The sequence below is a fragment of the Tannerella sp. genome, from assembly GCF_052170195.1.
In the GTDB taxonomy this organism is placed as follows: domain Bacteria; phylum Bacteroidota; class Bacteroidia; order Bacteroidales; family Tannerellaceae; genus Tannerella.
Map to the genome: position 1 here is coordinate 1 of NZ_JBQNAZ010000015.1, position 57,671 is coordinate 57,671.

The window sequence follows — 57,671 nt, forward strand, 5'->3', positions numbered from 1 at the left end:
CTCTGAATATGGACTACCTCAAAAAGCTACTAAAGATTTGATGCGGTTGCCCTGTAAAAGAAGAGGTTTGTCAGAACACGCAATGGCTGTAATTATAGGTGATCTGCAAGTCACCATCCGGATAATCGTACAGAGGGAAGCGGGGCTCCGTCTCGCCTTCGGTAAAATGCCAGATGCCGGCGTAATGTTCGGGCTTTTCGCCCATTTCGTGAAGTTGAAGAATGTACTGCAGGATGGATTTGTTCTCGCGAATAAAGACCTTGCCGATGCGTTCGATAATCGGACTGTGTTTGCGCGTATGATCATGGTCAAACTCCAGAACCCGTTTGCCGTCGGGGGTGATGCCTGCCAGCGTGAAAGTCATACTTTTCCCGATGCCGGGGAGGTTGAGCACGTTTCGATCGGTTGCCACAAAAGGGATATTCTTTGCTTCACAGAAGTGCCGGATAGCAGTCCCGCGATCGTTGCTGTTTTTGAGAAGCGAGAGAAATTCGGCTTCGTCGTCGAGTTTGCCGAGCACTTTCTCTTCCTGCTGCTCCTGCATCGAACGACTGTTAGGCGCAAATACGGCATAGTTTTCTTCAAACCCTTTCACGGAGAAGGTGTAATAGCAGAGTACGCCGAGCGCGTTAAGCGTTTTGCGCAGTTTGGCCGTGTGTCCGCGACGCGAGGCGGCCACGTTGTAAACGAGTTGATTCGTGATGCTCCATCCGGTCGAGAGGATGCGGCGAATGGCTTCGCGGGCTTCGGGCGTTACTTCGAGCGGTGACTGAAAATGTGTTTGGATAACAAACTGCTTGATCCCTACGGCCGATGCTTTGGCTTTAAATTCACGTAGAATGACCAGCAGTTCATCGTTGATCTGCATAGGCAAGTAGACCGGCAGGCGCGAGCCGAGCCGCACACGCTGCATCTCGGCATATTTCTCGCCGTCGGGGCGTTTCAGGTTCGCTTTTCGTTTGTTTACCGCCATTTTGTAAACGGCGTCGAGGATATGGCGCAGCGTTTTGTTCTGACTCATCAGCGCATCGCCTCCGGTGATGAGGATATCCCTCAATTGTGTATCTTCCTCGAAATATTTCATCAGTTTACGCAGTCGTATCTCCCAGCTTTCTTTGGGCTTCAAGTCTTCGAAGTTAAAGTTCAGCCGTTCGCTTTGGAAGTCGTACATGCGTTGGCACGATGCGCACAGTCCGCCGCACGCGCGTCCCATGGAGTCGAGGATGAGGATGGCCACCTCGGGATAGCGGCGATGGATGTTGTGTCCGTCGGGGAGCAACCATCCCGCGGCATTCGGTTTACCGGCCTCGACTACATCTTCTTTCTCCCATGCGCGTATCTTGCCGTATGTATCGACAAGTTGCGGCGAGTACAGCACGTAGCTGCGCAGCGTCTGATCGTCGTATCCCCGACCGGTGGGGTTCAGCAACGACAGGTAATAAGGGGTTACGAAGACCGGGATACCTTTCTCCCGCGCCTTGCGGTAGGTCTGCATCGTTTCTTCGGACAGCGTATACCCCAGCATCCGGTTCAGCTCATCGGCGCTCTTTACGGCAAACGTGAGGTGAAAACGGTGATCGTTCCACCATGTTTTCATGAGGTGTCGCTTTGCTTCGTCACTGCACCCTTCGGGAAAGACGTAGCGATTCGATGCGGCGTGCCGTCGTTCGATGCGACGAATAAGCTGAGCGATGATTCGCTCTTTGTTTTCGCGGCGGATGGCGCGTACATCTTCGTTCAGCCCGCTCGGCCATCGTTTCATCCATTGCAATACCTGAGCCGACGACGGCGCGGAGCGTTCCGGCGTATAGAGTCGCATGAACTGGTGATAGAGATCGGTCAGGAAATCGACGGAAACATCGTGATCGTCATGCAGCCGTCCGGTCAGAAATTGCCAGAGGAGCGAGATGGTTTTGAGTTCGATCTCGGATTCGGTCGAGAGTTCGAAAATGGTTTTTCCGTCGTTTGCGATCAGTCGCGCGATGTTTCGCACGGCATTGAGATTGACGTCTTCGGAGAGCAGCAGTTCGTTCAGCTGTTGTTTGAACTCGGTCTCGTCGCGGCTCGACGAAGCGAGTGCAACAATGTGCGGAAGGTCGCGCTCGAATGCGCTTCGTATATCGTGATGGGTGGAGAGCTTGTATTTTTGTTTCATCTGCATTGTGTTTTGGGGTGTTATGTTTGCAAATATAACGAAACGGACGTAGAAAAACAAAACTTTTGGCGGGTCGCAGACCTTAAACCGTAAGTTGCGGGAGGTGTTTTTACAAAAAAATGAAGAGGATGGCATAAAATCCATCCTCTTCTCAACTAACCACCCAAAGAATAAAAAAAGATCAGGTCTTTATTAATGTGTAATATTGATGGAGACACCTCCGTAGAAGAGTGTTCCGTAAACCGGAGCATACATGAAAGCGGCATCATCGAGCCGTTTTTCGTCTTGCAGATAATTGAAGATATTATTCGCGCCGGCATACAGTTTAACGATTCCGAAACGTTTCGATACCCGTGCGTTGAAAGTCATGTATGGTGATGTTTCCTTGATCTTCGACATACCTTCCTGCTCGCTGATGTAGTCGATATACATCTTTCCCTGATACAGTCCGTAGAGCATGAAGTGCCATGTGGAAGGCGTATATTCTACCTTCACGCTTCCGGTCGTTGTCGGGAAACGTGGGATATATTTGCTGATGCTCTTATATTTCGTTTCTTTCCAATCCTCACGTTCGTTCTTATATGTACCGTGGTTGAAGGCAAAGTCTACTCCTATGTTCAGGTTACGTACCGGATTGGCAAGCACAGTTAGCTCAACGCCTTGCACAACGGCGTCATCGACATTGCGCCATTGATACGTATAGCCGAGATTTTTCACGTTATCGTCGGCATCGGCAAAGTCAATCTTATTTTTCAGGTAGCTGTAAAATACGTTGGCGCTGACCTGCAGGTGGTTTCCGTAATAATCGGCCGAGAAGTTGGCGCTACGCGACGTTTCGGGTTTCAGCTCCGACGATTTCCATACGCGCGGCGACCCGCTGCACAAGTGCAGGTCTTCGGAGAAGCCGTACGGGGCACGAAACCCTGTCCCGGCGTTCGCGCGCAGGGTGATGTTGCGAGATAACAGGTATTTGATGGCCAGACGCGGATTGACACTCGTTTCCTTGAAACGTGTCTGGGGAAAATCCTTGTCGAAGACTTTCTTGTCCGAAGTATATTCTTCGCCCGACGAATGATGGTCGATGCGCACACCGGGAACGACCGTCAGACGCGATGTAACCTGCCACTCGTCCTGTACGAAAGCTCCGAATTCGTCGGCATGCTTCCTGGCCACCGATTTATATGAGTTTCCGAAATATCTGCTTGTCGAGTCTACCACGACATACATCCCCGACTCGTCGAGGCGTGAGGTGTAGTACTGTGCCCCAAAGAGCAGGTTGTGATTGCCCAGCTTCGCTCCGAACGTGAGAGTGGAGATAAACGACTTCTCTTTCGCCAGATACGGACGCATATCGAGTACATTGGGCGTCGAGTCGTTGTGGGTACTCAGGTAATCGTTCAGGTAAGAGTCGTTTGTTGCTTCGCGCTTATGATGGATGTAGGTATTGCTGAAATTCAGTTCATATTTCTCACCGAAATGTTTGGTATAGTTCAGTTCGGCTTCGTAACGATTCGTTATGATGTTTTCCGTACCATCCGTAAACGGATTCTTGTAATAGTCGTCGGCTATTTTTCCTCCCTCGCGTTTTTCGTTGATGGCTTTGCCGCGCAGCACGAGCTTATCGCTACCGAAGAAGGGATCGTTTACGTAGAACGAGAAACCAAGGTTATGAAGTTTCGAGGCTACACGGTCGGAAATGCTGTCTTTCCGGTTTACTTCGCTGCGTGTGCTTCCTTCGGCCGTGGCATCGATGGCGTCGTGGTCGATCTTTTGTGCATAGACACTCAGTCCGATGTTGCCGCGTGCATTGCGCATCGACGAGGAGAAGTTATACACGTTCGAACCGTGATTGCCGAACTGTACATCGGCCGAAATGGACGGTACGGCCGAAGGCTCTTTCGTGATAATGTTGATGGCTCCGGCTACCGCGCTACTGCCATACAGAGCTGATCCGGCACCTTTCACCACTTCGATGCGATCGACGTCGCCCGTACCGATCTGTTCCAGACCGTACACGCTGGCAAGTCCCGAGTAAACCGGCTGTCCGTTGATCAACACCTGCGTATGTTCGGCACCCAGTCCTTGCATGCGCACCATCGAGAAGTTACAGAACTGGCACTGCTGTTCTACACGGATGCCCGGCACTCCTTCAAGCGCCTCGAAAACGTTCCATGCATTCTTGTTTTTCAACGCCTGCGAAGTAACCACTTCGGTGCGGATGGGTACGTTCTTTACGTAGTGCTGTGTGCGTGTTCCCGTCACCACCACCTGCTCAAGGTTGAACACGTCTTCTTCCATTTCAAAATACACTTCCGTACCTTTGCCCGGGATCATGGTTACTTCCATTTCTTGCGGCTTGTATCCTACATACTGGGCGATAATTATTTGTTTTCCTGCCGGCAGATGCGCCAGCTTGAAATGGCCGGTACCGTCGGCCGCTGTTCCTAACTTCGTTCCTTTTACAAAAATCGTAGCGTAGGGGATGTGTTCTTGGGTCTCTTTATTTTTCACATGACCGAACAACATCGCATCCGTCGTCATTTTCTGTGAAAAGCCTGTTAGTGTACACAAAATGGTTAATACCAATAGAATTGTTATTTTCTTCATATTTGTTTAAATTTGTTGATAAAATCGGGCTGCAAAAGTAGAGTGACTAAATATTAAATCCTATCCCCAATATGGGGGATATTTTGTTAACGAATAAGGTTCATCCCAATAGTGCCCTAAACGTTTTTTGGGGGGATCTTCCTCCATTCCTTACGCTACCGAAAAAGTCTCAAGAGGATTATCCAGCCTTCTCTTAAGCCGTGTTTTGGTGAATGTGTTGAGTATCAGAAAGACCTCTAAATGAGAGTAATGCCAATCATATTCAGCTCTCTTTTTTTGAGGTAGATTATGCGCAATATCAAGATAACTAGTCACTCCTTAACAATTCATTTTCTGAAACCTCTGCAAAACTCCATTCAAACAGCAAACAAACATCAAAATTATGCATGTAAATTATTGACTATAATCGGCATACACCCGAATCAAAAAAAACTTTTACAGAGGTCTTTTTTACCTACTACTACATGACGTTTATCCCCTTTTATTTTCTTATTTCCCATCGATACCCTTGAGAGAGTGATTATCTCCCGAACGTATACTTTGACTATCCATAATACCCAGACTCGATTCTGCTTTTTGGCCCATTTTAATACACACTTTTTCTCTCAAGCTACTCAACAATAGATCAAAATCACCCAAAGAGCACCATTTGCGATAATAATAGTAAACCAGCTCCCAAGGAGCAAAATGCCAAGGAAGCATACGCCATTAACAGCCAGTTTTCACCAAATAGAAGATCGCATTCCTATTTCATACAAATCATATTTTCGCTTTCTTTCTTGCAGGTTCAACACTTTTGTTATATATTGCCGCTCTGTTTCCGTTAAATCAGTCTGATACATCTTTTTTTAAGTTTGGTCACTTCAAAGAAATAGATAATCTGACTGATACGGAAACTGCTTGAGAAAAAATTTAGTGATTTTTAAACAAGCTCTAAAATAATATACGCAATTAACTTATGCGCTTATTATGGCTTCGGAGATGATAAACACCTCACATTGAGACCATACGCATTGAATGACTGCCATATCACTTCATATGTCGGATAAACCTGAATTAATTTATGCGTGGCGCGAACCAACAGGCACACCGGATCACGAATCTGCAGGGAGAGTATGAATCGCCTCTCCCATCAATGCTATACCCTTTAAAATTCTTGCTCTATATTCTTCAATCGTAGGTTTCCAGCATGTTTGAAGAAAGCCTTTCAACAAATTACGACTAATAAACTTTTCGGCAAACGTTACCGTATTTTTTATACTCAGCGGATTGTCGGCATGATAGCTCCCCGTGGGTATTTGAGTGTATCCGTGCTTCTCCAAATCCAAATATGCTTTGACATAAGGAAACTCCGGATTGAACTCTTCACCATAATACCAATTGCTTTGCACAACGGTCGCAGGCATCTTCCTGAAAAAAGTCTCCGGTTGTCTCCACAACATATAATCCGACCATATCCACGCCTGTGAACCGTTTTTCTCTACTTCATCCACAAGAAAATAGAAATCATGCCACCATGCATCATTCTGACGCATCAGTACGAATTGATAATACGACTGATGTTCGGCTGTTTCTTCATCCATCCCTAAATGGAACAGGGGTGGAGTATCGAAAAGAGCAGAGACTTCCCGAATCAGATCGGCGCAAACCTTGTAGTATGTATCGGTAGATACCATGCGGGAATATTCTTTCATCCAGGTATCGTGTCCTGCCGAGAAGTTCAGTTTAGGGATGGGCTGTATGCCCATCGCGCGGATTTTCGACAATTCACTCTTTAAACGACGGGGAGTCCAGGCTCCTTTTACGGCTATCTCGGGATGTGATTCGTAGGCAACGGCATCTCCCAAATCGATAACAACCGTGTTGACTTTTGCCTTTGCCATCGCCGATATGGCGTCATTCCACAGTGCTTCGTCCATGCGTAAATAAGGCCGGTAACCTCTGAACGGTCTGTGAGGCGAAATATATTCTTCCCACATATTGAAACTGAGATGCAACAGGCAGCCCCAAATAAGTTCTGTACCGGACGCTGATTTCTCCTCCACCGATTCGCCAAAGGCCCAATCGGGCATGCTGCAGCCGATCCCGGCTATCACGCTTTGTTTAATAAAATCTCTTCTGTTCATTTCGTCATTTCGATTGTCTTGTTTTCATTTAGGTCGAGAAAGCAAACTTGTTTTCGATTCTGTCTATCTTTCCATGTGATTTTATATTTCCCTTTGAATCCTCGAAATTTTATATTCCCATCCTTGTCCGGCTCAATCCGCAATTTCGTCTTCCATTCGTGGTTGATAAGACTGTCCAACACGTTATAAACGGGCTTTAATGTCATATCTTTACGAAATATTCCGGAAAACGAGGGTTCTCCTTTGGCTGCGCCTCCGTCCACCACATTCCACCAAGTGATCCCCATCACATCGGGATAGCTAAACCATAACCGATAAAGATTCCGAGCTATTATAGCTTGAATTTGGGAACCTCTCACGGTACTGTCCGGCGCACAAATCGTGACTTCACTGATATGAATGGGACGTTCGGTTTCTTTTAAACAATTCAGAACAGCATAATTTTGTACAGGCGTCAGGAACTTATCATCTCCCGCCGCAATCTGCCGAGACTCCTCCGATTCGAAAATATGCATCTGCACTCCCACATTGTCGACGCGTATATCTCTATCCGACAAATCTCTCACAATTTCAACGTATCTTCTGGTCGGTCCCCAATGTATATCACATTCATTGGTGTTCAACTGAGTCGTCGCAGGAAAATACTGCATGGCCCACTTATAGGCTTTATAAGTGTAATCATCGGGCATTATTCCCCGATTAGCCTGATCGATACATTCATTTACCACATCCCATCGTTGAACACGGCTTCCATAACGTTGGGCAATGTCTTTTATGTGATTTCGAAAGATCTCTTCCATCTCTTTTCTGTTCTCAGGCATCCACTCCGGATGCCCGTGCAAGCGCAGCCCGTATATAATAGCATGTCCGTTCATATTTATATTTTTCGAACTACAGAATGCAACTACAGGATCGGGAGCCGGACGTCTGTATATGTAGGAAGAACCCTTCGTATAACGCGGCTTTCCTCTTTCTGGTTCTAACGTTTTCCAATAAAAAGGAACAGTAGCCGCATTAAATAAGGAGCCGAACAGGTCTTCATACTTTTTGTTTCGTTCATCGCTTCCCAAATCGCCAAACAGAAAAAGATTCCCGCCAAACAAAAATGAATACCCGATTTGCTCGATCTGTACGTCACTGTTCTTTTTGATAGATGAAAAACGTATCTCCACATCGATCTTCCTGTTCAAATCAATATCTTTATCAATTTTCGTTTGGACTTCCGGGTTCCACTGCTCCCAATATCTTTGGGACATCACTGTATCCATTCCTTGATTCTGACTAAAACCTGCCGATACATTGAACAATGTTACGGTTATCACCGCAAACGTCGTTTTGTTTATTCCCATCATTTTTTCATATCGCCCCTCTCCTTTCTCCGCTAAAGAGAAAGGATAAGGGCAGTTCATACAACAGAAATTTCGGATACACCATCCCGTTTCACTCTAATATCCGGGATTTTGTTGCACCTTTCCTTTCCCGTCGACAATAACTATTTTGGGCAGAGGAAACAGTTCCTTTTCCTTCTCTGCATAGGCTGTATTGGTAAGTTCTTTCGCTCTTTTCGTCAATTTATTGTGTCGGATCAGATCGGCACGGTACTGGCCGTTTTCGCACCAAAATTCATGACTGCGTTCCGTCAGTATCTGATCGATGAATGATTCCAGAGTCGCAAAATCGGAAAGCTGCTTAGCCGGTAGTTTCGCACGGACTCTGATGGCATTCATCAGATCTACAGCCTCCTGTGTCGCATGACCCTCCTTCATGGCGATCGCTTCGGCAAGCGATAGGTATACATCGGCAAAGCGATAGATGATAATATCGATCGTACTCTTACCGGCTCCCACAACTCCCGGATCATACCCAAACTTCATGGGAATAGGGCCTAACAGGGGCTTCTCAGATGTTCTTGTGATTATGGCTCCTTTGCTATTTGTATATTCTTTCAGGAGGTACGTTTTGCGGACATCTTTTTCCTCGAACCGGTCATAGAACCACCAGGTGCTTAACGCTACACCGAAGCCACTTTTCATCCCTTCCTGATTAAAATCAGTCGGCAGGACAAACATGTGCCAATCATTCCCTTCGCCGGCAGGGCTGTCGGCTGTGACCGGTATTGCCCAGATAATTTCCTTATTTGCAAGACCCTGTCCTCCCAATTCAAACATTTTCACATAATCGCTCTGCAACTGATAACCGTACTCCGGTTTCATCAACTCCCGGCATAAGGTTTCCACTTTCGCATAATACACTTTATCCGTTGCCGCTTCGTGCAGATACAGGCGAATAAGCAACATCCGTGCGAATCCGCAGCTGAATTTGCCATATTCGGTCTTATCCGGCATAGGAAGTTTTTGCGCGGCATAGAGCAAATCGTTTTCGATAAATTTCACCATCTCTTCTCTCGACAGGCGCGGAAGCGGGTCTTCCTGACGCGGTTTTTTCAACACCTCGAGTGGCGCCACCACGAGCGGACCGTACATATCGTATAGGATATAGGAGAGAAATGCTCTAGCACAACGCACTTCAGCTATATACTTCTCTTTCAGCTCTCCCCTCAAGGAGCTGCTCTCTATCTGATCCATCACCAATGTACAGCGACTGACTTTATTGGCAAAACCGCCGTCGTCATACTGTCCGTTGCCGTAGTAGAACCATGTGACATCTGTCGTCTCCGGATGATAGTCCATTTCAATGAATCGTTTTGTAAACATCCGTTGGCCATTCCCGAGAATCTCTGTTGTGGCGTCATTGATCACCATTACCCCGCGTTCGTTCCTTGCATGGATACCATTGAACCAATTCGGGCGCAACGGATAGTAACATGACAAGACAAGAGATTTAATATCTTCCTCGTTCTTTGGAAAATCTGTAGATGGGATATCCGAATAATCGACCGGTTGCAGATCGGCGCATCCGTTAAACGAAAAGAAGAACGGGAGCGCTGCCAGTATAAAAACCGTATTTTTTATATAATGTATTGTTTTCATAATTCACATTGTTAATTTTTCATCAGAATTGTACGTCGATCCCGACACTAAATGTACGGGCATTGGGATAGGCAGCCGGAAAAGAATCCGTTTCGGGATCCAACCCAGAATAAGGCGTGAATACGCACAAGTTGTTGATATCCGTATGGACTCTCAAGCTTGAGATAAACTTTATTTTCGCAAGTGTGCGCGGAGACAGCGTGTATCCCAATGTGACGTTTTGTACCCGGATAAACCAGGCATCTTCATAGAAGAAGTCTCCATACGTATAGTTATGTCCGTTTGTGACGTAAGACGAAGGATGCGTAGTCGACGGATTATTGAATGTCCATCGCTCTTTTACTGTTCTCAAGGCATTATATCCGCCATAATAGATCGAGTTGGCGCCTATCCCGAACTCGGTATAGCTTGGATTCATCATTTTCCTGTCAAACATCCCGTTTAGTTGGCAACTCAAATCGAAGTCTTTATACCGGAATGTATGGGTCATACCGGCGAGCCATCCCGGGTCGGAGGTGCCGAGTAACCGCGTATCAGCGTCATCGATCATTCCGTCGGGCTCTCCTGTCCGTATAAAATATCCCCTCTCATCAACTGTCAGTTTATTGTCTTTATCCCTTTTGTATCCGTTTATATCTTTGATGACGATCTGTCCCGGCAGAAGTTTGGGCTGAGCTGCAGGAGTCGTTTCATCCGCCTGCATGATATGGTCAGCCACTCTTGAAAAAATCGGGCGTATAGGGTCGTCTTCTCTTTCATAAACATTCGGCTTCCAGTCGGGAGTGCGTTCTTTCCATCGGTCTTTGAATTTGGTGAAAGTAAAGTCAGTGCTCCACGAAAAGTTTTTGGTCTCAATATTCCGGGTACTGATGTTGAACTCAAAACCGGTACTTTGCGTTTTCCCTACATTTGCCATGATCTTGTCCAAGCTGTGATAAAGATTCAGGTATTTGTAATTGAGCAGGTCAGAGATAACCTTGTCGTAATATTCGAAAGAGCCTCTTATCCTGCCGTTGAAAAGTCCGAAGTCGAGGCCGATATTGAGTTCGGTCGTCGTCTCCCATTTCAAATCGGGGTTCCCCAGCCGTTTCAGGAACACTCCGATTTCCTGCGTATGTTTGCCTGTTATATATGCCATTTTGGCCCCATAGCTTGGAAACGCATAGATCCCTATGTCTGCATTACCGGTTTGTCCCCAACTGGTACGCAGCTTAAGGTTCTCTAACCATGTCAGATTCTTCATAAAATCTTCCCTGCTGATTGTCCATCCCACTGCAAACGAAGGAAAGTATCCCCACTTATTATTTTCGGGGAATACGCTTGCCCCATCGGCACGCAGAGTCGCGTTAAACAGATAACGGTTCTTCAGCACGTAATTCGCCCGAAAGAAATAAGACTGCATCTTGGTATTAGAATAGCCGGATCCGACAGTTTTCGTACCGGCTCCCGCTCCCATATTGTTATAAATAAAAGCATCGGTAATAAAGTCGTTATTCCCAAGGTTACGCCCTTTTTTCGCAAACTCTTCATAGGATGTTCCTGCAAGCAGATTCAGGCTGTGCATGTCGTTGAATACTTTCGTATAGTTCGCTGTAGCTTCTATCAGATATTGATTGTTATCCTGCGAGTAGCCGGCAGCCACACCACGCAGTTTACTTCCGTTCAAAGTTGTCTTAGGCTGGTAAGTATCTCTTGACATCGCCACCCGATCCAAACCCGTGTTTAACCTGATCATCAGGCCTTCGACGGGAGCTATTTCTACAAACAGATTCCCGAGCAGCCTGTCGGTATTGGTTTTATCGATATTGTTCAATAGGGAATAGGGATTCGCCTGATTTCCGACCTGCGGGTTGAGAGGATAAGTTCCCGTTTCTTCGTCATAGGCTTTGATATGCGGCCCCATCATAATGGCCGAACGTATGATTCCGGAGTTTTCGGATTTTCCGTCCCCCAGTTGGGTATTATCATTGTTGATCCTGCTCATGGTCAGGTTCAATCCCATTTTGATATACGAATTGATCTTCTGATCGATGTTCGATTTGACGGTATACCTTTTCAATCCGGTATTTTTGATAATTCCGATATGGTCGTAATAGTTGAGAGAAACGTTGTAGACGGTATTTTCGGTTCCTCCGCTCACATTGATATTATGTTCCTGTATCCGCCCGTCGCGGGTGATCAGTCCCAACCAGTCGGTTCCCCTGCCTGCAGCGGCGATCTGCTCGTTCGTATAGGTCGGGGCGTATAACTTCCCGTCGACCGGATTTTTCTGGGCTTCGCTGAGGCTGTTGGGCCCCCAGGGAGTGACTTTGTTCTTCCATAGCCATTCTTCATAACCGGCCTCGTTATAGAGCGTCATCCATTCGTTCAGAGGCAGCAGATCGTATTTATCCGTGTATTTCTGTACGGAGAAATTCGTGGAATAAGACACGGTTGTCCGTCCTGCTTTTCCTCTTTTCGTGGTAATCAGTATCACTCCGTTAGCCGCCCTTGCTCCATAGATAGACGTCGCACTGGCATCTTTCAGCACTTCGATCGATTCGATATCGTTTGGGTTCAGGAAGTTCAACACTCCTTGCGTGCCGGGATTCATCTTCGGGTCTTTCCCCTTCATATCCTCCACCTCGGAAATAGGGAACCCGTCCACAATATAGAGCGGCCGATTGCTTGCGTTTATCGAACCGGCCCCTCTGATCAGGATGTCGATGCCGCCTCCCGGTTGTGCACTGTTCTGCTTGGTATACAGTCCTGAGATTTTCCCTGAGATCGCATGCATGACCGAGGCGTTTCCTGTCAGCGTCAGATCGTCCGCCTTCACATTAGAGATGGCTCCAGTCAAATCACTTTTCTTCATCGTGCCGTATCCTACCACGACAACCTCCTCCAATACCTTGTCATCCGTCTTCATCGTCACGTTGATCGTTGTCCGTCCAGCCACCGAGATAGTTTGGGTTTGCATCCCCATATAACTGAAGATCAGTTTACCTTCGGATGGCACATTTTCCAGCACATACTTTCCGTCGATATCGGTAATCGTACCGATCGTGCGGTCATTCTCTACCACAACGGATGCTCCGATGACGGTCAAGCCCGTATCGTCCACAACCGTACCGCGTACGGTAATGGTCTGAGCAAACGTTCCCAATGATACTGTCCACAGCAAGGCTAACCATATTCCTTGCCATTTACAGATTAAATGTTTGCGTTTCATTTTTACCTTGTTTTTAATAAATATTATATTGTTGTTCAAAATAATACGATAAGTAGATTGGGTGTTTGGCGTATAAAAAGGACTCTCCCCACCCATAATGATAAATTAATAATTGGGGCAAAGGCTTCGTTAAGCCCTCGTAGGACCTGCAAAAGCATCTACTGTTTATCGGCATCGTCTTTTAAATTTTTGTACGATTCATTATTATTTCCAAGTTGCTTTTTAGAGTCAACAAAGCTATTTGTTTCTTTTTACAATAAAACAACAGTTGTATATGTTATATAACATAATTTCAATTCAATTAATTCACTGACATTTTTTAAGTTTCAAGCCGTTGCTGACAAGCCGTGTCTCGCGCTTTAGGATTGCTGGAAGAAATGACGGTTACACTCCTTCTTTGTTTTCTGCCCTTCCCGTCGCGATGATATCCAACTCCAGATCTCGTTTTAACCTGTTGCCCGCCAATCGAGCCGAGCAGCGGATCTATTGTGTCGCTGTCATAAGGTGGGCAGAAATATCCGCCGCATCCTAAATAAACGTTATAGAACGTCAACTATAAACATGCAACTATTCCGTGTATTATGCGGATTGTCACTTAAACTCTATCACAAAACTATTTCAAAACAAGATAACTTAGTAAAAAAGCAGCTTTGCTTTGAAGCAGCTCCTTTTTTGTTTAGGCGATGGCTATAGTCTTTCTTCTAACAATTGTTATCGAAAATTTTCATGGTACCTTTTCCCTTCTTTTTGCATTTATCGGGAAATCGATTACATTTGCATGACCATGAGCAGACGAGACATTTTACGACGAATCGGTCGGCGCCGGTCTTCGACCCTGTGGGAACGTTCGGTACGCATCGCACGAATAGCTGTCCTGATATGGGGGGGATGTGCGCTCGTTGTCGGAGGTGTTTATGCACACAATATTCCTTTTGTACCCCCGGTCTACAACTACACAACGGCCATGTACGGAGGAGGGAACCAGAATTGGGCTGTGGCGCAGGGTGCCGACGGGGTGATGTATATTGGCAATAACAACGGTCTGCTGCGTTTCGACGGAGTCAACTGGGAACTGCACCGGTTACCGAATCATTTATCTGTTAAGTCGCTTTTTGTCGATACGGCTGCGCGACCCGAACGCATCTATGTCGGGTCGTTCGAAGAGTTCGGATATTTTACTGCCGACGCCGCCCACCGCCTCACGTATCATTCGCTCAAACCGCTTGTAAAGGATTATCTTTTCCGCAACGACGAAATCTGGACGATTCATAAAGTCGGGACGGTCATTTACTTTCAATCTTTCTCCTCTTATTTCGCTTATCGTCCGGCGGAGGGTTCCATTCGCTACGCCCGTCCTTATCCGGCGCCGCTTTATTTCTTCGAGGCCGGCGGAGAGCTGGTCTCGCAACTGATCGATGACGACTTTTACCGATTTAACGAGAATGGCAAGACAGAGCGATTTTTCGGGCGCGAGGAGGTGGGCGACGACGATATTGTTTCGGTACTGCCTTTCGGCAGGGAGTGGCTGCTCGTTTCGTCGCAGCATGGATTCTTTATTTTCGACCCGGGAACGCGTGCCATACGCCCGTGGTCGACGGATATCGATGCCGAACTGCGCACAGCCATCGTCAACCGTGCGGTCTGTACACACGACTCGACTTACATCGTCGGTACGCTGAATAAAGGATTGTTCGCCATCGGTCGAGGCGGAGCGAAGCGATGGCATCTTCATCGGCAGAACGGATTGAACAACAATACGGTGCTCGGGCTGTTCGTCGATCGCGATCATCATGTATGGGCTGCGTTAGATAATGGTATTTCCCTTGTTCATACGCGATCGGAATTGTCGTTCTTTCAACCGGACGGCATTCAGTTGGGTCTGGTAGAAGAGATGCTTTTTTACGACGGCAGGCTCTATCTTGCCACCAATCAGGGGGTCTACAGATCATCAGGGGTAAACGGGCAGATGGACCGGCTGCCGGGCTTCGATACGCAATCGTGGTTTATCCGTTGCTTCGACGGACAGATGATTACAGGTAATAACCGCGGCACATCATTCATCCGTAACGACCGGAATCTCCCCCTTGAAACGAGCACGGGTGGGATGGATATCCGTCAGGCGCGGCTGCATGAGCAGGACGTGCTGATCGAGTCGACATACACTTACCTGTCCGTCTATCGCCGGAACGAGGCCGGCCGCTGGATGTTCGCCCGACAGATTGACGGGTTCTACGACCTGATCCATCACCTTGAGACAGACCATACCGGAAATATCTGGGCCGGACACATGTATAAAGGAGTCTATCGGCTGCGACTGAACGATTCGTTGAGCACCGTCGTCGAGACAACTTATTTCCCCCATTTACATCCTGCCGACAGCACCCCGGCACACATCCGCGTGATGAAACTGCGCGGGCGTATCGTCTTCTCCGACGGCCGACATTTTTATACTTATGACGACATTGACCGACGGATCGTGCTCTATGAGCAACTCAACACACAACTCTGCGGACTGGAAGACGTCAACCGCATGACCGCCATCAACGACAGTCTGTACTGGTTCGTGTGCGACGGCGCTTATGCGCTTGTCGGGCTGCGCGACAATATCTATCGTCTGCGCGAAAAAATTCCGTTTGCCATTTTGAATCATCCGCCCAACAGCGGACGCGGTAACGTACATGTGACGAACGATGGGGTATCGTATCTTTGCCTCGACGGTGGTATCGCACGATACATGCCGCAATCGGGTATCCCTTTCCCTCCGAAAACGTTACGCCTGCATGCCGTGTCGGCCTACAATCGCAGGAACGACCAGCGTCAGCATCTGTCGGTCGATGTACCTCCGGCTCCGATCGATTATGCGTTCAATCATCTGACGTTTGCTTTTCAGTACCCCGATTTCTCGCGGAAGGCTTTCCGGACAGAGTGCCTGCTGGAGCCATACGACACACGATGGATAACTACCGACGATCACCGTCGTATCGAATATGCCTACCTGCCTGCCGGTGAATATACATTGCGGGCGCGTGTGCTCAACGATCTTGGAGAGGAACTTTCGGTTCTTTCCTACTCGTTCCGTATCCAAAAACCGTGGTATCGGACGTTCACGGCCGACGTCGGCTATCTGCTTCTCGCGATACTGCTGATGTTCTTTTTTATCCGGCTGTACACACGTCGTGTAATGCGCAAACGCAGCGCGTTATTCGAACAGCAGGAGAAGGAACGGATGGCACAGCTCGACCGGCAGGAGAAACTGATTACAGCCTTGCGCAACGAACGGCTCGAAGCCGATCTGACTCACAAGGGCAAAGAACTGGCAGGCGCTACGATGAACATCATCAACCAAAAAGAGTTTCTCAATAAGTTGAAACACGAGATACAAGCTGTAATTCTCCGGGGGAAGATGAATAAGAACGAAGGTCACAAACTCCTCGCACTTATCGACAGCAACCTCTCGGACGAAGACGATTGGGTACTGTTTCAGGAAAATTTCGATTTGATTCACGAAAATTTCTTCCGCCGACTGCAGGAGCAGTATCCGGTGCTGACCCCGACCGACCTTAAGCTCTGTGCCCTGCTCCGCCTTAACTATTCCTCGAAAGAGATCGCGAACATGCTGAACCTGACGATTCGAGGAGCCGAAGCCGCACGCTATCGCCTGCGCAAGAAGCTGAACTTGCCCGAAGAAGTCAACCTTGTTTCTTTTATGATTGATTTCAAGTAAGTTTTTCGTATGTTTGTCGTTAAAAAAATATCTTTATCATGAAAACAAGATCAATACTCTGTTCGCTGCTTGTTCTCGTTGCCTGCGAGGGCATAGCGCAGCATGTCGCTTTACAGGAACTTGTCGATAAACGGCGATATGCCGAGGTCATGGCGTATGCGGCCACCCTGCAACCGACCGACACGGCCGATTATGCCACGATGTATGCCATCGGCCAGGCTTGCGAGGGGATGCTCAAATACCGCGATGCCTACCGTTATTATCGGCGCTGTCTGGCCATCGACTCGACCCGGACGGATCTGCTGGCAACGGCTTCACGCATGGCTGCGAATCTGGGTAAAATCGCGGAGGCGGAAACGTATCTGCAACAACTGCGCGCACGTGATACGACCGACTTTTACGCGAACTATCAATTGGCCCGGCTCTATGCCCAGCAGGGAGAATATCCGAAAGCTATCGGACGGTATGAGTTTCTCCTGCGACAAGACCCCGAAAACTCGGTACTGATGCGCCTTATCGGTGATTGTTACAACCGGATGGACTACACCGTTTCGGCTTTTCGATACTATCTGAACGCTTTTCGAAGGGAGCCGGAAAACGCGTCGTTGGCAGCCTCGCTGTCTAATCTGTTGCTGTTGCTTCAAGAGCCGGAAGAGGCAGTGGCCGTCTGTGACACGTCTTTACGATATCATCCCCAAAGCCGTTTGCTGCTTCAGAGCAAAGGACTTGCACTGTTTACCATGCAGAAATACGCACAGGCCGATACGGTTTATTCCATGCTTATGGCACAGGCCGACAGTTCCTACAATACGTTAAAGTACGGAGGGTCGGCCAAATATTATGCCGGTCAATACATGAAGGCGATCGAGCCGCTCGAGAATGCTTACCAAAAAGATACGACATCCGTCGAGGTCTGCCTGTTGCTCGGTTCGTCGTTGGGACGTACCTTCGACCGTAAACGGGCGTTCAAATTGTTCGACAAGGCCGAAGTGCTCATGCAACCCTCACCTGCCTTAGTCGATATGTTGATACGGTTCCGGGCCGAAACCCTTGATCGTGACAACCAGCATGACAAGGCGAACGTGCTCTATTACCAACTCTGGACCGAGAGTCAGCGGTTCGATATGCTGGGATGCATCTGGCAGCGATACCGAACCTCTAAGATGGCGGAACAGTCTGACGACTATCGCCGGCGCGCCCTCTTCATCAACATGCTTTTCGCGACCGAATATCTGAAAAGGCCGGAGCGCAGGAAAGATCATCTGGTTTACCTCCGTTCGCTGCTTTCGCAGTTTCAGGAAGAAATGTTTTTCCGTAGCGTGAAACAGTTGCCGACGCTCGCCCCCGACGGTAAAAAAGGCGTCTGCACGGAGGAGCAGTTGCAGACCGTGATTCGGCAACTCCCCGAAAAAGAGTAATACACTCGGACAGACATTCCGGATTTTTACACTATTTTTGTCGGACAGATAAACGACAGACAGATGAATAGAGCACTGTTTGAGTTCCTCCGGGAACTTCAGGAAAACAATAACAGGGAATGGTTTCAGGCCAACAAGAAACGGTATGATGCTTTGCATGCCGCTTTCGTCGACCATGTGAGGCAACTGATCGACCGTATCACCACGTTCGATCCCGAGATCGGCGGGCTGGATGCCCGGAGTTGCGTGTATCGCATCTATCGGGATCTGCGTTTTTCGCAGGATAAAACGCCTTACAAAACTCATTTCGGAGCGTATATGACCGGTTTCGGTGGACGTACCAGTCCCTACGGCGGCTATTACATCCATCTTGAGCCGGGTAAACCGTTTCTCTCGGGAGGCGTATGGTGTCCTGCTCCGGCTATGCTTAAGCAACTACGAAAAGACCTGTTCGATAATATGGACGAGTTTCTCCAAATTTACGAAGACCCGAAGTTCAGAAAAGTATTCGGTGAATTAGAAGGCGACAAACTCAGCCGGATGCCGCAAGGTTTTCCCATCGAGGCTGAACACGGTGAGATATTGAAATATAAGAGTTTCGTCGTGTCGAGTGTCAAAACGGAGGCGTTCTTCTGTGCCGACGACTGGATAGATCGCACCGTCGAGGATTTCAAACTGCTACAGCCGTTCAACCATTTTCTGAATTATACCATCGGCGAGTTTTTCGGGAAAGCATGAAACGTTTTTTGAAGCGTCTGTATCGGTATCTCTTCTGCCGTAAAGGTTACGGAGTTCATTCGCCATTCGTCTTCGATTTGATTACCAACGTGCTCGAAGAACGACACGGGTACTATGCCTATACCGAACTGAAAGCTGCCCGTCTGATGCTGCAAGATGCTGCAAAGATGAAAAATAAAAATGCAGCCAAGTGTCAAAGCCTTTCCCGGCATGAATGCGAGTGGCTCTTCCGGCTGGCGAATCGTTTCAAACCATGTCGCATTATCATGGTCGGGAGCGGAGCGGGACTGATTCCGCTCAGCCTGACGAGCTATGCTTCGGGGGGGATACACGGCATTGCCTTGGAGCAGGATGCCGTGATGGCCGATATGGCGCGGAGCTTGCTGCGTGAGCGGGCCACATCGCCTGTCGAAGTCCGTTATGAGACATACGAGGTTTCGTTGCCCAAGGCACTCGCTGAATTCGGACATCCCGATTGCATCGTGCTCGATGGAGCAGCAAGCGGATTATCCGCTCTGCTCCGATGCTGTGCCGACTATATCCATGAAGATACCCTGCTGATCGTCCGGGGAATCGACGCTTCGCCGGAGACAAATGAAGCGTGGCGAACGGCTTGTGCCTTTCCGTCCGCCACAGTCAGTATCGATGCGTGCACATGGGGCATTGTCTTTTTCCGTCCCGGTCTGCCCCGGAAAACATTCAGGCATGTTGTGTGTTGAATCTCTCGCGTGCCTTTGTCTTCCGTCTTTACGATACCATTCGTTTCGTCTTCGTTAAAATCTCAATCGACCGTTGTACATCCAGTGTTCACGGGAGTTGAGGTAACGAATCTCGACATTATCGTGTGAAGTGATACAGGCTTTTGTTTCTTCCGTTCTTTTTTCTCTTACATCGGTAGCCAGTATTTTGATGATTCCATCCATAAAACCGGCCTCACCACGTGTTTTCTCAATACGCAAGGGTACCTCGATCGTATAATCGAGTTGGAGCTTGGGCGATTGGATACTCAACAGCGTACCCTCTCCTTCGATTTTGCGCGACGCGCCTTTTCCGAAGTGAATCTTCCACGAGCAGGAATATTCGAATTCCCTGTCCCGGTTGTTATGACGGGCAACGCTCCATGTATTTCTGTCTTCGTTTTTAATCTCGAATTCGTAGATGATCCGTTGCTTTGCCGACGAAGAAGATAAGTCACGCACCGTCCATGTGCCGGGAGCATTGAGATTGTGTCCGTTCGTTCGGATAGACATGTGCATTTTATCTTCAGAAAGGTGCCGAAGCGTCCAAGTGTTTTCTTCTTCGCCACGAAGTATTTTTACGTTGTTGAAATAGAGCTTGTCGACCGAGTCGCGTTTGGCGAGGTCCGTCTGCGAATAGTATTCGTTGAAACGATAGGCGTATTCGAGCATGGTCGCGTATTTTTCCAACACATTATACGTATAGTCGAACGCTACACGGCCAGGATGAGTTCTGCGCCGGCTTTCATCGTAATATACGCAACTGCACGTCATGCTCAGTAGAGTCAGACTTAAAAGGAACTGTTTCATTTTCATAGTTGTGTAAGTATATTTGAATATTTAACCACTGTTTTTTTCAGAAACGATAACCTGCACCGGCCTTCAGGAAGCCCATCGTTCCGTATCCGATTTCCCAAGATCCGAAAAGGTTACGTCCGAAGGATACCCCGAAGAAAGTGAGCTGTCCGGTTACAAACGTTCGATGAGAGTATTCGCGCATGCCAAACTCTCTCTCGCTTTCCATGCCAAATCCCAGTCCGAACCCCGAATAGAGACGCACGACAGGACGGTTGAGGTAGATGAAACGTACCGTCGGATAGAACGCGAAACGGTGTTTACGGTAAGTATCATCAATCAAGAATGATTCACTGACTCTGCGATTTTGAAAAACCCCTGAATAGGAAACATTAAGACCCACTGCGAGCCATCGTTTCATCTCCTGTGTGTAGGAGAGCGAAAGTGCTTGTGTGTAATGGCGCTCGTCATACGTATATCGTCCCTGATTATACCGGTCGAGTGGTGTCCGCCACCAATTCGGATAGTCATGACTCTCCCACCACGATGGAGAAGAAATTTCGACTAATCCCCACCCGAATGCCACTTCGCGTTGGGGATGGAAGGCGGATCGTCTCCTTTCCGGCAGATCATCTTGCGCTCGCGTACTCATCGCCAATACAGCGAGGCAAACAAAACATAACATTTTCTTCCTCATAAGTTCTTTTCTAATTTACAACATTATATGCAATAATTTCCACACTAAAGTGCGGCAAAATTATTTCTTTTTTATTTCTGTAAAAAAGTTTCTATCTTTATAGACGGAAAAAACATGCGAAACGTTGCTGCGAAGCGATTTTTTTAAACTGATAAAAAAGATGACAGGAAGAAGCTGCCATACAGATACGATATTTATTTGTTTCTAAAGAGGTTTTATCGTTGAAAGAAACATGAGGAGCCTCTTTCGTCCAAATGCCGGAATTTGCAGCTGAAGATCCTGTCACCTGCAAGATAATAATGTATAAAATGGTTAAAGTCAAACGGTAGGGATTTGTATGTTCACATAATATACCTACCTTTGCCCGTCCGTAAGATAATAAATAAGGACATGAAGGAATATATTTTCAAGCTGGAGATGAAGGTGCGTGACTACGAATGCGACTTGCAGGGCGTGGTGAACAATGCCAATTACCAGCACTATATGGAACATACGCGTCATGAATATCTGGAATCGCTCGGCGAAAACTTCGGAGAGATGCACGAGAAAGGACTGGATGCGTTCGTGGCGAAGGTAGAGATCAAATACAAACATTCTTTGCGAAGCGGCGACCATTTCGTGTCGTGCGTAAATCTCAAACGCGAAGGTATTAAGCTCGTATTCGAACAGGATATTTACCGGAAGTCCGATGGGATTCTGGCTGCATCGGGACGAGTGGAGACCGTGATGGTACAAGACGGGAAACTGACTCGTGGCGAGTACTTCGACCGTCTGATTCATTAAGTTCTGTTTGTCCCTTTTCCATAATGACGGCCGATCACACTGCCCTGATTGCTTTGACGATGCTTCAAGGTGTCGGCGATGTGTTGGCGCGTGCGCTGTTACAATATTTCGGGACAGCTGAGGAGGTATTTACTTCGCATCGGCGGATATTGGAGAAAATACCGGGCATTGGCGAATATACGGCCCGGCGGATCGATGAGGGGAAAAACGATGCCTTAAAACGGGCGGAGAAAGAAGTCGCTTTTATCGGGAAAAAGAATCTTCGGGTCTATGCTATCACGGAGAATGACTATCCGAAGCGTCTGCGCGAATGTCAGGATGCTCCCGTCGTTTTCTATTACAAGGGCAAGGCAGACCTGAACGCAAAGAAGATCATCAGTATCGTCGGGACGAGACGCGCAACAGATTACGGCCGGATGCTGACCGAACGATTAGTCAGAGAGTTGGCCGAAGTGTATCCTGATTTAGTTGTTGTCAGCGGATTGGCGTACGGCATTGATGTTTGTTCGCATCGCAGTGCCTTAAAGAACGGCTTGCCCACTGTCGGTGTTCTGGCACACGGGTTAGACCGGATTTATCCTGCCGGACATCGACATACCGCGGCCGAAATGCTTGAACAGGGCGGGCTGCTGACCGATTTTCCCAGTGAGACAAACCCTGATCGCGAAAATTTCCTGAAACGTAACCGGTTGATTGCCGGATTGGCTGATGCGACGATTGTCGTCGAATCGGCAGAGCGTGGCGGAGCGCTTGTCACGGCTGATATCGCGTGTTCATACGGGCGCGACGTCTATACCTTTCCGGGACGGACGACCGACGAGTGTTCGGCTGGATGCAACCGAATGGTCCAAACGAACAAAGCCGGCCTGATTACTTCGGGACAGGATCTGATCCGCGCCCTTTGCTGGGACACCGAAGCAACCGGTCCAAGCGTTGAAGGACAGTTGCGGTTGAAACTTGAGAGACCCGATCACCCGATTGTAAAAATACTGGCCGACGAAGGCGAGATGCAAATCAATGAGCTTGCCATGGCGATAGACCTGCCGGTGTATCAAGTAACTCCGATGCTTTTCGAACTCGAACTTGCCGGACATGTCACCGCTTTGCCGGGAGGGATATATAAATTAACAGATTAAAGACAGATGAAAAAGTTTTATCAGACAATCAAGGAGCGTAAGTTACAGATATTCTTCTTAATGTATATCCTGCTACTCGTTCCGTCCATGAGCCTGATTGCTCAAAATATACCGGCCAAAACGCTGATTTCCGGTTTCCTCGTAAGTTTCGGACTGCTGTCCGTAGTCTTCATCCTCTCTTCGTTCATGACGACGAAAGGGATTCGTATATTCTATTCCATTCTATTGGCAATTACCATCATACCGAGTACGATTCTGCTCAGTTACCTACTGATTGCGAATGTGTTGCTTTCGGGGGGGACGATTACTTCGCTTTTCGAAACGAATCCAGACGAGGCCAAGGAATTTATCACCTATGTAAACCCGTGGATTGTCATGGGGGTTGCGTTGTATGTACTGTTTCCCATCGTGATGATTTTCAAGATGAAACAAGTCGTTTTCCACCGTGTGGGAAAGCATAAAAACGCCTTTTTTACCTGCGTATTGCTGTTGTTGTTATTTTTGGCTATCGAGCCGGTGGCACAGCGCATTTATTTCGTCGACTTCTATCGCGTCTTCACCGATTACAAACGGCAGAGAGTGCGCGAAGAGAAAGAGATCGCAGAGCGCCAGACACTTCCTTTCGATGTGAAAATGCTCCCCGAAAAAGCGCCTCAAACGTTGGTTGTTGTGATCGGTGAATCGCATACCCGGCATCACATGTCGCTCTACGGCTACGGCAGGGATACGAATCCACTGCTGTCGGAGCAGAGAAGCGGGCTGAAAGTCTATCGTGATGTCGTTTCGCCGCAAGTGCATACCATTCCCGTCTTGCGAGCCGCGTTGACCTTTGCCGATCATGAGCATCCCGAGAAGTTGACGGAGCAACCGTCACTCTTCGAATTATTCAACCGTGCGGGATACGAAACATACCTGATCAGCAATCAGCCCTTCGAAAACTCATCCTCTAGCTACGAATCATTGCTGAGGCTGGCCCAACATACAACTGACCTTTCACGACTGAACCAACCGGATGGCGTGGTGCTCGAGTCGCTGAGACAAGCGTTGCACGAACAAACGGACAAACCCAAACTTATCGTGTTGCATCTGATGGGAAGCCATATCGCATATAAATACCGCTATCCCGAAACTTTCGAGCATTTCAACCATTTGCATCATCCCATCGGGCGTCACGACATACAGCTCACCGCTGATGCCAAGACGGTGATCGACCAGTACGATAACTCGGTACGTTATAACGACTATTTACTCGCATCGATGATTGACATGCTAGCGAGCGAGAAGAAGACATCGGCCATGCTCTATTTCTCCGATCATGGCGAAGAAGTATATGATTTGCGTGAATTTGCCGGTCACGCTTACGAAAAAATCTCCTCTTACATGTGTGAGATACCCTTCATCCTATGGATGTCGGACGAGTACAGGCGACGGAGAAGCGATCTTGTCTTCGATACGAAACGTCCCTATTCAACCGTAGACGTATTGTACAGTCTTTCGGATTTGGGAGGGTTGCATTATGTAGGATATGACACGAGCCGAAGTCTTTTTTCCACGCAATTCGCACCCCGTCCGCGGATAGTGGGCGAAATACCATACGAATCGGTGGTCGATATGACTCGTGAGGTGCAGCAAAAATATAGCCGGACTATGGCATCGAATACATTCTTCGACAGTCTGAATAAAGAATGGAAACAGATTAAGAGCTTATCCGATAAGGTACTCTCTTCTCCTCGGGCAGAAAAATGAAACAGATATAAAAAATTAAAGGCTATCTCACGACAGCCTCTAACCCACTTTGTTAACCTTAAATCTAATACTATTATGAAAAAACCACGATGCAAAGATACAGTCATGCCTCTTATCTGTCAAGAATAAATGAGTTAAATAATCACAATAAAAGCGATTAAAAGATATAAAAAATGTTTACGCCCATACGAGAGGTAATCGCTGTACCCATTTATCATAACTGTAACTGTTTCTTTAATACTTTATAACCGCTTAAACTCACTTTTAATGGCGTTCCGTTTTTCAGTTTGACTTGATAATGCTCTTTGCCGAAAAGTTCGATCCGCGCGATGTATTCCGTATTCACGATACAGGAGCGATGAATCCGTACGAACTGGCGGGCGGGTAAATGTTCATCGAAATATTTCATAGTTTGCTCTTTCAGATACTCCCCCGAAGCAGTAAAAATCGAAACATAGTCACCACAAGCTTGAATATGGGAGATTTCGTCGACGGAGATCAGGTGGATGCGTGTGCCGTTTTTCACGGAGATACGTTCCAGCCAATCTTCGGCAGGAGGAGAGAGGACGACGGTTTCGACGGATTCTTGGACTTTTTCTTCTTCGGCTTCGGTCGCGAGGCGCACAAAGCGCAGTTTGTCATACCACATCAATAGGATCACCCAGCAGAGGGCACCGAACAAAACGCGGAACGGAATCGTTGCCTGAAAAGCGGGAACAAACCATTCATTTCGCCACAGAGCACTGAGGACCGATACAGCGCCGACGGTAACTGCCTGCACGCACGTCACCCACAGCAACGCCGCAACAAGCTGCCTGCAACCGGTCATATACCACGTGGCAAATCCTGCGGCCGCCCCGATCGATACGGACAACAACGCGTCCGCGATGGCTTCGGCAGGGCTATATCCTGCTGTCCAAACGAGCAGTGAGGCTTGCAGGACGACGTGAAGCAGGCACAACGTCAGCGTTGCGACCTTATTCGCGACGGAGGTGAAGATCGGATGTCCCGTATCCATCGGTTAGCTTTTGATCTCAACTCCGCTAAACAGCACCGAGCCTCGTAATACGACCGTATGTTCGGGGGCTGTATCCGGACTGAAATGCGGCCGTTCGTCTTCGCACGAACCAAACACGGAGCTCACTTGCAACTGAACGTTCCACGAGTCGGGTACATATAAAGTAATCCCACCGAAAGAACAATCGATATCAACAAACGTTTCGCGCGCTTCAAGGCGCGTACGGCGCAAATCGATTTCTATTCCGCCGAACACGTTGCGTAAGTCGCCTCCGCGGAATACAGGATCAAGCACCACAGTCTTCGCTCCGCTAAAAAGAATGTTCGAACGCACGAAACCGTCCGAGATGCTCGCATTTTTCACGCGGTCTCTTTGGTATGGCGCATCTTTTCTGCGTTGCCGGAGCAGCAAGCCTATGCCGATCACGATCAAAATCACAGGCCAGAACATGTGCAGTTGCGAGAAGCCGATCACTCCGAAGCGAGGCAGCAGCAGCACGCCTCCGATCAACATCAGTATGACTCCCCGCACATATTCACGTTGAAACAGCTGGATCATCCCCAGTGCGATGAGGATCATTTGCCAGGAGGCAATGAATTGAAAAATGCCGTGATTGATTATTCCTGTGTTCTTTACTAAAAAAACGAGACCGGCCAGGATCAGTAACACCGGTACTCCCCAATTTTTTCTTTTCATAATTCCAAACGATTGATAAATGATGGCAAAGATACGGATAAGAGACGCTTATCGGCAAGTCTTTCCCGACGGATTGCACCTCCCAATCGACGAATACCGACGGGATACCGACGAAATTTGAACATATCAACCTTTTTTTGTTCCTTTGTCATCTCAGAACAAATCAGAAACAGAAGTTTATGAACACGAAGAAATTTTTATTGCAGGAACAGGACATTCCCACGGCATGGTACAATATCGTAGCAGATATGACCACGAAGCCGCAACCCATGTTGCACCCGGGCACGAAGGAGCCGGTGAAGCCGGAAGACCTCTACCCGCTCTTCGCCCGCGGCCTAGCGGAGCAGGAGTTGAACGTGACGGACACATGGATCGAAATCCCCGAGGAGGTGCGCGACCTCTACAAGAACTGGCGCCCCACGCCGCTCGTCCGGGCCTACGGGCTGGAGCGCGCGCTGGACACGCCGGCACATATTTATTTCAAGAACGAGAGTGTTAGCCCCGTCGGCTCGCACAAGCTGAACTCGGCCATTGCGCAGGCCTACTTCTGCCGAAAGGACGGCGTGACGAACATCACCACCGAGACGGGCGCGGGCCAATGGGGCGCCGCCATGTCATACGCCGCACAAGCCTTTGGGCTGGAACTGGCCGTCTACATGGTCAAGGTGAGCTATAATCAGAAACCTTACCGGCGCTCTATCATGCAGACGTTCGGTGCGCAAGTGATCGCCTCGCCGAGCATGAGCACGCGCGCAGGACGCAAGATATTGACGGATCACCCGACGTATCAGGGCAGTCTCGGCACGGCGATTTCCGAAGCCGTGGAGCTGGCCATGCAGACGCCGAATTGCAAGTATGTCTTGGGCAGTGTGCTCAACCACGTGGCGCTCCACCAAACGGTAATCGGGCTGGAGGCGGAGAAGCAGATGGAGATGGCGGGCGAATATCCGGACGTGGTGATCGCATGCTTCGGCGGTGGATCGAACTTCTCCGGGCTGTCGTTCCCCTTCCTGCGACATAAGTTGACCGAGGGGCGCACGCTGCGTGTCGTAGCCGCCGAACCGGCCTCTTGCCCGAAGCTGACGCGCGGCCGCTTCCAATATGACTTCGGCGATGAGGCGGGTCACACACCGCTCATCCCTATGTACACGCTCGGCCACACGTTCGCTCCGGCACACATCCACGCCGGCGGACTGCGTTACCACGGCGCGGGCGCCATCGTCAGCCAGCTGAAGAAGGATGGGCTGATGGACGCCGTCGACATCCCGCAGCTTGAGACGTTCGAGGCCGCCCGACTCTTCGCCGAGACGGAGGGCATCATCCCCGCTCCCGAGTCGGCTCACGCCATCGCCACTACGATCCGTGAGGCGAAGGAGGCGAAGGAGGAAGGCAAAGCACGCACGATCCTCTTCAACCTTTCGGGTCACGGGCTGATCGATATGGCTGCCTATGACCTGTATCTGGCCGGCGACCTGACCAACTACGAACTTCCCGACGAGGAACTGAAGAAATCAACCCAAAACTTGGAACAGATTATTTAATTACGAATTACGATGCCCGAAAGGCGTAATCATACTTCCCTATGCCAATAATACAAAATTATGTATTTGCATATATTTGTGTCTATTTGCGTTCGGGCATCATAATCCGTCATTCGTAATTATTCGTTCTTGACTACTTTGCTACTTCTTTCACTTTCTAATATCATTCAGAGGGTCAGCGATGAATCTTCTCTTTCCTTTTCGGGGCAGGATTCCTCACTGAATTCAGAATGACAAAAAAAGGTATTCGTCAGCATTCAGGAAACGAACAACCAAAGAAATTAACCTTTAAACGCCCGAAGGGCTTTAACAATGGTCCGGTTCATCCGTATCGTTGGCGATGCCGAGACGGTCGATCAGGTAGAAGAGTCCGCCGAGGAACATACCCGTGATCGTTGCCAGACACATGCCCGTCAGCTTCACGTTGCCTATCTGGATGTACACGCCCGACAGTCCGACAACGAAGACGAGTGCCGTCATTGCAAGGTTACGTCCTTTGGCATAATTCACCTTGCGGTCTACCATCAAGCGGATACCTGAGGCACCGATCATCCCATAGAGCAGAAAGCTGATACCGCCCATCACCGGAGCGGGGATGGAATTGATGAGCGCTGACGCCGGGGCAAAGAACGCCAGCAAAATAGAAAAGACTGCCGCTCCGCCGATCACCCAGACACTGAACACTTTCGTGATGGCCATCACGCCGATATTTTCGCCATATGTTGTCGTCGGCACGGAACCAAAGCATCCTGAGAGGGCTGTTGATATCCCGTCGGAGAAAAGCGTGCGATGCAATCCGGGGTCTTTCAGCAGGTCACGTCCAACGATCTCGCTCGTCACGACCTGATGTCCGATATGTTCGGAGATCACCACCAAAGAAGCCGGAATAATGATGAAGATCGCTCCCGGACTGAATCGGGGGAACACGAAATTCGGCCATGCGAACAGCCCGGCCTGCGTCACTTCCGTAAAGTCGACCAGCCCGGCGAAGAACGCGACAAGGTAGCCCGAAACGATAGCGATCAGAATTGATATGGCGGCGGCGAAGCCACGGAACAACACTTGTCCCAGCACGGCAATGGAGATTGTCACCACAAAAACGACCACAAACAAGGGGTTGATTCCGGTGTACGTCTCGGTCAGTACGAGTCCGCCGTTTTGTGCGGCCGTTCCGGCCAGTTCGAGTCCGATAAGCGCCACAACAGGCCCCATGGCGGCGGGTGGTAACACGATATCGATCCATTTCGTGCCTGCAAATTTGATCAGGATCGCCACAGCGCAGAAGATCAGTCCGGTGACGACGAACCCGCCTAAAGCATAAGGATAACCAAAGTCGGGATTACTGATAAGCAGCAGAGTGGGAGAAATAAAGGCAAAACTCGAACCGAGGTAAGCAGGCGATTTTCCTTTCGTTATGGCAATAAAGATCAGCGTGCCGACTCCGTTCATTAACAGCACAATGGCTGCATTGATGCCAAAGAGCCACGGCACTAATACCGAGGCGCTGAACATGGCAAACGTATGTTGAATACTTAGCGGGATACCTTTGAGTAAGGGCACACGCTCCTCTACCTGAATAATTCTTCCGGACATAAAGGCGTCTTGTGTTGCGACGGAATTATTTGGTTCCGAAAATACGGTCGCCGGCGTCGCCGAGGCCCGGCAAAATATAAGCGCTGTCGTTCAGGCGTTCATCGAGCGAAGCCGTGTAAATATCGACGTCGGGGTGATCGGCCTGCACGCGCCGTACCCCTTCGGGGGCAGCCACAAGGCACATCAGGCGGATGTTCGTACAACCTTTCTCTTTCAGCATCTTGATCGCGTCGGACGCGCTTCCTCCCGTGGCAAGCATCGGATCGGTGATGATGACCATGCGATGGTTGATGTCTTCGGGCAGTTTGCAGTAGTAGAAAACAGGGTTGTGCGTTTCGTGATCGCGATAGAGACCGATATGTCCAACCTTCGCCACCGGAAGGAGGTTCAACAACCCGTCGACCATGCCCAAGCCGGCGCGCAGGATCGGCACGATGGCCAGTTTTTTGCCCGATATTTCATGCGCTTTTGTGCGCATCATAGGTGTTTCGATTTCGATCTCGGTCAGCGGAAGATCGCGGGTCACCTCATAACCCATCAACATAGCGATCTCTTTGAGCAGATCGCGAAAATCTTTTGCACCCGTGTTGATATCCCGTATTCTCGTCAACTTATGCTGAATCATGGGATGATCGATAATATGCAGCTTGCTCATGTTTGTATCGTTTTTTGAAAACTGAGGCAAAGGTACGATTTTTTTTCATTCCCCATCGTGCGTTACGTATGGAATCGTATCCTATCCGTGTGCTTCGAGCCAGTTTTTTCCGATGCCGCAATCGGCAACGAGCGGCACACGCAGTTGCATAACACCCTCCATCTCTCGCAGCACAATTTCGCGAACACGATCAAGTTCATCGTGACACACGTTGAAGTTCAATTCGTCATGTACCTGAAGGATCATCTTGCTCCGTAACCCTTCCTCCTCAAACCGGTGAAAAATCCGTACCATGGCCATTTTGATGATGTCGGCAGCGCTGCCCTGTATCGGTGCGTTGATCGCGTTGCGTTCAGCGTACCCGCGCACCACGGCGTTGTGCGAATGGATGTCGGGGAGGAAACGTTTCCTTCCGCATATCGTGGTGACGTAGCCACGCTCCTTGGCCAAGCGGACACTCTCGTCCATGTAGGCGCGCACATCGGGATACGTTTTGAAATAGCCTTCGATGAGTTCTTTCGCTTCGGCGCGCCCGATATTCAGCCGTTCGGCCAGTCCGAACACCGAGATGCCGTAGATGATGCCGAAGTTGGCTGTTTTGGCCTTGCGACGCATCTCGGAGGTTACCTCGGCGTCGGCTACTCCGTAGATCTTCGCCGCGGTGGCCGAATGAATGTCGGCGCCGCTGCAGAATGCTTCGATCATGTGTCTGTCGCCACTCAGGTGCGCCATGATACGCAGCTCGATCTGCGAATAGTCGGCCGAGAAGAACACGCCGTCGGCCTGATCGGAGATGAAGGCCTTGCGGATGTCGCGCCCCAACGCTTCGCGGATAGGGATGTTTTGCAGGTTTGGATTCGATGAACTGAGCCGACCGGTCGAGGCGACCGTCTGATTGAACGAAGTATGGATTTTGCCCGTCTCGGGATTGATCAGCTCGGGCAAGGCGTCGATATACGTGCTCAGCAGCTTTTTCAGGCCGCGGTAGTCAAGGAGTTTCCCGACGATCGGATGACGGTTGCGCAGTTTCTCCAGAATACTTTCGTTCGTGCTGTAACTGCCTGTCTTTGTTTTTTTCGCTTTTTCTTCAATATGGAGGCGGTCGAATAAAATCTCTCCAACCTGCTTGGCTGAATTGATGTTAAATGCCGTTCCGGCCAGCTCATGGATTTCCTTTTCCAGCCGGCCGAGCGCTTCGGTAAGTTCCTCGGACGATTGCTTCAAGGCTTTCGTGTCGAGAGTGACACCGCTCAGCTCCATATCGGCCAGTACATAGATCAGCGGCATCTCGATATCGCGGAACAGCGCATCGAACCCGCCGTCCAAGAGTTGCGGAGCGAAGAGGTTCTTCAGGCGCAGCGTGACATCGGCGTCCTCAGCGGCGTATTCGCTGACCTTCTCCACCGGCACATCGCGCATCGACAGCTGTCCTTTGCCGCGTGCACCGATCAAACGGTCGATCGGAATCGGACGATAACGCAGATACGTCTCGGCCAGATAGTCCATGTTGTGCCGCAACTCGGGATTGAGTAAGTAATGGGCGATCATCGTATCGAACAGGGGACCTGTCACCTGTATGCCGTAACGCCTGAGCATCAACAGGTCGAACTTGATATTTTGCCCCACCTTCTCGATAGCGGGATGCTGCAAAGCCTCGGCAAACGGAGCGATGATCCGCTTCGTTTCTTCCGTATCGGCAGGCAAAGGCACGTACCATGCTTCGTATTCGTTGATGGCGAACGACATTCCGACAAGGTGCGCCGTCAACGGATCGACCCCGTCTGTTTCCGTATCGAAAGCGAACGACGATTGAGAGCGGAGCAATCGCGCCAGGTCGTTCCGTTTCGCCTCCGTGTCGGCCGTGAAGTAGGAATGTGGAGTAGTCGTCAGATCGGCCAGATCGGAGACCTTCACTTCTTCCGGATCCGGCTGCGTATCTACCGGCGATGTTTGCCCCGTGTCGTCGCCGAATAAGGAGAGTTGTTGCATGACCGCCGTGCCTTTCTCGGTGTGTTCTGCTGTGGGGACATCGTTTAGTTTGTTCAGGAAAGCGCGGAACTCTAATTCGACGTAGATTTCGCGAAGACGCTCTTTGTCCACGTCTTTGCGCTCGCACGTCGCAGCCTCGAACGAGATTGGGACATCGGTCACGATGGTGGCCAGAAACTTCGAGAACCGGATCTGCTCCGCGTTTTGTTCCACTTTCGTCTTTAAGGCACCTTTCAGCCGATCGGTGCCCGCCAGTAATTCTTCGACGGAGCCGAACTCGGCGAGTAACTTCTGCGCGGTCTTTTCGCCCACGCCGGGACAGCCGGGGATGTTGTCGGAACTGTCTCCCATTAGCCCGAGCAAGTCAACCATCTGCCCGACGGACGTCAGACCGTACTTCGTCAGCACTTCGGGCACTCCTAATGTTTCATAATCGCCTCCGAATTTCGGCCGGTACTGGAAGATATGCTCCGAGACAAGCTGCCCGTAATCCTTGTCGGACGTCATCATCAACACCTTGAATCCTTCCTGTTCAGCTTGCTTGGCGATCGTACCGATGACATCGTCCGCCTCGTAACGTGGCACTTCCAGCACAGGGATACGGTACGCCGCGATAATTTCGCGGATGTAAGGGATGGCGATGCGGATGTCTTCGGGTGTTTCCTCCCGCTGCGCTTTGTACGCTTCGTACGCTTCATGGCGAAACGTCGGACCCGGCGGATCAAAGCCGAAAGCGACATGCGTCGGATTTTCGCGCCGAAGGACATCTTCGAGCGTATTGATAAAACCGAAAATCGCCGACGTATTCATCCCTTTCGAATTCATTCGAGGATTTTTGATGAAAGCGTAATAAGAGCGGTAAATGAGCGCGTAAGCGTCGATCAAAAGTAATTTCATAAGGAGTGTGCTGTTTTTGGGGGTAAAAGTACGAAAAAACTTTTTCAGTCGGCACTTTTTCTTACTTTTGCATTCGGAAAGCAGGACTTATGATAGATAAAAGAAATATAGAGAAACCTGTCGCGGAGGAGTTCGGAATATTCCGCGAGAAATTCGCAGAAGCGCTTCACAGCGATATTGCTACTATACGCAAAGCCATCGAAACGGTATATCATTCGAACGGCAAGCATATCCGCCCGCTTTTGGTACTGCTGACAGCTAAGGCCTGTGGGTGTGTCACGTCGGACTCGATCCATGCGGCTGTGTTTCTCGAATTATTACATACGGCGTCGCTTCTTCACGATGATGTGGTGGACGATACCCGCCAGCGGCGGGGACTCCCCTCGATGAACGCACTCTTCGACAATCGCATAGCTGTGCTGATAGGTGATTTTATCCTCTCCGAAGCACTCGTGCGGGCCACGCAGACGGGGCAGGTGCAGATCGTCTCCATTATCGCGTCGCTCAGCCGCCAAATGGCCGAAGGAGAAATCAAGCAACTGGAAAATGCGAAAGAGCAGATACTGAAAGAAAAAGATTACCTGATTGCGATTGAAAAGAAAACATCCATGCTGCTCTCGGCCTGTACCGAGATTGGTGCGATAACGGCGCAAGCGACGCCGGAGACACAACAACAGTGCCGGGAGTTCGGCCGTTTGCTCGGCTATTGCTTCCAGATACGCGATGATATTTTCGACTACTTCGACGATCCTGTCGTCGGCAAGCCCAGCGGCAATGACATCCGCGAAGGGAAAGTAACACTGCCTCTGCTTTATGCCCTCGAATCGACAGACGAATCGACGAAAGCACCTTACCTGAAGATGATTCGTGGGCGAGATTTCTCGCCTGAAAATGTTGCGGCGCTGATCAACTTCGCGAAAGAACACGGAGGGCTCGAATATGCCATGTCGCGCATGATTTACTATAAAGAAAAAGCGGCGAATATCATCCGTTTATTACCCGACAACGAAGCGCGTGAAAGCCTGTTGCTCCTTGCCGACTATGTGATTGAGCGAAAGAAGTAAAGAGGGTGAAATTTTCTCTCAAAAATTTTTACCTGCAATTTTTATGTGTCGGTCTTTTGGAACGGCGTACCGACCGAATCAGAAAGAGAGCGATACAGAGTCCGATGGTAAATCCGGCAAAATCGATCCATACATCACGCAACGAAGGGCCACGACCGCGACCGAACAGTTGGATGGTCTCGTCGCAGACAGCCGTGAACAATCCTGCAAATAGGGGCCAGGAGATATGCGGCATCAGGCGATTCGTATAAACGCGTAACGTCAGCGTCAAGAAAAGCCCCAATAGCATAAATTCGTTCAAGTGAGCAAGTTTACGTACAGCATACACAGTGAACCGATAGTCGATACCCCAATGGCCGATCAGCCGGTTCAGCCACTCGGTGACCATCGCACTGCGCAGGCCGGATGCTTCGCCTCCCTGTAGCGAGTTCGTAAAGATAAAGACCGTTACACCGATCGTCAGCAGCGTGTATATCCAGCGAAACAGCTGTGTATGTTTACTTTTCTTATTCATCGTTTTGTAAAAAACAGTCGCAAAGGAAAGAAATAAAAGTCGTCGGACGAAACGATTTTCTTTAAGAAGTCGTAAAACACGATTAAAAAAACGTACCGACAGCAAGAAAATGAAAAAACACATTTTTATCTACGATCTTTTCGTAACCCAAACAATATATGTAATAAGATAGCGTTATGTTGTCAGCGGATTTTTATATCTTTGCGGCCGAATATTCAAAAATAAACGCTTACTATATCCTCGATTATGAAGCAATATAAGCTAATCAACAACGTATTGGGATGGATCGTTTTCCTGATCGCGTCGTACACGTATCTATCGACTATCGAGCCGACCGGAAGTTTCTGGGACTGCGGCGAGTTTATTGCATCTGCCTATAAATTAGAAGTGGGACATCCGCCCGGGGCACCGTTCTTCATGCTGATGGGCAATCTGTTTACGCAATTTACCTCCGATACGGCGGAAGTGGCGAAGATGGTCAACCGCATGTCCGCTCTGTTTAGCGCGCTGACGATTCTGTTCCTCTTCTGGAGCATCACGCACATGGCGCGGCGTATCATCTTGAAAGAAGGAAAACGTGAACTGACTTTGACGCGCACCATCATGGTGATGGGTTGCGGACTGGTCGGGGCGTTGGTCTATACCTTCAGTGATACGTTTTGGTTCAGTGCCGTCGAGGGCGAAGTGTACGCCAGCTCGTCGCTGTTTACGGCCGTCGTGTTCTGGCTGATTCTGAAATGGGAAGAAGCGGCCAACCGTCCGCATTCCGACCGCTGGATCGTGCTGATCGCCTACTTCATGGGATTGAGCATCGGCGTCCACCTGCTGAACTTGCTTTGTATTCCTGCCATCGTACTCGTTTATTACTACCGTAAATTCGAGAATCCGACGTTCAAAGGAACGGCAATTGCCCTTCTGGTTTCGTTCGCCATCGTCGGACTAATGATGTACGGCGTCGTGCAAGGCCTCGTAGAGGCTTGCGGCTGGTTCGAACTGCTGTTTGTAAATTGGTTCGGTATGCCGTATAATTCCGGTGTTTATGCTTATGTGCTGATCATTGCAGGTATGTTGGGCTGGTCGATCTGGGAAACGATGCGCGAGGATATCTCCCCGATGCGCGTAAGGATTTCTTTTATCCTGACCATCGCCTTGCTCGGTATTCCTTTCCTGGGAAGCGGCTATGTGCTCGGTATCCTGTTGTTGATTGCCTTAACGGTCGCTCTGTTCCGCTTCAAAAATATCAATGTCCGTGCACTGAATACGATTCTGGTTTCACTGATGGTGATCGTGGTGGGTTATTCGTCTTACGCCCTGATTCTTATTCGTTCGACAGCAGACACACCGATGAACCAGAATGCGCCGAAGGATATCTTCACCCTGCGCAGCTATTTGGCGCGTGAACAATACGGGGATACGCCACTTATCTACGGCAGAACCTACGTTTCGGTACCTGAGCGTAACAGCGACGGCACCGCTGTTTCGAGCGAAGGAGCTAAAATGTGGAGCCGTGCGATTAAAAAGGACAAGAACGAGAAAGATCATTATTTCGTTTCGTACACGGTGCCCGAATATAAATATGTCAGCGAGACGATGATGCTTTTCCCGCGTATGCATAGTTCCGAAGCACGTCACGTAGCGGGGTACAAATCGTGGGCGAATGTAAAAGGAACACCGATAAAAGTCAGAGATATGGGCGAGACAAAGAGTGTTATGAAGCCGACTTTTGCCGAAAATATCAAATTTTTCGTTCGCTATCAGCTAAACTTTATGTATTGGCGATATTTTATGTGGAATTTCTCCGGTCGTCAGAACGATATTCAAGGGCATGGCGAGATCATGAACGGGAACTGGATCACGGGAATCAAACCGATCGATACGTTCCTCGTCGGGCCGCAGGATGACATGCCATTCGATATTACCAATAACAAGGGACATAATGTGTATTATATGTTGCCTCTTCTGCTCGGACTGCTGGGGATCTTCTACCAACTGTTCAGCGGGAAAAAGGGTATGCAATCTTTTTGGGTGACGTTCTTCCTGTTCTTTATGACCGGAATTGCGATCGTGCTCTACCTGAATCAGACCCCTTTGCAGCCTCGCGAACGGGATTATGCGTATGCCGGCTCGTTCTATGCATATTGTATTTGGATCGGATTGGGTGTCGGTGCCGTAGCGCGAGCGCTGGAGAAGTTCGGTAAATTGCCGGGACTTGTGGCCGGCACGGTCGCGACGCTTGCGTGCGTACTCGTTCCGATCCAGATGGCAGGACAAAACTGGGATGACCACGACCGTTCGGGACGTTACATGTGCCGTGACTTTGGCTCGAACTATCTCGAATCGTGCGAGCCGAATGCCGTCATCTTTACGAATGGCGATAACGATACGTTCCCGCTTTGGTATGCGCAGGAAGTGGAAGGCATCCGTACCGATGTGCGTGTATGCAACACGAGCTATTTGCAAACGGACTGGTACATCGATCAGATGAAACGTCAAGCCTACGAATCCGCGCCACTGCCGATTACATGGGATCGCAGCCAGTATATTCAGGGAAAACGGGATATGACATACGTCATCAAACGTATGGATAAGATCGATTTGGGGCAGGCACTGGAATTTCTGCGCAGCGATGATCCGCGTACGAAAAGACTTCCTGGCTATCAGCATGATATCCCTAATATACCCTCAAATGTGCTGACGTTAAATGTCGATTCGGCCACTGTGATAAAGCATGGAGCCATCAGCCCGCAGGACGCATCGCAGATGGTTAAGGAGATGACCATCAACTTATCGGGCAAAGATGTGCTGGGCAAAGAAGCCGTAACGATCCTCGATATGCTTTACACGAATAACTGGAAGCGTCCGATCTATTTTGCCATCACAGTAGATCCGAATCAGTTCGTACGCCTCGACCCCTATTTCCAAAAAACGGGGATGGCATATCACATCGTGCCTTACATGACACAAGGTCCGAATGCACGTGCCATCGATACGGAAAAGATGTACGATAACGTGATGAACAAGTTCCGGTGGGGCGGTGTCGATAAGCCCGGAGTATACATCGACGAGAACACGATGCGTATGTGCAAAAGCTACCGCATGTATCTCTTCGGTGAGTTGGCTCAAGCATTGCTGGAGGAAGGTAAATCCGACAAAGCACAGGCTGTTCTGGATCGATGCATGGAAGTTCTCCCTGTCGAAAATGTACCGTTGGATTACAGTGCACTGATGATTGGCGATACGTATATGGCGATCGGCCAAAAAGAGAAAGGGGCGTCGATTCTCGACGGTATCATCGAAAATTCGTTACGAAATATCCGCTGGTATATGCGACTCAATGCACGGGATAGGGCCAATATTCGAGATGATTGGCAACGTGACTTGGCCATTGTCCAGAACGCGTTGGGAATGGGTATGCAATACGATCGTGAATACGGCGCCAAGTATCGCGAAGAGTTCCAGAAATACCATATGGCTTTTCAGGGAACTCAAGACGGAGGCCGCAACCGGTAACCCGACGACGATGTTTATCGAACAACCGCCCTGGCTTTACAGGGCGATTTTTTGCGGAGGTATCTGGCGGCTCCCCCGGAAGGAGAAATGTGTCTACCTGACATTCGATGACGGTCCGATCCCCGAGATCACGCCGTGGGTGCTTGACGTACTCGACCGTTACGAGATTAAGGCCACGTTCTTCTGTGTCGGCGACAACGTGCGTAAGCATCCGGATATTTACCGCATGGTACTCGAACGCGGTCACGGTGTGGGCAACCATACGTTCAATCATATTCAGGGAGTCCGTTCGCCGTCGTCTCGCTATATGGATAATGTGGAGAAAGCGGCAGAGCTGATCGACAGCCGCCTTTTTCGTCCTCCGCACGGACATATGCGCCTTCCGCAACTGGCAAGGCTGCGCAAAAAATACAAAGTGATCATGTGGGATGTCGTCACTCGCGATTACAGCCCTCACATGACGGCTCAAGGGGTTTTTAACGTCGTGAAGCGATATACACGCAACGGTTCCATCATCGTCTTTCACGACTCGCTCAAGGCCGGCGAACGTATGAAAGAGGCCCTTCCCCGATCGATCGAATGGCTCCAGAAACAAGGCTATCGGTTCGAACTTTTCGAGCCGTAGCTGTCGTTTACGAATGTAGGAGTGTGAGAAACGAGAAGAGCAAACAATTGATCATTAACAATTAAAAAAAGGGGGATGTGCCTTTCCGTGTGTAATGGGACATCCTCCTTTCTATGTTGTCGACAGTGTGCAAGACTATTTTGTACGATGTGCCTGTACGTATTCGGCCATCGTACGCACGGATTTGAATATCTCTTTGCCTTGCGCGGGATCTTTAAGTTTAATACCGTAATTCTTCTCGAGCAATACAATCAGTTCAAGCGCGTCGATCGAGTCGAGTCCCAACCCATCGCCGAAAAGTTCGCTGTCGTCCCCAATATCTTCAGGCTTCACTCCTTCGAGGTTCAGTACCTTGATCAATTCGTTTTTAAGTTCTAAAATCAGTTCATCCATTGTTTTTTAATTGAGTTATTATCTAAATAATTCGGTCAAATGTCCTGCTGTAAGCGGCAAGGATGACCGTTTGTCAGTAATAGGTTCGTTGTCTGTCGAACAGAGAAACATACGTCCGTCGAATGTATGGCTGTCCACTTCCGTCCATCCTGCCAGCACGTACCGCATGCCGATAGCTGTCAGTGCGTCGTTAACGATGTCACAAATCGTTTCCGGTCGAAAGGCCGGGAGCACATAAAACATCGTTTCGCCGAAGATCTTGTTTCGGATAGCGATTTCACCCGTCACGATATTGGGCAGCGTATAGACAAATTCGGCCGGAGAAGGGAAAAAATTCTCTTCGTCGCGAATCGTTTCCTGATACGCCGCATCGGCTTCGAGCGACGCGCTGCGGTTGAAGAGTATGATGCCCATATCTTCCTTCGGCTGCTCACGATCGAACCCTTTCAGCAGGCATTCCGAGGCGAGAAAGCCGAGTTTTGAGAGCGCATCCATCTTATAAAACTTGCGATAGTCGATTTGGAGACAGCGATACGCGGCTGCAAAGAAATCACGCATCGGGAAATGTCCCGGATCGGGAACAAAACACGTCGTCCCGTTCAGTCTCACTCCTTTGGGGGTTATTGTACAATATCCATGTATATAATTCATCTTTCTACAGTCTGATCGGGTACATGTTTCGTAAACAGCAGTGCGGCATTGCATCCTCCGAAGCCCGAAAGCATCTTGACGCACCGGCGGCGCGTTGTCGTCTGCGTTTCGGACGTGACACGAAGCGGATGTGTGACCCCGAACGTCTCGAAGCCATGTGTCTTTAAGACGATCCCCTCACGAAGAGCTCGAATGGAGATGACGCTCTCCAACACGCCTGCCGCGCCGAGCGTATGCCCGAAATATCCTTTCAGGCTATTGACCGGGACATCGACCAGTCCGGCGCGTGTCAAAGCAATAGACTCCATCTCGTCGTTATAAGGCGTAGCCGTACCGTGGGCGTTGACAAAGGCCACTTCGCCGGATGAAACCTCTTTAAGGATATGACGCAGGGCAAGGTAACTTCCTTCGCCCGTGCGTGAAGGGCCTGAAATATGATTGGCGTCGTTGCGGACAGCTCCAGCCGTAAGAAGAACATCGCCCGCATCTACCTCCTCCGCACGACATTCGGTCATGATAAGGGTTGCCGCAGCCTCTCCGAGGTTCAACCCGCAACGATCACGGTCGAAAGGCTTGCATACCTCTTGTGACAAGGCCTTGAACGATTGAAAGCCCGAAATCACAAAGCGCGATAGCATATCGGCGGCAACGACGATGACATGGTCGTATCGTCCCGCACGTAATTCACGCTGTGCGGCTATCAGCGCCGCAGCTCCGGAGATACACGCATTCGAGACAACCTGCGGCGGATTCGTATTTCCAAAAAAACCGGCTATCCGTTCGGCCGACCGCCAAAGAAAGACCTGTTCAGCTTCATAGCCGAAGCGTTCATGCTCGTCGAGAAGAAAAACATTGCCTTTCGTCGTCGAGAAGATAAAGAGCACCCGCTTGTCTGCCGCATCGATAGCGGCCGTTTTCAGAGCCCCGGCTACCGAAACGATGGCAGCCATTTCCAGCTTTGTGTAATTCGCCTTCGTGGCAGAAGGTATATATTCGGTCTCGGTCTCCATGAAAGCCGCGTTCAAAGCTGTGTCATCGATCTCCGAGGCCATAAACGGTTCGGGCAATCCGAATCGCTCGCGGTAAAGACGCAATCCGGTCCGGCCCTGCTTCACATTTCGGTAGTTCTCCTCGGCGGTGAAGCCCAGCGCAGAAACCACGTTATCTCCCGTACATACCGTCATAACTGACCGTGTTTCTTTTTCCATACTTCATAAAACGGCGGGTTCGTCCACATCAACCGGTATTCGCGGTCGAGGAAGACTTGTGTCGAGGAGCCGGTAGCGATCAGACTGTCGTCGTCAATCAGCCGAATTTCGTAGTCGAAAATCACCTTGGCCGCAGGGGTGTTACGGTAGATGATGTCGATGCGCGCACGTTGTCCGTAGAGCAACGGTTTCTTATATTGAAAGTTCAGATCAACGAGCGGCGCAAAATATTCGTTGGCAATATACTCGTGATAACTCAGCCCGAAAAGCCGTCCGAACTCTTCGCGGGCATCTTCGAAATAAAGCGCGTAAGAGCCGTGCCAAACGATGTTCATCGAGTCTACCTCACTGAACCGTACGTCAAATTCTTTCGATGCTTTTAATACCTTCTCCATCATATTTCTTTATTTATGGTACACTTACACCCGACGACGCCATCTGATCCGTCAGGAATATTTTCATCGAACCCGAAGCAATCACTTCATCCTCCACTTCCACCTTCATTTCGACAAGCGAAGTAGAGAAAATTTCTTCCTTCACTTCAACCGTTGTTGTGAGCACCTCTCCAACGAGGGGTACACGAACGATCGTTATTCCTCTAATGGCACCGATAAAGCCCACCCTGACCATACCGTCGCTTTGCAACTCCATCCGGGCACGATAGCCCATACGTGCAGCGCATGTCTGAGCCATATTCTCAATCAATCCGGCTTCTTCCATACGGCCACCGGAGCAAAACAGATTCCCTTCCCGTACCATGAAAGAACTTCGAGCGCTCGTCTTGTCATAATGCGTCAATTTATCGACCATGACGAAAGGCGGTCGTTGCGGCAACAATTCGAGGATGTCGATATCTTTAATCATCTGATGAGCGTATAAAATATATCATGCTTTCCGGCAAATCAGTATGGAGTGCCCGCTTTTCAGTCCGTCGTGAATCGTCTCGACCGTCAATCCTCCGGCTTCGATGCAGCGGATCAGATCGTCGGAATGATACATCTTGCTGTTTCCGTTAGCCATCACCGTGAAATAGAGGCTGATCTGGGTCAGGCAATATGCGGCCACATCGTTAGCCTGCCGATCCCACAGCGTTTCCATGATAAATAACCGGGCATGTTCATCCATCGAGGCAGCCGCGCGCTGAACGATACTCGTAATTTCCGCCTCCGAGAAGCAATCCAGAAACTGACTCATCCAGATGGCGTCGAAGCCTTGCGGAAAAGGCGCGTCGGGATTCAACAAATCGATCTCATAACCATCAATGCGTGCCGCACCGTCTTTATCGGCAATTTGTTGCTTCATCATGCCGATCTGCTGCGGCAGGTCCATAATCGTCACGTGGACATCGTCATTATAATCTACACAACGGAGCGCCCATCGGCCCGTATTCCCGCCCACATCGAGCAAACGTGCGGGGGAGTGTGAAAAGACGATCTTCAGCGCCTCATCGAACGAATGGTCGGAATAATAGTGGTCGAACCGAAACCAGCTCTTCTGCACCTCGTCAGGAAGCGAAGACAATCCTTCATAAATCGTTTTCCACGATCCGAACACTTTCAGACCTTCGGGCTTGCCGTTGAGCAAGGCTTCTTCCATGTGATACAGGCCGAGGTAATTCACGTCGTGGTTAAAATCCATATTGACCGACATAAGCGGATCGGTGAGCAGCAACCAGCCGGTCTTGGAGAGCACAAACCGCCCATCGACATATAAGACCGTTTGTGCCGTAAGAGAAGCCTCCAGCAATACCTGAACGGCATAATGCGACAAGTTAGTCGCAGCAGCGACTTCGTCGAGGGTCAGTCCGTTCTTGGTCTCGTCCAGCAACCGGAAGATGCCGAATTTTACCATCAGCCGCGATACCTGAAACGTCACAGGGGCAAACGCAATTTCGTGTGCCCGTCGTTGCGCCTCAAGAATACCTGTCCGTTCTTTCGTATATTTCTTTTCAAGCGCAGGAAACATGTTCATCTTTCCAGAAATTATAAAAGTTAAACCACTGTTCGGGATGTTTTTTTACGATACACTCCAGCTCGTGAGCGAAAGTGCGGGTCATCGCTTCGATCTGCTCGCGCTTCGAGCCTTCTGCCGGCACAGAGATACGCACGATGCGGATGCGGTATTGCGATGTCTTCGTTTTCAGTGCAAACATAGCCAGCACGGGCACATCGAACTGCCGCGCAAGAACGAATGCCCCGATCGGGAAGTCGGCCTTGCCGTTCAGGAAGTCACATTCGACACTTTTGCTGCTGCCAAAGGTACGGTCGCACGGCATGCTGACCATCTCGCCGTCTTTCAGCGCTTCGTTGATCAGAAAGATATGCGACATATCTTCCGAAACGGGTATCGTGCGAATGTTATTACGTTCCAGTATCTTTGTCCGGTTCTTTTGTACCTCCTGAGCTTCGCCTCCGTATATCAAACAGTTGATCCGCTTCTTCTGCTGTCGCAGAAGGTAGCCGCATAACTCGGGATTCCCCACGTGGGCACCGGCCACAATACAACCATGTGGGTTCTCCAGCATCGAGATGAACAAATCATTGTCGGGACTGTCGACCTTAAAATTCTTCTGTCCCGCATAGACGGCGAAGCGATCGAGCATCGCCTGTCCGAAAACAAAATGATTACGGTAGGTGTAAAAAAATGATTTCAAGGGCGAATAGCCATGCTGCCACCGGAAATAACGATAAATCGACAAATATCCCTTGCGACGAAAAAGCATATAGAACGGAACGACAAACGCGAGAATGACATATCCGACACGGACATTCACGACAGAGAAGGTAATCTTCATCGCTTTTTGCCCCAAAGTGGTGCCTCCGGTCACTCCTTCCCATTCTCTTTCTTTTCCGCGCATCTCAGCCTCTTACCTTCGACTCGATGTAATCGTAAAATTCTTTTACCGTAAGTACGTTCGCCATCTCTTCAGGTTTAATTTTGAAACCGAACGTTTTTTCTACGATGACAACGATATCGACAAAATCAAGGCTGTCTAATCCCAAATCGTCTTTCAGCAGAGCATCGTCGCGAATCAGATCGGCTTCGATCTCCATCTCTTCGATCAAAAACTGATTGACTTTCGATTCTATTTCTCTTCTTTCCATATATCTCTCTCTTAATTCTCGTTCTATCTTTTGTTGTTTGTTGGGTGTTATTTGCAAATGTATCGCACAGGCAACTGAATAAGGGTCAGAACACTCCTCCGTTGATTGAAATCACTTCGCCGGTGATGTAAGCGGCCTCGTCGGAGGTGAGAAAGCTGACGAGCGAAGCGACTTCCTCGGGCTTTCCGAACCGTCCCAGCGGAATATTCTTCTTCAGCTCCGCTTCGTCCAAGTCTTTGGTCATGTCCGTCATGATAAACCCCGGAGCAATGGCATTGACTGTTACTTTTCGCGGTGCCACCTCCTGAGCCAGCGCTTTCGTCGCACCGATAACGGCAGCCTTGGCTGCCGAATAGTTCGTCTGTCCCGGCATCCCTTTCAGGCCTGAAAGAGATACGATATTCACGATGCGCCCGTCGCGCTTGATCAGCATATCTTTCAATACACGCCGCGTGACAAAGAAAAATCCGTTCACCGAGGTATCCAGCACGTTCCGCCACTGCGCATTCTGCATGAAAATCATCATGGCATCCTGGCGGATACCGGCATTGTTGACCAGAATACCGACATAATCGTCGGGATGATTGTCCGCCCAGCCTTCAAGCGCCTTGTCGACGGATACTTCGTCCGATACGTCGAAAGGCAGCAGTTCTGCCGTCCCACCGTTCGCCTCGATAAGTGCTTTTGTCTCGTTGGCTGCGGCTTCATTCGATGCATAGTTGATAATGACCGGATACCCTTTTGCGGCCAACGCCGTGCAGATAGCCCGGCCAATGCCTCGCGAGCCTCCCGTAACTAATGCGTATTTCATATAAAACCATTATCTTCTAAACCTGTACCGTAAGATGAATGCAAAAGTATGAAAAAAAAACGATATTCGGAAAACCGGAAATAATATTTACCTTTGTACCTCTTAAACATCAAAGAGATATGGACAATCGACGAAAACTTGTTTTATACAACACTCTTTCACGGAAGAAAGAAGTATTCGAACCGCTTCACCCTCCGCACGTGGGCATGTATGTCTGCGGCCCCACGGTATACGGTGATCCGCACCTTGGCCACGCGCGGTCGGCCATCACCTTCGACATTCTGTTTCGTTATTTGAAACACCTCGGATATAACGTGCGTTACGTACGCAACATCACCGATGTCGGTCATCTCGAACATGACGCGGACAGCGGTGACGATAAAATTGCCAAGAAGGCACGGCTCGAACAGCTCGAACCGATGGAGGTGGTGCATTACTACACGTTGCGTTACCATAAGGCAATGGAACTGCTGAACGTGCTTTCACCGAGCATCGAGCCTTATGCCTCGGGACATATTATCGAACAGATTGCACTGGTAGAGAAGATTCTGGAGAACGGATATGCGTACGAAAGCGAAGGGTCGGTCTACTTCGATGTCGCGAAATATAACAAAGACCATCGGTACGGCATCCTCTCGAACCGCAACATCGACGATATGCTCAACACCACGCGCGAATTGGACGGGCAGCAGGAGAAACGCAACCCGGTCGATTTCGCGCTGTGGAAGAAGGCGCAACCCGAACATATCATGCGCTGGCCTTCGCCATGGGGCGACGGTTTCCCGGGCTGGCACTGCGAATGTACGGCGATGGGAAAGAAATACCTGGGCGAGCATTTTGACATCCACGGCGGCGGCATGGACCTGATCTTCCCGCATCACGAGTGTGAGATCGCGCAGGCCGTGTCTTCGCAGGGACGTGACATGGTACATTACTGGGTACACAATAATATGATCACTTACGAAGGACAAAAGATGGGCAAATCGCTCGGCAACGCTATCACCCTGACGGAGTTTTTTACAGGCAGCCATAAGTTGCTTGCTAAGGCATACACGCCCGTCACGATACGTTTCTTTATCCTCCAGGCACATTACCGCAGCACGGTCGATTTCAGCAATGAAGCGTTGCAAGCTTCCGAAAAAGGACTGGAGCGTTTGTTCGAAGCCTATACCCGTTTGCAGAAACTGACGCCTTCCGACGTCTCGACCGTCGACACGAAAGGGCTGCGCGAGAAGTGCGAAGAGGCCATGTGCGACGATATGAACACCCCTATCGTGATCTCTCACCTGTTCGATGCGTGCAAAGCCATCAATACCGTACACGACGGCAAAGGAACAATGACAGCCGATGAGCTGGAAGAGCTGAACTCCGTCTTCCGCCTCTTTATCGAAGACATCCTGGGACTTTGCGATACGGCTGCCTCGAACGAAACGAACGAGGCTTACCGCAAAGCGATCGACCTGCTCCTCTCCATCCGTCAGCAGGCCAAACAAAACAAAGACTGGGCTACCAGCGATCGCATACGCAACGAGATGGCGGCACTCGGATTCGTCGTGAAAGACACGAAGGACGGCTTCGAGTGGAGCTTATAACACCCTCTATACGGAATAGGATGGCGGCTTGACAGGCGGATTTCTCTCTCTGCTTACCAAGCCGCCGTTGTTTTTTCGTACTTCTTACGAAACGAAGTCTTTATCGGAAGCTTACCGCATCTTCCGGAGAACGGTTGATCAGGATATCCCGCCTGGGATCGAAGTCTTTGCCGAAATGGATCATAGGTCCTACGATCATTGTCCGGCGCAACGGGAAAGGATAATATAGTGTACGGTAATCTCCCGGCACGACGGGAGATCATCGTAGAGTCTACGGAGATGTTTCGGCGCAACGGGAGATCATCGTAGAGCCTACGGAGATGTCTCGACGCAACGGGAAAGGATAATATAGTATACGATAATCTCCCGGCACGACGGGAGATTATCATAGAGTCTACGAAGATGTTTCGGCGCAACGGGAGATCATCGTAGAGCCTACGGAAATGTTTCGGCGCAACGGAAGACCTTCTCGTGTCGCATGGTCATGTCCGGCGGAAAGGAGCGTTCTCCTCATCCGCACGGCATTATACGGCTATTTTTCATAAACGTCCATTAAGACGCTATGAGGAAGCTCTTGCCAAGACCAATAAACCGTTGTATCTTTGAAACGATTATTTAAAACGATTGAATAAAAACGTTGTTTATGCGATACTCCTTTCACAGTATTCCTTCTGCGTTGCTTTGCTGCGGTTGGCTGCTGCTTTCGACAAGCCTTCTGACAGCTCAGAGAAACATACCCGTACAGTTGCTCGGGCCGGAGAAAGGATTGAGTCAACGTTCCGTTTTAACGATCCATCAGGATAGCTTGGGATTTATCTGGGTCGGTACGCGCGACGGGTTGAACGAATACGACGGGAATCGCGTGAAAATCTATCGGCATGTTTTGGGCGATACTTGCAGCATCGCCGGCAACCATATCAACGACATCGAAAACGGAGAAGGCGGAAATCTGTGGATCGCGCACGACAACGGCGTGAGCCTTTTTGACCGGAAAAAAGGCGTTTTCAGGAATTACAGGATGGGCGGCTCGTCCGACCATGAGATACGGTCGTTGTCGGTGATCGACGGTCGCGTCTGGGCAAGCGGCTGGAGCGGGATTTATCTCTACGACAAGTCAAGCGATCTCTTTTCGAAGCCCCGGAATTTGACGGAAGACGCTCGCGTGTTCGACACCTCCGTATCGAAAATCGTGGCATCGCCCCGAAAAAACGAGTATTGGATTGCGACGGCTACCCGTGCCTTTTTCCGCTACGATGTTTCGGGCAATCGGACGATGCGCTATTCCTGCGCCTCCGGAGCGCCTGTGCTGTTGAACGAAAACGAACGGATAGAAGACATTCTTTTTCATCCGAACGGAAGAGTCTATCTGGCCGCGTACAGAAGCGGTATCTATGAGTGTACGCTTTCGGGGGAGCCGCTGCGTCGTTGGTCTTCTTCGGAAAAAGCCTCCGGATATTCGCCTTTCGACAATGTCCGTTCGTTGGCCCTGGCATCCGACGGGAACGTATGGATCGGGAGCTTTCAAGGGGTCGGGCTGCTCGACCCGAACACGGGTACGGTTACCGGAATCAATCTCCTGAACGGTTTCGATAAGGTGGAAAACGCCTCCATCCGCTCCCTGATGTTCGATAAGAACGGCTCTTTATGGATCGGTACGTATCACGATGGCCTCTACCTCTACGACAACTACCTGTCGCGCTTCCAAACGCATCCTATTCCTGCGGACGGCACTCAGATCGTAAGCGCTTTTGCTGATAAAAACGGATCGCTGCTCGTAGGCACCGAAAACGGTTGCCTGCTGGAGTACGGCGACGCAGGAGCTTCGCCAAAACGTACGGAATTGAAAGACGCACGGGGAAATCCGATTGTTATCAAATCGTTGTATTACGACGAGGAGAGCGATGTGTTGTGGATCGGCACATTGAGAAACGGGCTCTACCAGATGAAGAACGGCCGGGTAGTATCTGCCGGACTGGAAACGCTGGGAGTCATCAACGGCATCGGGAAAGCCTCCGGACATGGCTTGTGGCTGCTTTCGGACCGGGGAAGCGGATTGAACCGATACAACCCGGTTAGCGGGCGGACGGAATCTTTTCCTATTCGGGAGAAGCTGCATCCCGTCATCGGACGAAGCAAGTGCATGCACTTACTGCCCATCGACTCCGTAAACTACCTGCTTGCCACAATCGGCTCGGGACTGATTGCCTTTGAAAACAGATCCGGAGGCAAGGTCGAAAAAGTGCTTCCCGATATCCGGCAAGTGAATCACACGCTGCTATTGAACGATACGTTCTACGTGAGTACGAAAGGCAACGGGCTTCTTCTCTTAGACAGGAAGCTGAGAGTCATCCGACATTTTACCGAAAAAGAGGGTTTGCAGAACAACACCGTTTTCGGTACCATCTCTTTCGACAACCGTGTATGGGCCAACTGCATCAACGGCATCTCCCAATTAACGGCCGACGGCGGCTGCATCAACTATCATCTCCGAAACGGATTTCCTCTGTCCGAAATAAACGAAGGAGCCTGTTTGCGAACAAGTCAGCCGGCTTCTCCCTTCGTTATCGGAGGTAAGGACGCGTGGATTTCGTTTCATCCGAAGAACGTTTATAAGAATCTTTACAAGCCTTCGGTTTATCTCTCGGCCGTTAAAATCAACAATACTCCGATAGCCGAGCTGCCCGATTTCAGCGGCATCGATATGCTCAACCCGGGAGAGATGCGCCTGAAATACGATCAGACGACCGTCACGTTCGAATTTGCCGGATTGAACTACCTGATGCCGGAAAACAACAGTTACAAATTCAGGCTCGACGGTTTCGACGACGACTGGCGATATACCGGGCCGGATGGACGAGCCGAGTACGGAAAAATCCCCGCCGGGAAATATACCCTCACGGTTCACGCGGGCAATAACGACGGCGTTTGGAGCGATCCTCTGACGGTTCCGATTATCGTGTCTCCTCCCTGGTGGTTTTCGGGCGAAGCCATCGTGTTGTATATCATTCTGTGTCTTGCGGCCGTCTGGGCGATTGTGGCCAATATGCTGAGGAGAGCGGAATTGAAACACCGTATTCGTCTGAAAGAGCTCGAACGGCAACAGATTGAGCAGATACACAACATGAAAGTGAAGTATTTTACCGACATCAGTCATGAAATACGTACGCCGCTGATGCTGATTTTGAATCCTGTGGAAGAACTGCTGGAGACATCGTCGCTCCCCCCCGACGATCGCGGAAAAGTCTCGACTATACAGTATTATGGCCGACGCCTTCTGCAATTGGTCAATCAGTTGCTGGACATTAACCGGATCGAGCTGGAGAAAGAGCATCTGGATGAAACGCCGCTCATGCTGAAGAACTTTCTGGAAAATGTAAACGCCGCGTTTCAGTCGGTGGCTGTGAAGAACGGGGTTGTCTGGAAGACAGACTTGTCCGTAACGACTGACAAGCCGCTGTGGATAGATAAGGATAAAATCGAGAAGGTGCTGCTGAACCTGTTGTCCAACGCCTTCAAATACACGTCGCGAGAAGGATGCGTGTCGCTTCGGGTGCAGGCATCGCCCGAGGATCAAGAGCATTGCGGCCTCTTGATCGAAGTATCGGATACGGGCAGCGGCATTTCGCCCGAAGAGTTGCCTCATATTTTCGACCGTTTCTTCAAAGGGAAGAAAGCGCACAGCGCCGGGAGCGGCATCGGGCTTTCGCTGGTGAAGAGAATTGTCGAGAACCTGATGAAGGGAGAGATCGACGTTCGCAGCGCACCGGGCGAGGGCAGTACGTTTACGGTCAGATTGCGGGGCATCAGACTGAGCGAGGACTTGCCCTGTGCGACGTCGGAAAGTTTCGTGCTACCGGTAGAGGTGTTGTCGGAGCTGGAAAAAGAGGAAGATGTTGTTGTCTCGGCCGATACATCGAACAAGAAGAGATACAATATCCTGCTGGTGGAAGACAACATCACGTTGCTGAACACGCTTTCGCGCAAGTTGAACCGTTCGTTCAACGTGTTCAACATGGTTTCGGCTGAGGAGGCTCTCGAGATTCTGAAGGAGACGGACATCGATGTGGTGGTGTCGGACATTATGCTTCCGGGCAGAACGGGAAAGGAGCTTTGTACTGAAATCAAATCGAATATCCTCACGAGCCATATCGCGGTGATTCTGCTTACGGCCGTTCAGCAGCAAGAGATCAAAATGGAGAGCCTGGAACAGGGCGCCGACGGCTATCTGACGAAGCCGTTCCCGTATAGAGAACTTCATCTGCGTATCCACAATATTCTGCGCCGGCAGGAGCATTTGCACGAGCTTTACAAAAGAGACGCGCTTCCGGAGAAAGGGGAAAACCGCCTGAATCCATACGATCAGGAGCTGATGAGGCGCATTGACGAGCGACTCGAGAAGAATCTCTCGAACGAAATGTACTCGATTGAGCATCTGAGCGAAGACGTGGGGCTCAGTCGCGTGCACCTGTATCGGAAGGTGAAGAAGCTGCTGGGCGTTTCTCCGTCGATATACATGCGCGACTACCGGCTTAAAAAGGCGGCCGCGATTTTATCGGTCGAGGAGATTCGCATCAACGAATTGGCGTATCGGGTAGGATTTCAGGACGCTAATTATTTTCTCAAATGCTTCAAGGAGAAGTTCGGTATTTCTCCTAAAAAATACTCCTCCCCGCCTGTTTCTTTTCGGGAAGAGAAGAGGAAGGGAGGAGGATAATGTCATTTTGTCAGCCCAATGGCTGTTCGATACGTCTTCGTTTCGTCTTCGTTGCTTCTTCGTTCAACGTAGGAAAAAAAAGCTTAGAGGAGTTGCGACAATTCCGCCAGATTGTCAGGGGTGTCGGTTGCACGAACCACGATCTTGTCGCCGGCAAGTTCGGTGTTGATCGCGGTGGCTTTATAGACCCAGTCGATGCCTTCGAGAACGACGACATCTTCGAGAGGGAGGATTTTGGATACGACTAGTTATGGATATTTCGCGTCTCCGTTTTGTGTAAACATGTGAAAAGGTTTATCTTTGTGCTGTTTTTATCAGCAATAAACGGTTAGCAGTTGAAAGAGATTTCGTTTATACGGCAAAACATCGCCAAGTGGGAAGGTCTGGAACAGGTGGTAGCATCCGCCGACACGCAAGACCCGGGACGGCTTGCCGACGCTTATACCGAAATCACGACCGATCTTTCCTTCTCACGTAGCCATTACCCACGATCGCGCATCACGACTTATCTGAACAATCTGGCATCGGCGCTTCACAACGCGCTGTATAAAAACAAGAAAGAGAAGCGGTCGCGTATATTCCTCTTTTGGAAAGAAGAGCTTCCGCTTGTGATGTACGAGTCGCGCCGCGAACTGCTCTATTCGTTTCTGGTATTCCTGTGCAGTGTGCTGATCGGAGCATTCTCTGCCTTTCACGACGATACCTTCGTGCGGCTGATTATGGGCAACGCATACGTCGATATGACACTCGACAACATCCGCAGCGGCAGACCGATGGCCGTCTATGACAGTCACGGAGAACTGGGGATGTTTCTGGCCATTACATCGAATAATATCTATGTTTCGTTTCGAGTATTTATTGCCGGATTGCTTACCGGAGCAGGCACGGGCATGATGCTTCTCTACAATGGCGTGATGGTCGGGGCATTTCAGACCTTCTTTTTTCAGCAGGGAGTAGGGACTGAGTCGCTTCTCTCTATCTGGCTTCACGGAGCGCTGGAGATTTCGTCGATCGTCGTGGCGGGTGCAGCCGGCTTTGCGATGGGCAACGGGTGGCTGTTCCCGGGCACTTATCCGCGTGGATATGCTTTCCGGCAAGGTGCTAAAAAAGGATTGAAGATCGCCGTAGGACTTGTTCCGATGTTTATCGTCGCCGGATTTATCGAGAGCTTCCTGACGCGTCATACGGAACTGCCCGATATATTGCGAGCTGCATTTATTCTGCTCTCGTTCGGGTTCGTAATCGTTTATTTCGTGATTTATCCACGTACAGTATGGAAGAATAAACATCATACATCATCAGATAATGGAATACACAAATCCTAAAATTCGTTATTATCGGGAACGTACATTCGGTGAGAAACTGAATATTACGTTCGATTACCTCCGTGAGAACTGGCGTATCATCCTCCGTTTCTCGTTTTATCTGCTTCTGCCGTTGTGCATTTTTCAGGCTTTTGCCCTCAACTCGTATGTATCAACCTATTTGGAGTTGATGAAAAACCCGGACGATCCGAAAGACTTCGTGATACGCTTCATTCTTCAAGGCGGCATGTTCGCTCTTTTCTATATGATAGGCAATATGATACTAAAAGCCTTTGTCTATGGCTTAATGCATGTGTATGATCACCGTACCGAACGACTTGCAGGGTTGACGTTCGGTGATTTTAAGGAAACCTTCCTTCGGTTTCTGGGTAAATGCTTCCGGATTGTCTTGTTTTATAGCGCCATCATGATTCTGGTGGGAGGGCTCATTGGCGGTCTCGCAGCATTATCGCTTTGGACACTTGTGGTCACACTCCTTCTGTTTGCTGTTGGTATTCTAATTATTATCCCACCAATCATGCTCTTCACCCCGATGTATCTCTTTGAAGACCGGCCTTTCTTCGAAACCTTGCAGCGTGCGTTCCGCTACGGCATGTCGTTTTGGCTCGAAATATTAGGTATCCTCTTTATCTTCGGGCTGATCGGAGGCATTATCAACACGGTAACGTACTTGCCGTGGTATCTGGTTGTGGTAGTATCTCAGGTATTCATCCTGACCTCGCCCGATTCGGGCATCGACCAGTCGCTTTGGTATCAATTGCTGGTTTATGTGCTGGGGATTATCCAGTCGTACGGCTCTTACATCGCGCAGATTGTAGGGTTGGTTGGGCTTGCATTCGAGTATTTCCATATCTGTGAGAAACGCGAGGGTGTCACGGTCGAGACGGAAATCTCCAATTTCGCGAACCTGTAACACGCAAGCATGCTTCACGCCGCCGACACGATACAATACAATACAGCCAAGATAGCCGAATATCAAGCTGATGCCCGCTACGATTATAACAGTCAGCTGCAAATGTCGGACATCAGCCTGACGGATATCATCCGGCAGTGGTTGGCGCATATCCTGCGGAGATTATTTCACAACGCTGAAGCTGATACGATTAACACATTAACGGGATGGGTATTGATTGGAGGCTTCGTTTTGGCGCTCGCGCTCGTCGTCTATTTTATCTGGAAAAAGCACCCTTCTCTGTTTATGCGCGAAAAGAAGATATCGGATCTTCCTTACGACGTGGAAGAGGAAAACATTTACGGTGTCGATTTTGAGAAAGAGCTGTCGGCGGCTTTGGCCTCGAACGATTTCCGGTCGGCCGTTCGCATCATGTACTTGCAGACCCTGCGTTTTTTGGCCGATAAGCAATGGATCGACTGGCGCATCTTCAAGACGCCTACCGAATATATTTACGAATTGAAGCCGGCGGTGCTGCGACCGGCGTTTCGCGATTTTACAAATCATTTTCTGCAGGTGCGATACGGTAACTATCAAGCCACGTCCGAGCTGTTTGACGCTATGCGCGAATTGCAACGACAAATCCGGGAAGGAGGAGAGGAGCATGAAGGGGAGTAAACTCTATTTTCTGATACTCGGTGTATTTACGGTGCTGGCTTTTGTATTTCAGTACTATTCACCCAAACCATTCCGGTGGACTCCCACGTTTTACCATAACGATCGCCAGCCTTTCGGATGTTACGTGTTCGATGAGGTGGTCGGGACGTCTGTCGTTGCGTATGAAGTCCAAAACCGGTCGCTTTACGAAATCTATATGGCAAGCGTCGATACGTCCGGGTTGTGGCAGGAACAGAGCGATTCCCTGATGGAGGATGAGACATTTTCGGCCGAAGAGACAGAAGAATATTTCGAAGAAGAAGTTTTATACAACAAATTAGATACCAGCGCTCTCAAAGAGGAGAACAATTCATTCTCCGCATTAAGTGCGGAGAATGATAATTTCGATTTACCGGAGCCAGAGCTGCTACCCGAAGCGGAGCGGCGTGCTATCCTCGTAGTCGAAGAGCGTTTGCTGATGCAGCCGATCGATGTGAAAGCGCTGTACGGTCTGCTTCGGCAAGGCAATAAGGTGATGCTTTGCGCCTCATGGTTCTCCGGCGTGTTGTGTGATTCACTCCGGTTTTCGACCGAGTATGATGCCGTCTTTGGTCTTATCCGCTATTTCGAGCGTTCGGTCAAACAAACCCGGCAGCGCGACAGCCTTTATTGGGGCGCCGATACGCTTCATGCCGAAGCGATTTATGGAGTTTATCCGCAGACCCATTCGTCTTACCTGAATACAGGTGACGACACTTTGATCATCAAAGAGCAGGAGTTATGGCCCGAACACGATACGCTTGCGAGACCCCGTTCGGACAAGATGAGATGCGACTCCTCCAGAGTACTCGTTTGCGACGGGAAAGGAAGGCCGGTAGCGATACAGGCGCATATCGGCGAAGGCGAACTGTTTCTGGTGACGACACCGCTGCTCTTCACCAACTACGGCATGCTCGACGGCAGCAACGCCTCGTATATATTCCGTCTGCTTTCGTGTATGGGGACGGAAACTTTACCGCTCATACGGCTCGAATCGTACGGCGAAGGCGCGCAGGAGTCAGGCAGCCTGTTCCGTTTTTTCCTGAAGCATCCGCCGTTGCGTTGGGCTTTGTACACAACCATGCTGACGCTTCTGCTGTTTATGTTCTTCACCGCCCGACGGCGGCAGCGAGTGATCCCCGTCGTGCAGCCACCCGCTAACGAGATGCTTCGGTTCGTGCAACTGATCGGTCATTTATATTATCAGCGGAAAGATTATAAAGAGATGATTAAAAAGAAATATCTGTATTTCTGCACGGAAGTGAAACGGCTTCACGGGCTCGATCTGCAATCGGGCGAGCCGGCAGAAACACTCAACGCACGTTTGGCCCGGAAAACGGGACTGCCTGCCGAAGAGCTATGGCCGGCTTTCCGCGAGCTGAACGAGTTGCTGCACAACGATACACCGGCCGATGAGGCTGCGATGATACGCCATATCGACCGGATCAATGAATGGAAAAGCAAATTGAATTAATATGGAAGAAAGAGTAGAAACAATGGATTTAACGGGGTTCACGGAGAAAATCGGCCGGATACGCGCGGCCATGTCGTCGGTACTTGTCGGGCAAGAGCGCACGGTCGATTTGCTGCTTACCGTGATGCTGGCCAAAGGGCATGTGCTCATCGAAGGCGTGCCGGGTATCGCCAAAACGCTGATGGCACGACTGATGGCGCAGCTCGTGGACGCACGTTTCTCACGTATTCAGTTTACGCCCGACCTGATGCCGTCGGATGTGCTGGGCACATCGGTGTTTAACATGAAAACGAGTGATTTCGATTTTCATAAGGGGCCGATTTTCGCCGACATCGTACTCGTCGACGAGGTGAACCGCGCTCCCGCCAAGACACAGTCCGCCCTGTTCGAGGTGATGGAAGAACGGCAGGTGACCCTCGACGGAACAACGTATAAGATGAGCCCGTTATACACCATTCTGGCTACGCAGAACCCGGTAGAACAAGAAGGTACTTACAAGCTGCCCGAAGCGCAGTTAGACCGCTTCCTGATGAAGATCACGATGCAATACCCCACGCTCGACGAGGAGGTGCGGATTCTGGAACGTCATCATGCGAACGCGCGATTGACGTCGCTGGAGACGATCCGCCCCGTCCTGACGGCCGACGAGCTGCTGCGGCTCAGCGACTGTGTAGGCAAGGTATATGTCGAACCGTCTCTGCTGCGTTATGTGGCTGCCATCGTCCATCAGACACGCACGAGCAAGGCCGTCTATCTCGGCGCCTCACCGCGTGCGTCGGTGGCGCTTATGCAGTCGGCCAAAGCCTTCGCGCTGTTGCAGGGACGCGACTTTATCACACCCGAAGATGTGAAATTCATCGCCCCGCCCGTATTGCAGCATCGACTGACCTTGACGGCCGAAGCCGAAATGGAAGGTCATACGCCGTCGAAAGTCGTACGCCGTCTGATCGAAAAAGTAGAAGTACCGAAATAATGTACCTGAGCAAGCGGTTTTACATCTTCTGCGTGGCAGCCGTCGTCCTGTTTCTGGCGGGCTACGTCTTTCCCGTGTTATTCATGGCGGGGAAGGTGCTGCTCGTGGCACAGGCGCTGCTCTCGGCAGCCGACATCGCGCTGCTGTGGCGGCAGAAGGACGGAGTATATGCCGAGCGATCGTGTGCCGCCCGTTTCTCGAACGGCGACCCCAACCCTGTACGCATCGCCGTAGAGAACCGCTATCCCTTCGCCGTACATATTGAGGTGATCGACGAGCTGCCCGACGTGTTTCAGCGGCGCGATATTCTTTTCCCGCTCCACCTGCTATCCGGCGCTCGCAAAGAGATTGTCTATCAGCTACGGCCGGTGAAACGCGGCGAATATGGCTTCGGACATATCCGTCTGTTCGTCTCCACGGCCATCGGGTTCGTTGTACGCCGTATCACGGCCGGTCAGCCCGCCCGGGTCAAAGTCTACCCCTCCTACCTCATGCTGCACCGCTACGAGCTGATGGCCATCCATAATAACCTGACCGAATTAGGTATCAAACGCATTCGTCGCATCGGTCATCATACCGAATTCGAGCATATCAAGGAATATGTGAAGGGCGACGACTACCGCACCATCAACTGGAAGGCCAGCGCCCGCCGGCATCAGGTGATGGTCAACACGTATCAGGACGAACGGTCGCAACATATCTACAACATCATCGATAAGGGGCGCGTCATGCAGTCGGCATTTCGGGGGATGACCCTGCTCGACTATTCGATCAATGCCGCGCTGGTACTCTCGTTCGTAGCGATCCGGAAAGAAGACAAGGCCGGGCTGATTACCTTTGCCGAGCGTTTTGAGACATTCGTTCCGGCCGGAA

Annotated in this window: 43 protein-coding genes (1 of these 43 running past the window's edge); 20 read left to right on the forward strand and 23 right to left on the reverse strand. The window is 49.9% G+C overall.

What is annotated here, in order from left to right; all coding sequences use genetic code 11:
• Positions 1-70 precede the first annotated feature (70 nt).
• The 6 genes from ACTTKA_RS05965 to ACTTKA_RS05990 form a co-directional block, all read right to left on the reverse strand.
• Positions 71-2,155: a KamA family radical SAM protein gene (locus tag ACTTKA_RS05965; protein WP_442724317.1), complete on the reverse strand. Its 2,085-nt coding sequence runs from the start codon at positions 2,153-2,155 to the stop codon at positions 71-73.
• Between the two features lie 192 nt (positions 2,156-2,347).
• A complete protein-coding gene (locus ACTTKA_RS05970) occupies positions 2,348-4,762 on the reverse strand; it encodes a TonB-dependent receptor (RefSeq protein WP_442724318.1) in 2,415 nt (804 codons plus the stop codon).
• A 1,094-nt stretch (positions 4,763-5,856) separates the two neighbouring features.
• Positions 5,857-6,888, reverse strand: a complete 1,032-nt coding sequence (locus tag ACTTKA_RS05975) for a Tat pathway signal protein (protein ID WP_442724319.1) — start codon at positions 6,886-6,888, stop codon at positions 5,857-5,859.
• Complete coding sequence (locus ACTTKA_RS05980) at positions 6,885-8,240, reverse strand: endo-1,4-beta-xylanase (protein ID WP_442724320.1); 1,356 nt, start codon at positions 8,238-8,240, stop codon at positions 6,885-6,887. Before ACTTKA_RS05980 ends, ACTTKA_RS05975 begins: the two co-directional genes overlap by 4 nt.
• A gap of 93 nt (positions 8,241-8,333) precedes the next feature.
• A complete protein-coding gene (locus tag ACTTKA_RS05985) occupies positions 8,334-9,878 on the reverse strand; it encodes a RagB/SusD family nutrient uptake outer membrane protein (protein ID WP_442724321.1) in 1,545 nt (514 codons plus the stop codon).
• A 22-nt stretch (positions 9,879-9,900) separates the two neighbouring features.
• Positions 9,901-13,089: a SusC/RagA family TonB-linked outer membrane protein gene (locus tag ACTTKA_RS05990; protein ID WP_442724322.1), complete on the reverse strand. Its 3,189-nt coding sequence runs from the start codon at positions 13,087-13,089 to the stop codon at positions 9,901-9,903.
• Positions 13,090-13,873: 784 nt separating this feature from the next.
• Here ACTTKA_RS05990 and ACTTKA_RS05995 point away from each other — a divergent pair.
• The 4 genes from ACTTKA_RS05995 to ACTTKA_RS06010 all read left to right on the forward strand — a co-directional run bounded on the left by ACTTKA_RS05995 (position 13,874) and on the right by ACTTKA_RS06010 (position 19,688).
• Entirely contained in the window at positions 13,874-16,813 is a 2,940-nt protein-coding gene (locus ACTTKA_RS05995; RefSeq protein ID WP_442724323.1) for a triple tyrosine motif-containing protein, read from the forward strand.
• Positions 16,814-16,851: 38 nt separating this feature from the next.
• Entirely contained in the window at positions 16,852-18,231 is a 1,380-nt protein-coding gene (locus tag ACTTKA_RS06000) for a tetratricopeptide repeat protein (RefSeq protein ID WP_442724324.1), read from the forward strand.
• A gap of 63 nt (positions 18,232-18,294) precedes the next feature.
• Entirely contained in the window at positions 18,295-18,969 is a 675-nt protein-coding gene (locus ACTTKA_RS06005; protein WP_442713101.1) for a DUF2461 domain-containing protein, read from the forward strand.
• Entirely contained in the window at positions 18,966-19,688 is a 723-nt protein-coding gene (locus tag ACTTKA_RS06010) for a hypothetical protein (RefSeq protein ID WP_442724325.1), read from the forward strand. The genes ACTTKA_RS06005 and ACTTKA_RS06010 overlap by 4 nt, the downstream gene beginning before the upstream one ends.
• Positions 19,689-19,742: 54 nt before the next feature.
• Here ACTTKA_RS06010 and ACTTKA_RS06015 read toward each other — a convergent pair whose 3' ends face one another.
• Both ACTTKA_RS06015 and ACTTKA_RS06020 read right to left on the reverse strand, forming a co-directional pair.
• Positions 19,743-20,516 (reverse strand): hypothetical protein, encoded by a 774-nt coding sequence (locus ACTTKA_RS06015; RefSeq protein ID WP_442724326.1) that lies wholly within the window; start codon positions 20,514-20,516, stop codon positions 19,743-19,745.
• A 46-nt stretch (positions 20,517-20,562) separates the two neighbouring features.
• Positions 20,563-21,198 (reverse strand): hypothetical protein, encoded by a 636-nt coding sequence (locus ACTTKA_RS06020; protein ID WP_442724327.1) that lies wholly within the window; start codon positions 21,196-21,198, stop codon positions 20,563-20,565.
• Between the two features lie 390 nt (positions 21,199-21,588).
• Between ACTTKA_RS06020 and ACTTKA_RS06025 the strand changes: the two genes are divergently transcribed.
• From ACTTKA_RS06025 to ACTTKA_RS06035, 3 genes are read left to right on the forward strand one after another with little or no spacing between them, the layout of a single operon-like run.
• Positions 21,589-21,981, forward strand: coding sequence for an acyl-CoA thioesterase (locus ACTTKA_RS06025; protein WP_046825580.1), 393 nt, complete (start codon positions 21,589-21,591; stop codon positions 21,979-21,981).
• 23 nt (positions 21,982-22,004) lie between these two features.
• Entirely contained in the window at positions 22,005-23,117 is a 1,113-nt protein-coding gene (dprA, locus tag ACTTKA_RS06030; protein ID WP_442713097.1) for a DNA-processing protein DprA, read from the forward strand.
• A 6-nt stretch (positions 23,118-23,123) separates the two neighbouring features.
• A complete protein-coding gene (locus ACTTKA_RS06035) occupies positions 23,124-24,863 on the forward strand; it encodes a sulfatase-like hydrolase/transferase (protein WP_442724328.1) in 1,740 nt (579 codons plus the stop codon).
• 214 nt (positions 24,864-25,077) lie between these two features.
• Here ACTTKA_RS06035 and ACTTKA_RS06040 read toward each other — a convergent pair whose 3' ends face one another.
• Positions 25,078-25,881, reverse strand: a complete 804-nt coding sequence (locus tag ACTTKA_RS06040) for a LytR/AlgR family response regulator transcription factor (protein ID WP_442724329.1) — start codon at positions 25,879-25,881, stop codon at positions 25,078-25,080.
• Between the two features lie 3 nt (positions 25,882-25,884).
• Positions 25,885-26,577: a LiaF transmembrane domain-containing protein gene (locus ACTTKA_RS06045; protein ID WP_442724330.1), complete on the reverse strand. Its 693-nt coding sequence runs from the start codon at positions 26,575-26,577 to the stop codon at positions 25,885-25,887.
• A gap of 179 nt (positions 26,578-26,756) precedes the next feature.
• Between ACTTKA_RS06045 and ACTTKA_RS06050 the strand changes: the two genes are divergently transcribed.
• Positions 26,757-28,118 carry a TrpB-like pyridoxal phosphate-dependent enzyme gene (locus ACTTKA_RS06050; protein ID WP_442724331.1) on the forward strand — a complete coding sequence of 454 codons (1,362 nt, stop codon included), beginning with the start codon at positions 26,757-26,759 and terminating at the stop codon, positions 28,116-28,118.
• A gap of 306 nt (positions 28,119-28,424) precedes the next feature.
• Here ACTTKA_RS06050 and uraA read toward each other — a convergent pair whose 3' ends face one another.
• From uraA to polA, 3 genes are all read right to left on the reverse strand, one after another.
• Entirely contained in the window at positions 28,425-29,711 is a 1,287-nt protein-coding gene (uraA, locus tag ACTTKA_RS06055; RefSeq protein ID WP_442724332.1) for a uracil permease, read from the reverse strand.
• Between the two features lie 25 nt (positions 29,712-29,736).
• Positions 29,737-30,366: a uracil phosphoribosyltransferase gene (gene upp, locus ACTTKA_RS06060; protein WP_124752099.1), complete on the reverse strand. Its 630-nt coding sequence runs from the start codon at positions 30,364-30,366 to the stop codon at positions 29,737-29,739.
• 81 nt (positions 30,367-30,447) lie between these two features.
• Positions 30,448-33,252, reverse strand: coding sequence for a DNA polymerase I (gene polA / locus ACTTKA_RS06065; RefSeq protein ID WP_442724333.1), 2,805 nt, complete (start codon positions 33,250-33,252; stop codon positions 30,448-30,450).
• An 89-nt stretch (positions 33,253-33,341) separates the two neighbouring features.
• Between polA and ACTTKA_RS06070 the strand changes: the two genes are divergently transcribed.
• Entirely contained in the window at positions 33,342-34,316 is a 975-nt protein-coding gene (locus ACTTKA_RS06070) for a polyprenyl synthetase family protein (RefSeq protein ID WP_442724334.1), read from the forward strand.
• Between the two features lie 28 nt (positions 34,317-34,344).
• On the opposite strand, the gene ACTTKA_RS06075 is transcribed toward ACTTKA_RS06070, so the two are convergent.
• Positions 34,345-34,830 carry a VanZ family protein gene (locus ACTTKA_RS06075; protein WP_442724335.1) on the reverse strand — a complete coding sequence of 162 codons (486 nt, stop codon included), beginning with the start codon at positions 34,828-34,830 and terminating at the stop codon, positions 34,345-34,347.
• A gap of 246 nt (positions 34,831-35,076) precedes the next feature.
• On the opposite strand from ACTTKA_RS06075, the gene ACTTKA_RS06080 reads away from it, so the two are divergent.
• Positions 35,077-38,340, forward strand: a complete 3,264-nt coding sequence (locus tag ACTTKA_RS06080; RefSeq protein WP_442724336.1) for a protein O-mannosyl-transferase family — start codon at positions 35,077-35,079, stop codon at positions 38,338-38,340.
• 10 nt (positions 38,341-38,350) lie between these two features.
• Positions 38,351-38,965 carry a polysaccharide deacetylase family protein gene (locus ACTTKA_RS06085; protein ID WP_442724337.1) on the forward strand — a complete coding sequence of 205 codons (615 nt, stop codon included), beginning with the start codon at positions 38,351-38,353 and terminating at the stop codon, positions 38,963-38,965.
• Positions 38,966-39,100: 135 nt separating this feature from the next.
• On the opposite strand, the gene ACTTKA_RS06090 is transcribed toward ACTTKA_RS06085, so the two are convergent.
• From ACTTKA_RS06090 to fabG, 9 genes are all read right to left on the reverse strand, one after another.
• On the reverse strand, positions 39,101-39,358 hold the full coding sequence (locus ACTTKA_RS06090; RefSeq protein ID WP_314748675.1) for a phosphopantetheine-binding protein: 258 nt from the start codon (positions 39,356-39,358) through the stop codon (positions 39,101-39,103).
• Positions 39,359-39,376: 18 nt separating this feature from the next.
• On the reverse strand, positions 39,377-40,009 hold the full coding sequence (locus ACTTKA_RS06095) for a hypothetical protein (RefSeq protein ID WP_442724338.1): 633 nt from the start codon (positions 40,007-40,009) through the stop codon (positions 39,377-39,379).
• Positions 40,006-41,193, reverse strand: coding sequence for a beta-ketoacyl-[acyl-carrier-protein] synthase family protein (locus ACTTKA_RS06100; protein WP_442724339.1), 1,188 nt, complete (start codon positions 41,191-41,193; stop codon positions 40,006-40,008). Before ACTTKA_RS06100 ends, ACTTKA_RS06095 begins: the two co-directional genes overlap by 4 nt.
• Entirely contained in the window at positions 41,190-41,615 is a 426-nt protein-coding gene (locus ACTTKA_RS06105; RefSeq protein WP_442724340.1) for an acyl-CoA thioesterase, read from the reverse strand. The genes ACTTKA_RS06100 and ACTTKA_RS06105 overlap by 4 nt, the downstream gene beginning before the upstream one ends.
• A 10-nt stretch (positions 41,616-41,625) precedes the next feature.
• Positions 41,626-42,081 (reverse strand): pseudouridylate synthase, encoded by a 456-nt coding sequence (locus ACTTKA_RS06110; protein ID WP_442724341.1) that lies wholly within the window; start codon positions 42,079-42,081, stop codon positions 41,626-41,628.
• Positions 42,082-42,102: 21 nt separating this feature from the next.
• Entirely contained in the window at positions 42,103-43,188 is a 1,086-nt protein-coding gene (locus ACTTKA_RS06115; protein ID WP_314748679.1) for a class I SAM-dependent methyltransferase, read from the reverse strand.
• Positions 43,166-44,074 carry an LpxL/LpxP family acyltransferase gene (locus ACTTKA_RS06120; protein ID WP_442724342.1) on the reverse strand — a complete coding sequence of 303 codons (909 nt, stop codon included), beginning with the start codon at positions 44,072-44,074 and terminating at the stop codon, positions 43,166-43,168. Before ACTTKA_RS06120 ends, ACTTKA_RS06115 begins: the two co-directional genes overlap by 23 nt.
• Before the next feature lies 1 nt (position 44,075).
• Complete coding sequence (locus ACTTKA_RS06125; protein ID WP_014224678.1) at positions 44,076-44,321, reverse strand: acyl carrier protein; 246 nt, start codon at positions 44,319-44,321, stop codon at positions 44,076-44,078.
• A gap of 85 nt (positions 44,322-44,406) precedes the next feature.
• Positions 44,407-45,132 carry a 3-oxoacyl-ACP reductase FabG gene (gene fabG, locus ACTTKA_RS06130; RefSeq protein ID WP_014224677.1) on the reverse strand — a complete coding sequence of 242 codons (726 nt, stop codon included), beginning with the start codon at positions 45,130-45,132 and terminating at the stop codon, positions 44,407-44,409.
• A gap of 119 nt (positions 45,133-45,251) precedes the next feature.
• On the opposite strand from fabG, the gene cysS reads away from it, so the two are divergent.
• From cysS to ACTTKA_RS06175, 9 genes are all read left to right on the forward strand, one after another.
• Positions 45,252-46,724, forward strand: a complete 1,473-nt coding sequence (gene cysS, locus ACTTKA_RS06135) for a cysteine--tRNA ligase (RefSeq protein ID WP_442724343.1) — start codon at positions 45,252-45,254, stop codon at positions 46,722-46,724.
• Positions 46,725-47,367: 643 nt separating this feature from the next.
• Positions 47,368-51,438 carry a hybrid sensor histidine kinase/response regulator transcription factor gene (locus tag ACTTKA_RS06140; RefSeq protein WP_442724344.1) on the forward strand — a complete coding sequence of 1,357 codons (4,071 nt, stop codon included), beginning with the start codon at positions 47,368-47,370 and terminating at the stop codon, positions 51,436-51,438.
• On the forward strand, positions 51,438-51,686 hold the full coding sequence (locus ACTTKA_RS06145; RefSeq protein ID WP_442724345.1) for a hypothetical protein: 249 nt from the start codon (positions 51,438-51,440) through the stop codon (positions 51,684-51,686). Before ACTTKA_RS06140 ends, ACTTKA_RS06145 begins: the two co-directional genes overlap by 1 nt.
• A gap of 87 nt (positions 51,687-51,773) precedes the next feature.
• Positions 51,774-52,763: a stage II sporulation protein M gene (locus ACTTKA_RS06150; RefSeq protein ID WP_442713003.1), complete on the forward strand. Its 990-nt coding sequence runs from the start codon at positions 51,774-51,776 to the stop codon at positions 52,761-52,763.
• On the forward strand, positions 52,744-53,676 hold the full coding sequence (locus tag ACTTKA_RS06155; protein WP_442713002.1) for a hypothetical protein: 933 nt from the start codon (positions 52,744-52,746) through the stop codon (positions 53,674-53,676). Before ACTTKA_RS06150 ends, ACTTKA_RS06155 begins: the two co-directional genes overlap by 20 nt.
• 9 nt (positions 53,677-53,685) lie before the next feature.
• Positions 53,686-54,333, forward strand: a complete 648-nt coding sequence (locus ACTTKA_RS06160; RefSeq protein WP_442724346.1) for a DUF4129 domain-containing protein — start codon at positions 53,686-53,688, stop codon at positions 54,331-54,333.
• A complete protein-coding gene (locus ACTTKA_RS06165) occupies positions 54,320-55,825 on the forward strand; it encodes a DUF4350 domain-containing protein (RefSeq protein ID WP_442724347.1) in 1,506 nt (501 codons plus the stop codon). Before ACTTKA_RS06160 ends, ACTTKA_RS06165 begins: the two co-directional genes overlap by 14 nt.
• A gap of 1 nt (position 55,826) precedes the next feature.
• A complete protein-coding gene (locus ACTTKA_RS06170) occupies positions 55,827-56,798 on the forward strand; it encodes an AAA family ATPase (RefSeq protein WP_074453011.1) in 972 nt (323 codons plus the stop codon).
• Positions 56,798-57,671 carry the 5' portion of a DUF58 domain-containing protein gene (locus tag ACTTKA_RS06175; RefSeq protein ID WP_442724348.1) on the forward strand. It continues 440 nt past the right edge of the window, so 874 of the gene's 1,314 nt are visible here — the first part of the coding sequence; the start codon lies at positions 56,798-56,800; its stop codon lies beyond the right edge, outside the window. The genes ACTTKA_RS06170 and ACTTKA_RS06175 overlap by 1 nt, the downstream gene beginning before the upstream one ends.

What these genes read in the sequence shown, in the direction of transcription:
- ACTTKA_RS05965 (WP_442724317.1), bottom strand. Translation starts at nt 2,155, where the DNA reads ATGAAACAAAAATACAAGCTCTCCACCCATCACGATATACGAAGCGCA.
- ACTTKA_RS05970 (WP_442724318.1), bottom strand. Translation starts at nt 4,762, where the DNA reads ATGAAGAAAATAACAATTCTATTGGTATTAACCATTTTGTGTACACTA.
- ACTTKA_RS05975 (WP_442724319.1), bottom strand. Translation starts at nt 6,888, where the DNA reads ATGAACAGAAGAGATTTTATTAAACAAAGCGTGATAGCCGGGATCGGC.
- ACTTKA_RS05980 (WP_442724320.1), bottom strand. Translation starts at nt 8,240, where the DNA reads ATGATGGGAATAAACAAAACGACGTTTGCGGTGATAACCGTAACATTG.
- ACTTKA_RS05985 (WP_442724321.1), bottom strand. Translation starts at nt 9,878, where the DNA reads ATGAAAACAATACATTATATAAAAAATACGGTTTTTATACTGGCAGCG.
- ACTTKA_RS05990 (WP_442724322.1), bottom strand. Translation starts at nt 13,089, where the DNA reads ATGAAACGCAAACATTTAATCTGTAAATGGCAAGGAATATGGTTAGCC.
- ACTTKA_RS05995 (WP_442724323.1), top strand. Translation starts at nt 13,874, where the DNA reads ATGAGCAGACGAGACATTTTACGACGAATCGGTCGGCGCCGGTCTTCG.
- ACTTKA_RS06000 (WP_442724324.1), top strand. Translation starts at nt 16,852, where the DNA reads ATGAAAACAAGATCAATACTCTGTTCGCTGCTTGTTCTCGTTGCCTGC.
- ACTTKA_RS06005 (WP_442713101.1), top strand. Translation starts at nt 18,295, where the DNA reads ATGAATAGAGCACTGTTTGAGTTCCTCCGGGAACTTCAGGAAAACAAT.
- ACTTKA_RS06010 (WP_442724325.1), top strand. Translation starts at nt 18,966, where the DNA reads ATGAAACGTTTTTTGAAGCGTCTGTATCGGTATCTCTTCTGCCGTAAA.
- ACTTKA_RS06015 (WP_442724326.1), bottom strand. Translation starts at nt 20,516, where the DNA reads ATGAAACAGTTCCTTTTAAGTCTGACTCTACTGAGCATGACGTGCAGT.
- ACTTKA_RS06020 (WP_442724327.1), bottom strand. Translation starts at nt 21,198, where the DNA reads ATGAGGAAGAAAATGTTATGTTTTGTTTGCCTCGCTGTATTGGCGATG.
- ACTTKA_RS06025 (WP_046825580.1), top strand. Translation starts at nt 21,589, where the DNA reads ATGAAGGAATATATTTTCAAGCTGGAGATGAAGGTGCGTGACTACGAA.
- dprA (WP_442713097.1), top strand. Translation starts at nt 22,005, where the DNA reads ATGACGGCCGATCACACTGCCCTGATTGCTTTGACGATGCTTCAAGGT.
- ACTTKA_RS06035 (WP_442724328.1), top strand. Translation starts at nt 23,124, where the DNA reads ATGAAAAAGTTTTATCAGACAATCAAGGAGCGTAAGTTACAGATATTC.
- ACTTKA_RS06040 (WP_442724329.1), bottom strand. Translation starts at nt 25,881, where the DNA reads ATGGATACGGGACATCCGATCTTCACCTCCGTCGCGAATAAGGTCGCA.
- ACTTKA_RS06045 (WP_442724330.1), bottom strand. Translation starts at nt 26,577, where the DNA reads ATGAAAAGAAAAAATTGGGGAGTACCGGTGTTACTGATCCTGGCCGGT.
- ACTTKA_RS06050 (WP_442724331.1), top strand. Translation starts at nt 26,757, where the DNA reads ATGAACACGAAGAAATTTTTATTGCAGGAACAGGACATTCCCACGGCA.
- uraA (WP_442724332.1), bottom strand. Translation starts at nt 29,711, where the DNA reads ATGTCCGGAAGAATTATTCAGGTAGAGGAGCGTGTGCCCTTACTCAAA.
- upp (WP_124752099.1), bottom strand. Translation starts at nt 30,366, where the DNA reads ATGAGCAAGCTGCATATTATCGATCATCCCATGATTCAGCATAAGTTG.
- polA (WP_442724333.1), bottom strand. Translation starts at nt 33,252, where the DNA reads ATGAAATTACTTTTGATCGACGCTTACGCGCTCATTTACCGCTCTTAT.
- ACTTKA_RS06070 (WP_442724334.1), top strand. Translation starts at nt 33,342, where the DNA reads ATGATAGATAAAAGAAATATAGAGAAACCTGTCGCGGAGGAGTTCGGA.
- ACTTKA_RS06075 (WP_442724335.1), bottom strand. Translation starts at nt 34,830, where the DNA reads ATGAATAAGAAAAGTAAACATACACAGCTGTTTCGCTGGATATACACG.
- ACTTKA_RS06080 (WP_442724336.1), top strand. Translation starts at nt 35,077, where the DNA reads ATGAAGCAATATAAGCTAATCAACAACGTATTGGGATGGATCGTTTTC.
- ACTTKA_RS06085 (WP_442724337.1), top strand. Translation starts at nt 38,351, where the DNA reads ATGTTTATCGAACAACCGCCCTGGCTTTACAGGGCGATTTTTTGCGGA.
- ACTTKA_RS06090 (WP_314748675.1), bottom strand. Translation starts at nt 39,358, where the DNA reads ATGGATGAACTGATTTTAGAACTTAAAAACGAATTGATCAAGGTACTG.
- ACTTKA_RS06095 (WP_442724338.1), bottom strand. Translation starts at nt 40,009, where the DNA reads ATGAATTATATACATGGATATTGTACAATAACCCCCAAAGGAGTGAGA.
- ACTTKA_RS06100 (WP_442724339.1), bottom strand. Translation starts at nt 41,193, where the DNA reads ATGACGGTATGTACGGGAGATAACGTGGTTTCTGCGCTGGGCTTCACC.
- ACTTKA_RS06105 (WP_442724340.1), bottom strand. Translation starts at nt 41,615, where the DNA reads ATGATGGAGAAGGTATTAAAAGCATCGAAAGAATTTGACGTACGGTTC.
- ACTTKA_RS06110 (WP_442724341.1), bottom strand. Translation starts at nt 42,081, where the DNA reads ATGATTAAAGATATCGACATCCTCGAATTGTTGCCGCAACGACCGCCT.
- ACTTKA_RS06115 (WP_314748679.1), bottom strand. Translation starts at nt 43,188, where the DNA reads ATGAACATGTTTCCTGCGCTTGAAAAGAAATATACGAAAGAACGGACA.
- ACTTKA_RS06120 (WP_442724342.1), bottom strand. Translation starts at nt 44,074, where the DNA reads ATGCGCGGAAAAGAAAGAGAATGGGAAGGAGTGACCGGAGGCACCACT.
- ACTTKA_RS06125 (WP_014224678.1), bottom strand. Translation starts at nt 44,321, where the DNA reads ATGGAAAGAAGAGAAATAGAATCGAAAGTCAATCAGTTTTTGATCGAA.
- fabG (WP_014224677.1), bottom strand. Translation starts at nt 45,132, where the DNA reads ATGAAATACGCATTAGTTACGGGAGGCTCGCGAGGCATTGGCCGGGCT.
- cysS (WP_442724343.1), top strand. Translation starts at nt 45,252, where the DNA reads ATGGACAATCGACGAAAACTTGTTTTATACAACACTCTTTCACGGAAG.
- ACTTKA_RS06140 (WP_442724344.1), top strand. Translation starts at nt 47,368, where the DNA reads ATGCGATACTCCTTTCACAGTATTCCTTCTGCGTTGCTTTGCTGCGGT.
- ACTTKA_RS06145 (WP_442724345.1), top strand. Translation starts at nt 51,438, where the DNA reads ATGTCATTTTGTCAGCCCAATGGCTGTTCGATACGTCTTCGTTTCGTC.
- ACTTKA_RS06155 (WP_442713002.1), top strand. Translation starts at nt 52,744, where the DNA reads ATGGAATACACAAATCCTAAAATTCGTTATTATCGGGAACGTACATTC.
- ACTTKA_RS06160 (WP_442724346.1), top strand. Translation starts at nt 53,686, where the DNA reads ATGCTTCACGCCGCCGACACGATACAATACAATACAGCCAAGATAGCC.
- ACTTKA_RS06165 (WP_442724347.1), top strand. Translation starts at nt 54,320, where the DNA reads ATGAAGGGGAGTAAACTCTATTTTCTGATACTCGGTGTATTTACGGTG.
- ACTTKA_RS06170 (WP_074453011.1), top strand. Translation starts at nt 55,827, where the DNA reads ATGGAAGAAAGAGTAGAAACAATGGATTTAACGGGGTTCACGGAGAAA.